Source organism: Streptomyces sp. cf386, assembly GCF_900103585.1.
In the GTDB taxonomy this organism is placed as follows: domain Bacteria; phylum Actinomycetota; class Actinomycetes; order Streptomycetales; family Streptomycetaceae; genus Streptomyces.
The window spans coordinates 1-56,784 of sequence record NZ_FNHV01000025.1 but is presented as its reverse complement, the minus strand read 5'-3'; the positions used below and the strand labels follow the sequence as shown (position 1 = coordinate 56,784).

The following is a 56,784-nucleotide window of genomic DNA, read 5'->3' as shown; positions in this document are numbered from 1 at the left end:
ACGACCGTGGCGGCTTCCGTCGCGACGACCGTCCGGCCGGCCGTCCCTTCGAGCGTCGTGACGAGCGCGGTGGGCACCGTGGCAGCGACCGTCCGTTCAACCGCGACCGTCGTGACGACCGTCCGGGCTTCCGCTCCGGCGGCCACGAGCGTCCGTACGGCCGCCGTGACGACCACCGCGGCAGCACCGGCGGCTCGTCCTTCGGGCGCCGCGACGACAAGCCGCGCTGGAAGCGCAACGGCTGAGACGCCGTAACGGCTGACGCCGATTGATTTCTGAAGGGCCCGTACGACTCCGGTCGTACGGGCCCTTCGCGTGTCATGAGGCGCGGTGGAACAGTCGTTCCCTTTTCGACTACCGCTACCTGTGCGGCGGTTGTTAGCATCCGCTGACTTTCTTGGAGGCGCGCGGCCGGGGGGCTTCGGCACGGACGCGCGGGCCTCGTTCTCGTTTCCCTGGGGAGGGACCCTTGTCTCGGCGTGTGCGCGCACGCTCCTTTCTGGTGGGTCTGGCAGCTCTGAGCGCCGGCTCGCTGACGATCGCGGTACCGGCTGCTGCGGACACCACACCCACGCCCGTCCAGTCGGTGGACGGCGTGTGGGGCATCGACTTCGCGGGCGGCGAACTGACGACGGTCGAGACCGCCCCGAGCGGTGGCCCGTTCGTCATCAACCGCCCGATCTCCGCTGACGGCGCCTCGGCGGGCGAGCTGAGCGGCCGGGGCTACGCCGGCACGTTCGTGGGCGGCGGCCACGTGAAGCGGGTGCCGTGCGATGCAGGCTCCTGCGTGGCGCTGCGGGCGGCCGGGAACGGCGGCGTCGGCTACTTCTTCGTCGACGACGGGGAGGAGTACGCGCAGATCTGGACGGGCGAGGACGGCTACCACGCGGCGGACGAACGTCCCATGACCGGCGGCCGGTTCGTGGACATCACGGGCCGCTACTTCGTCTACGAGGCCGCCTCCACCGGCAAGCAGTACGTCGACGCCCTGAACCGCTACCGGTACCAGGACGTCCGCCTCACCCGCTCCGTCACCGCCGCCTCCGTGTGGGGCCCGCGGCTGTACACGCCGGGCTCGGGCGCCGGGACCGTCACCGCGTACGACCTGGAGCAGAAGAAGACCGTCGAGACGCTCGCCACGGGCGCGCCCTGCACGGTCAAGGAGCTTCAGACGGTGGGCCGTTGGGTGTACTGGAACTGCGGGCCCACGGGCGCGGCGGGCGTGTACGACCGGGCGGCGAAGAAGAAGATCGCCGTGCCGTCCGGGCCCGCCCTCGTCGGCGACGGCTATCTCGTCCGGCACGACCGGACCGCCGGGAAACTGCTGCTCACCGACTTCCACACCGGTACGGCCGCCGCGGTCCGCGCGATCGCCGACCTGCCGGCCGGGAACACCGCCGACCAGCGGCGGCTGACCTGGGCCGTGGACAAGTTCGGCGGCGACATCGCGTACGTCGACCCGGACAAGGCGACCCGGATCGTGCAGAGCGGCGTGCCGTCGTCGGCGCTGGCGGTGATCGAGGCGGATCCGGACGACGACTACCTGAACGCCAAGGACAAGTACTGGAACAGCACCTGGCAGTTCAACAAGCCGGTGTCCTGGAAGTTCACGGCGAAGGACTCCGGCGGCCGTGCCGTGTACACGAGCAGCGGCAGCGGCGCGCAGGCCGAGGTCGGCTGGACCGGGAAGACGAACGCGGGGACGTATCCCTACAACGGGCGCTACACCTGGACCCTGACCGCCACCGCGACCGAGGGCACCGGCAGCTACACGACGAGCGGTGCCCTCGGGCTCGCCGGCGGCCGCCAGGGCCACCACGACCAGGGCGACTACAGCTACGGCGAACTGGTCACCCTCAACTCCTCGGGCGCCCTGACCCTGCACTACACCGGGGGCAAGGGGACGTTCGACTGGAAGCAGTCCGGCTCGGGCTGGCCCGCCGGGACCGTGGCCGTCCCGTTCGGCGACATGGGCAGCGACCGGTGCGCGGAGATGCTGCTGCGGACACCCGGCGGGGAGCTGCGCCGGTACGCCGGCAAGTGCGGGTCGTCGGCGTACAGCCCGTCGAGCAGCCACACCTCCCTCGGCACGGGCTGGAAGGCGTACGACGTCCTGACCGCGCCCGGCGACCTCACTGGCGACGGCCGTACGGATCTGCTGGCGCGTCAGGCGTCCACGGGTGACGTCTTCGTGTTCGCGAACGACGGCGCCGGGAAGCTGAAGCCCCGCGTGAAGATCGCCTCGGCTTGGAAGGGCTACACGAAGCTGGTCGGCGCCGGTGACCTGACCGGCGACGGGATCGGCGATGTGCTCGCGCACGACAAGTACGGGGCGCTGTACCGGCTCGACGGCGCGGGCGACGGGAAGCTGAAGGCGCGGGTGAAGATCGCCGCGCAGTGGGGGGCGTCGTACAACGCCGTGGTCGGCGTCGGCGACATCACCGGGGACGGGAAGAACGACCTGGTCGCGCGGGACACGGCGGGGAACCTGTACCGCAATCCCGGGAACGGGAACGGGACGTTCGGGCCGCGGGTGAAGATCGCGAGCGGCTGGCAGGGCTACAAGGGCCTTTTCTAGCCAAGTTGTGACGTGTGTCAGGCCCCCGGCGAGGGAATTGCTGGGGACATGACAGATGACGCCATAGCGAGTGGGCGGTCGGACGGAAAGATCTCGGATGCTCCGGATGAGAATCTCTCCGATGAAGAGCGGCTGGCCCAGCTCGGCTACACGCAGGTGCTCGCCCGCCGCATGTCGGCGTTCTCCAACTACGCGGTCTCCTTCACGATCATCTCGGTCCTGTCGGGCTGTCTGACCCTCTACCTGTTCGGCATGAACACGGGCGGCCCGGCGGTGATCACCTGGGGCTGGGTCGCGGTGGGTCTGATGACGTTGTTCGTCGGCCTGTCGATGGCCGAGATCTGCTCGGCGTACCCGACATCGGCCGGCCTGTACTTCTGGGCGCACCGGCTCGCGCCGCCCCGTACGGCCGCCGCCTGGGCGTGGTTCACGGGCTGGTTCAACGTGCTCGGCCAGGTGGCGGTGACGGCCGGCATCGACTTCGGGGCCGCGTCCTTCCTGGGCGCGTACCTGAACCTCCAGTTCGGCTTCGAGGTGACGCCGGGCCGCACGATCCTGCTGTTCGCCGGGATCCTGTTGCTGCACGGCTTGCTGAACACCTTCGGCGTACGCATCGTCGCGCTGCTGAACAGCATCAGCGTGTGGTGGCACGTGGTGGGCGTCGCGGTGATCGTCGGCGCGCTGACCTTCGTACCGGACGAGCACCGGTCCGCGTCCTTCGTCTTCGGCGAGTTCGTGAACAACACGGGCTGGGGAAGCGGCGTGTACGTGGTGTTGCTGGGCCTGCTGATGGCCCAGTACACCTTCACCGGGTACGACGCCTCGGCGCACATGACGGAGGAGACGCACGACGCGTCGACGGCGGGCCCGAAGGGCATCGTGCGGTCGATCTGGACGTCGTGGATCGCGGGATTCGTGCTGTTGCTGGGCTTCACCTTCGCGATCCGGTCGTACGACGGTGCCCTCGCGTCCCCGACGGGCGCGCCGCCCGCCCAGATCCTGCTGGACGCACTGGGCGCGACGGCCGGCAAGCTGCTGCTGCTCGTCGTCATCGGAGCGCAGCTGTTCTGCGGGATGGCGTCCGTGACGGCCAACAGCCGCATGATCTACGCCTTCTCACGCGACGGCGCCCTCCCCTTCTCCCGCGTGTGGCACACGGTCGGCCCGCGCACCCGGACGCCGGTCGCGGCGGTCTGGCTGGCGGCGGGCGGGGCGCTGGTGCTGGGCCTGCCCTACCTGATCAACGTCACGGCGTACGCCGCGGTGACCTCCATCGCGGTGATCGGCCTGTACATCGCCTACGTCATCCCGACGCTGCTGCGGCTGCGCAAGGGGGAGGCCTTCGAGCGGGGGCCGTGGCATCTGGGCCGCTGGTCGGGGCTCGTGGGCGTGGCGGCGGTGGTGTGGGTCGGCGTGATCACGGTGCTGTTCATGCTGCCGCAGGTGTCCCCGGTCACCTGGGAGACCTTCAACTACGCGCCGGTTGCTGTTCTGGCCGTCCTCGGGTTCGCCGCGATCTGGTGGGGGGTCTCGGCTCGGCACTGGTTCCTCAATCCCGAGCATGCGCGGACGGTGGCGCGGGAGGCGGATCGTGTGGGGGCGCCCAAACCGGTTGATCCATGACCAGTCGATCCGTAACCAGTCGATCCGTAACCGGTTGATCCGTAGCGCTTCGGCGCGCCGACGTGGCCGTGACCCCGATACCCGATCGGAGACTCGGCCACGTGCGGCTATGCTCGGGGTGGCAACATCGCCTGGGCCCTTAGCTCAATTGGCAGAGCAGTGGACTTTTAATCCATTGGTTGTGGGTTCGAGTCCCACAGGGCCTACGGTGCGGGTGACGGGGTACCCCCCCCTCTGACCTGCTGCGCAGCGCCTGAGTCGGCTTCGGTCGGGTCGGGCGCTGCTTCGTTTTCGGGTCCGTGCGTGCGCGATGCGCAACAGCATCGCTTCACTCCAACCTCGCCATGTACCAGCGGCACAAGGTGGGTTGCCGGGCTGACGCCGAGGCAATCCCCGAGGAGTTCGCGGACACCACCGTCAGTGCTCCCTGCATGGGATTACACCGGCCGCAGCCACGATCGCCGCGATGATCGCGGCTGCGCCTTGCCGGCCGGGCAGGTGCCAGGCATGGCCGGGCCCGCTGTCGACGGGTGCTGTCACCTTGGTGTTCAGCCGTGGGGGGCGTACTCCCGCCCGTGAACCATTAATCGAACATTGGACAATCTTGGCCTTGTTCGAGGCCTGCGACGTCACAAGATGCGGCTGCCGTAGTTCGAATTTAGGGTTGGCCAGCGGAGGGGGGATCCCGCCGAGGGCTGGCAGAACCGTGACACCCCATGCCGACATGCGTGGTGCTGGTGTCCGGTTCGTTCTCTGGAAGGAACCTCGAATGCCCACGGATAACCTCGTTCGCAACGGCACGTTCACCGAGCCCGTCGTCCCCGGAAGCCACAAGTCGTGGCGCGGTGTGCACCCGGCCGTCCCCTACCGGGCCACGGCCTGGGAGCCGGTGAACATCTGGGGCTACGACCACCTCAACGCCGCGTTCGCACACCACCCGAACGGCCTTCAAGCCGTCGACCTGGGACGGGAGTTCACCCAGGGCGGCATCAGGCAGACCATCGAGACCAAGGCGGGGGCCACCTACAGCCTCTCGTTCGAGTGCAGCCCGGACGAGTGGGGCAACTGCAACGGCAAGCAGAACAACTTCACGGTGAAGGTCACCGACGACACCGGCGGCACCGAGATCACCTCCCGGGACTTCGACCCCGGAGTCGGGTTCGGCCAGGCGAACTGGCAGCGGAAGGAGTTCTCCTTCCAGGCGCGGAGCGGCCGCACGACGATCACCTTCATGGGCATGGCGCCCGGCAGCTGTCAGTCGGCCGTCACCAACGTGTCGGTCATCGGCCTGACGGACGGCCAGGGCTCGGGTACCGGCACCACGACCCAGAACCAGAACCAGAACCAGGGCACCACCACCACCGGGCAGGACCAGCAGCTCACGGACCTCCGGAACAAGGTCAACGACCTCACCGGCCAGGTCAACGACCTCACCGCGCAGCTGGCGGAGTGTCAGAGGAACTCCGAGCAACTGCGCCAGAACCAGCGGGATGCCGCCGCGGAGTACGTCCGGGGCAAGCGGCAGGGGCGTGAGGCCGCCATGAAGCAGTGGCAGCAGACCGGCCAGGTCACGCTCTAGTCGCCCCAGGCGCACCGTCATCCCCGTCACAGTGAGGAGCTGGACATGACCACTGTCAGCATCGACACCACGAAACAGGACGCCTACGACCGCGGTGAGGACCAGGGCCGCATGGACGCGCTGGCCGGACGGCCGAGCACCTCGCCGCCTCGCGACGGCAGGAGCGGAGAGCAGGACTACTACGCCGACGGCTACGACTGGGGCTACCAGCAGGGCCTGAAGGCGCGCGGGCAGGGCAACGGCGGCGGGCAGCAGCCCATCGGCCAGACGAAGGAGCCCGTCGGCCAGACCACCACGCCGGGGGTGGACGCCCAACTGCGCGTGGACCAGGCCGTCACCCCCAGCATCGACCTCGACGACCCCAAGCCCGCCGGCCTGGCCGTCCTGATCACCTCCGGCGGAGTGCCGGTGCGCCCGGGACGCGTCGAACTGCGCATCTCTGCCCCGACGGGCATGGTCTTCGACGACTACATGACGCCCTCCTACCTCTACTCGCCCACACCGGTCTCCGAGGCGGAGCGTCCCACGCACCGTCTTGAGGAGGGCGGTCGGGTGATGGTGGTCATGGGTGACTTCCACGTCCGCACCAACGAGGCCGACCAGCACGGCTGGCTGATCTCCGCGTCGGTGCGCCACGTGAACGGCGCCAAGCCGGGCAAGAACAAGGACGGCCTGGTGACGATGAACGGTGTCACCAAGTGCGCGCTGGGCGGCAACCTCTTCTGACCCGGAGAGGGCCGTACGGAGAAATGGTGGGTGACCGGAGCCGGCTCCGGTCACCCTCCCCCACGAGCGGGGCAAGGCGTAGCGAGGCCAAGGGAGTTGAGCGCATGGACACGGAGATCCGGGGGCCGCGGCGGGGCAGGGCTCCGGTGCCGCTGTCCGTGCTGGACCCCGTGGTCGTCGGCAGTGGGTCCACCGCCGCACGGGCACTGCGGGGCTGTGTGACGCTGGCCCGGACGGCGGAGCGGCGGGGGTATCACCGGTTCTGGGTGACCGAGCATCATTCGGTGCCGGGCGTCGCCACGTCCTGCCCCACCCTGATCCTGGCCCATCTGGCCGCGCACACCTGGCGCATCCGGCTCGGCTCGGGCGGCGTGATGCTGCCCAACCACGTCCCGCTGGTCGTCGCCGAGCAGTTCGGCACCCTCGAGGCGCTGGCGCCGGGGCGGATCGACCTGGGCGTGGGGCGTGCCCCGGGCGCGGATCTGGCCACGGCCACCGCGCTGCGCCGCACCGACCCGCTGCTGGAGCGCCCCGAGGACTACTCCCGCCAGGTGGGCGAGTTGATCAGGTTCCTGGACGACGACTTCCCCGAAGGCCATCCGCTGGCCGGCGTGCACGCGGTGCCCGGCCCGGTGCAGAGCCGCGTACCCGGTGGTGCGCCGGCATCGGGGCGGCCACCGGTGTGGCTGCTGGGCTCCGGCGGCACCGGCGCCCAGTTGGCGGCGGCGCTGGGGCTGCCGTTCGCGTTCGCCCATCACATCGCGCCCGCCGCCACCGCCCCGGTGCTCGACCTCTACCGGCGCGCGTTCCGTCCGTCGGCGGTCCTGGACCGGCCGTACGCCATGGTGTCCGTCCTCGCCTTCGCCGCGGCGGAGGCGACTGAGGCCCGTCGGCACGCGCTCACCGGCGCGCACACGATGCTGAGGATCCGTAGCAGCCGCCCGCCGGGCCTGGTGCCGGATCCCGACGAGTGCGAGCGCAGCGAACTCAACCCGAAGCAGCGGGAGTTCGTCGACGGCTGTCTGGCCGACACCGTGTGCGGCACCCCGCAGGACGTACGGACCGGGCTGGACGAGCTGGTGGACCGTACCGGCGCGCAGGAGCTGATGATCGTCTCGCCCGCCCCCAGCGTGGCGGCCCGGATCCGTTCGTACGAGCTGATCGCCGACGCCTACGGCCTAGCGGACTCCGCCGTCGAGCAGCGGCCCGGCGACCGAGACCGTGCCGAGGACGACGTCCTGGTACAGATGGAATCCGCCCGCGAGTTGGGGAAGCTCCCGCTCTGACCCGCCCGGCCCCTCCTCGGCCGGCGCGTCGGCCGGCGCGTCGGCCGGGGGCGCGGCCATGGTGCCGAGGTCGCCCGCGATGCCGTCCAGCGCCGCCTTGGCCGTGACGGTGAGGAAGCGCAGCGGAAGGTCGAAGGCCGCGGCCGTGCGGTGCAGCGGCCCGGTCTGGAGCATGGTCGGCGCGGTGTCGACGGCTTCGGACAGCAGGCGCAGCGGCAGGCGTAGTGCGGCCGCGAGGTCCTGGGGCCGGATCGGCGGGGGAGGGTCGCCGTCGAGCATGAAGTCCTCCCACTCCAGCAGGTCGAACAGGAACTGTCCGCCCTTGTACACCGGCCATACGCCGAGGGCTTCGAGCAGCCGCGCGGCTCGCTCGGGCTCCTCGTGGCGCATGGCGACCCCGTGCCGGGCGAGGGTGCACAGCACCGCGCGCGTCCGGGCGTTGCTGCGGCGGACGAGGTCGAGCACCGCCGCATCCTGGGATTCGGCGGTGCCGGCCGTGCCCGGCTCCGGTGTCTGAGGTGTCTCGGTCTCGGGTGTCTCGGTCCCGTGCGTCATAGCAGCCTCGTGGTGACGTAGTGGGCGATCTGGCGGAGGACGGCCTTGCCCTCGTTCTCGGGGATCACGGCGAGGTCCTCCTCGAACCGGGTGATGCCCTCGTCCGCAAGGCGGGCGGCGAGGTCGACGGCGTAGTCGATGGAGCCGTGGCGCCGCATCGCGGCGAGGATCTCCTCCGCGTCCTGCTGGGCCTTGGCGGACCGGGGGCGCTGCAGGATCTCCTGCATCCGGGGCCGCTCCGCTTCGGCCATGGTGCGGAAGAGGTGGATCAGCATGACGGTGCGTTTGCCTTCCAGCAGGTCGCCCAGGGGTTCCTTGCCGTACAGCTCCTCCTGGCCGACGAGGTTGAGGATGTCGTCCTGGATCTGGAAGGCGATGCCGATGAGCCGGAACGCCTCGTCGAACCGGCCGAGGAGCGCGGGGTCCGTCACCCCCGCGCACACCGCGCCGATGCGGCACGGGCTGATGCAGGTGTACCAGCCGGTCTTCTTGGTGCTCATGGTGAAGTACGCCTCGTCCTCGGCCGGCACCACGTGCTGGTGGATCCAGCCGAGTTCCATGGCCTGGCCCTCCACGGACTCCCGGCACATGTGGATCGCCTCGTGGATGAGGGCCAGGGTGCGGGCGAGACCGAGCGTGTCCAGGTTGGACAGGATCGCGTCCACCGCGAGGAGGTTGAGCCCGTCACCGCAGTTGACCGCCAGGCCGATGCCGTGCTCCTCGTGCAGGGTCGGCAGACCGCGCCGGTGGGTGGACTCGTCGGCGATGTCGTCGTGCACGAGGAAGCCGTTGTGGAAGAGCTCCAGCGCGGCGGCGGCCCGTACGGCGTCCTCAGGGCGTCCGCCGAAGGCGGCACAGGCGGCGATGGTGAGGGTCGGCCGGAGCCCCTTGCCCTGCCGGGCCGGGTACAGCCGCATCAGGTCGTAGAGCTCGGCCCTGGGCTCCCGGTACGGGACGAAAGCCTCCATCGCCTCGCCGGTACGGGCCCGGCAGGCCGCCATCGTCGCCAGCAGATCGGCGTCGTGGACCGGCGATTCGTGCCACCACGGCGAGCTGCCACGGCCGTCCCACAGCAGGCGTGGGCGGGTCACCACCGTGCCGCCGACCAACTCGGGCTCGCCGCCGCCCGTGGCGTCCTGCGGCCGGCGGTGCAGGAGGTAGTCCATGCCCTCCCAGCCGGAGGTGCTCTCGGCGGGCCCGGGCGGCTCGTCCTCGTCGGCCCTCTCACCCCATGGGGCGGGCGCGTCGTCCCGGTAGGACCGCCACAGCTCCTGCACCGAGCGCAGCCCCGCGGCACGCTGGGCGAGCAGGCTGAAGGCGCGCCAGACGGCCAGCACCTGCTCGCGGGGGCCGCGGGTGTCCAGACTGTCCGGCAGCGCCTGGTCGGCCGGACGGTGTTGCAGGTCGAACAGGAGGTTCAGCGCCCGGTTGTCGAAGACGACCTCGACATCCGGGTCGGCCGCCTCGACGCCGTCGGCGGGGTGTTCGACGACCAGGCGGCTGTGCCGGACGGAGAGCAGGGCTCGGCTGCCGTCGTGGAAGCCGAGCCCCAGCCGGATGCCGCGCATCTGTCCGGCCGCCGCGGCGACGATCGCCGGCGCCCGCTGCGAGAGTTCGTCGACGGTCGCCGTCAGCAGGGCCGCCCCCGTACGGAGCGGGATCGGGTCAGTCACCGCTCGCACCGCCGGCGAACTCCACGATGCCCAGGGCCGAGAAGGACGTACGTCGTCCCGAGACGCGAGCGTCCACCTCGCACTCACCGAGCGTCTCGTGCACGCTGAACGGGTTGAGACTCGTCTCCGAGGGGTTGGCGATCCGGCCCGCCGTGCGGGCGTGGAAGTCCATGACGAGCCGGTCCTCGCCCATCCGTGCCGTGATGAGCAGCCGCCGGGGAACGGCGGCGGCAGGGGCGGTGCCCAGCATCCCGGCGAGCGGCGGGACGAGGACGACCCGGTCCCTGGCCAGGGTGTCCTGCACCGTGATGCGCAGGCTGCGCCGCGGGAAGTGCCGTACCGGCCGGCCGTCCCGCCACAGCATGACCGAGCCGTTCGCCGCGTCGACGGGGCGGCCGGTCCGGGCCGGCTGGATCAGGGTGAAGACCACGGCGGACGGTGGCGGACCGGTGGGGTCGCCCCCGGGGTCGTTGACGAAGCCGAACACCCAGCCGCCCAGGGCGGGCCAGCTCCAGCGCCCGCGGACCCGTTCGTGATAGCCGATCAGGTCGGTGTGCCGTTCGGTGTCATCGCCTCCCGCCTCCGCCCGGGACCACCGCAGGGTGCCGGTCGCCAGGATGCCCGGCTCGGACTGCCAGCGCAGGTGCTCGCCGTCGCCGAACGGCGCGCACTGGGAGGTGCAGGGCCTGCTCGTGCGGCGCAGGTGCAGGTCGACGACCGGTCCGTCACCACGCCCCGCGACCCGGAAGCCGTCCTGAGCGCCCGGGCTGCCGTGCGGGCGCGGGCGCGGGAGCCGGAAGGCCGACCAAGGGGCGGACGGCTGTTCCGCGTTGAACTGGCTCGACGACCAGCCCAGGCCTTCCTCGTGGACGAGCAGGATCGCCATGCGCTGCGGTTCCGGGCCGGTGCGGGGGGCCACTTCGTCTTCGTGGGCCGCCCCCGGCTCACCGGAGACAGCGCCGGTGGAGGCCCCCAGGACGGAGAGGTTCGCGATGACCGCCTGTCCGCCCTGCCGGGACAGGAAGGCGTAGTGCAGCCACCTGCGGTCCAACGGATGAGTCAGCGGAGCTCGCGGGAACGGGCCGGACACACCGAAATCGGTTTCCGGCCAGAGCGTAGGGATCGTCGACACCCACCGGATGGTAACGGAGTGGAGTCATTGAATACGGTGAGTAACCGTTTCTGTGGAGCGACAGTTATGCGGCAGGCGGTGATGCGGCAGTCATACGGCCCGGGTGCCGTGGCGGTCTGAGCCGGAACGGGCGTCCGGCTCCGTTCGCGTGAATTGCGGTCCTGTCCGGGTGCCACAGCCGGTGACTGCCCCGATGCCCCCTCATCGTGGATCCGGCCCGCCGACCAGGGCCGTTTCTCCCTGGTACCCGGGTCTGCCGCCCGGAGTCCGGGCTCACCGCGAAGGGGTCCACCCGTGCAGACCGACCGACGAAATGTACTGAGGACCGCAGCGGCCCTCGCGGCCGCCGGGAGCCTGATCGGTCCGGGCGGCGGTGCGGCCGCTGCTCGCACCCGCTCCGGTGCGGACGCCGGCCATCCGCCTGTCGAGGGTGAGGGTGTCGAGCCGGCCGCGTGGAGCGAACTGAGGCAGCGCCTCAGTCCGGCGGCAGCCCTGCACCGCCCCGGGGTTCCGGCGTACACGGCACAGGCAGCGCCCGACAACCAGCGTTACGCCTCCGTCCAGCCGTCCGGCGTCCTCGCCTGCGCGACCGAGGGCGACGTGGCGGCAGCGATCCGGTGGTGCGCCAAGCACGGAGTGCCCTTCGCACCTCGTTCCGGCGGACACAACTACGCCGGCTACTCCACCACCCCCGGTCTCGTGATCAGCCTGCGCGCGCTGAACGAGGTGGTGCCACAAGGCCGGCGGCTGCGGCTGGGCGGCGGCGCCACCAACTCGGACGTGTACGCGGCCCGTGCGGCGAACCTCTACTTTCCCGGTGGGCGCTGCCCGGGAGTGGGCGTGGCCGGGCTGACGCTCGGCGGCGGGCTCGGTTTCAACGACCGTAAATGGGGCCTGACCTGCGACCGGCTCACCGAGACCCGGGTGGTACTCGCGGACGGGACGCTGGTGCGCGCGGCCGACGACGAGAACGCCGACCTGTTCTGGGCCTGTCGGGGCGGGGCGGGCGGCAACTTCGGCATCAACACAGGCTTCGTTTTCGAGACCGTGCCGGTCGGCCGTCTGCGCGCCACCGTCTTCGATCTTGCCTTCGGCCTGCACGCGGGCGTCCGGGTGATGGAAGAACTCCGGCAGATCCTCGACGCGGACGGCGACAACGACTTCGATGTACGGATCGGCTTCAAGCACGCCGGCGACGGCAGCACCTCGCTGGTGCTCCTCGGGCAGCGGCTCGGCGGCGAGGAATCCCTGCGCCGCCTGTTCGCACCCCTCCTCCGACTACGACCGGCCCGGACCTTCATCGAGGAACGCGGATTCTGGTCCGCGCAGGACTACCTCATGGAAACCCCCGGAGCAAAGGACGCCTACGCCTCCAAGTCCCTCGTCCCCGCCCGATGGCCCACTCCCGACACGGTGGCCGCTGTGGCCGACTGGACACGGGGCTGGCAGCCGGGGCGGGGCCGGGCCACGGGCTACGTGACCCTGTTCGCCATGGGCGGCGAAAGCGCCACGCCGCGCCCGGACGAGACGGCCTACCCGCATCGCCGCGCAACCTTCGTGATCGACATCGGTACCCACTGGAAGCCCGGCGCCCCGCCGTCCGAGGTCCGCGCCCTCCTGGAACAGACTCGCTCCGCCCACCACATGCTCTGCCGCCGCCTCTCCACCCGCGCGGCCTATGTCAACTTCCCCGACCCGGACCTGCACCACTGGCAGCGTGCCTACTACGGAATCAACTACGACCGCCTGGTCACCGTAAAACGGCGCTACGACCCCACCGGCCTGTTTCGCTACCAGCAGGCCGTCGGTGGTCCCCGCGGCTGAGACGGTCGGACGCACGCCTCGACGCCGTATCAGAGCGCGACGATCTCCATCTCCATCTCCATGTCCGGCGCACCATTGCCCGATGCGCTGATGGAAGCGGATCACAGGGCGGGTCGAGGCGGCCGGCGGCGTACGGTGGAGATACCGAGGCCATCACGCACTCCGGCGGTCCTGCCGGGTCGGCCTCGGCGAGAGACGAACCCCGGGTCGTCCAAGCGGCGGTGCGGAGACGGGTCGGCATCATGCCCACCGCGATCACGACAACTCCGCACCCTTCCCAGGCCAGTGGGCCTCCCTGCCGAAGGGCGGGGTGATGGCCGTGCAGCGTCTGGACATCCACCGGCGTGACCGGGGGGAGCGGGCCCTCGTCGCGCTCGTCGGCGACATCTGGCCGGCCACCGCGCCCCTGCTGCGGGCCGCGCTTGAGCAGTGCCTGCGCGACGGCATGACCGCCATCGACGTCGATCTCACCACGGTCGGTTCTTGTGACGCCAAGGGTCTGGACGTCTTCCTGACGGCGTCACGGCATGCCGGCCGCGTGCACGCCTGCCTGCAGCTGCACCATCCGTGCGCGCAGGTCACCCAGCTCCTCGCCGTCACCGGCTCCGCGCCCCTGCTCCTCGCGCCCCCGGCACATTTTGTGCCGCCCGCCCTGCTCCGCGACCTGCCGGACACGTCCACGGCGGGCCCGTCGGCCGGCGGGACGCAGACGTCCGGCGACCGCGCCGGTGCCCCGGTCGTCAAGGAGGGGATCCGCCTGCGCAGACTGACTCGTCGGCAGGTGGAGGGGATCAGCGAGGACATCGCCGACCTGGCCGAGGCGGGCCCCTCCATGCGGGACGGCTTCCTTCGGCGGCTTGCCGTCAGCGCCCGACGGCCCGGCTTCGCGCTGCTGGTCGCGGAGACGACGGTGCTGGTGGGGTGTGCCTTCGCATTTCCGGTGAGCCCCGGTGCCCGGTTCGAGCGAGGGTTGCAGGAGAGCATCCAACGGCTCACCGGCAGTGCCCGGTTCCTGCTCCTCACCCAGGTCGTGACGCACCCGCACGCTCAGCACCGCGACATCGGCCGCTGTCTGCAACAGCGTCTGCTGGCCGATGGGCATGCCGAACTCGGAGTCGCCTTGCTCCATCCGGCCGACCGGGCCGGACAATCTGCCTACGACTCCTGGGGCTGGCGGAACCACGGGGAGATGGTCGGACTGCCCGGTCGGGTCGCTCCTTGCGTGTTGACCCTGTCTCGGGGAAGCGCACCTTCGCTTCCAGCGCCTCGGGCCGCCGGTGCCCCTGTCGACCCCGGAGCACACTGGGGCCTGGCGTCCGGAACCACCCATGCATGAGCGGATGTGCCACCACCCCGCATGCGCCTTGACCTGGTAGTTCCGGCCTCGCCTGGATCGCGGAGAACTCGCTGACGGTGATGGCCATGAGCCTGTCCTTTCCAGGGTCAGTGGGAGACGGGGGAGTTGGGAGAGACGGGAGAGGCGAGGGAGACGGGTGAGACGGAGGAGGCGGGGGCGTCCATTCCCTCGGCCGCGGCGTCCGGCTCCGTGTGCGGTGTGCCTCCCCGCTGGGACCGTAGGCCGAAGGCGCCGATGGCTGCGGCGAGGACGGCTGCCGCGAACGGGACGAGCAGGCCGGCTCGATAACCGTCCAGCAGGGCGGCGGGAGTCTGTGTATGGGGGGTGGCCACGGTGACGGCGGTGGCGGCGGAGAGGCCGAGGGCCGCACCGAACTGGAACGCGGTGTAGAGGAGACCGCCGGCGAGTCCTTGCTCCTCCTCCGCGATTCCCTCCGTGGCGACGATGGTGAGCGGGCCGTATGCCAGGGAGAAGGCGAGGCCGAGGATCAGCAGGCTCGGAAACATCACCGCGTAGCTCCAGTCCGCTCCCACCGGGAGGAACAGCCCGTAGGAGAGCATCGCGAGCAGGAGGCCGCCGAAGATCACCTTGGCGTTTCCGAAGCGGGTGACCAGCCGTGGGGTGAGGGTCGGCGAAAGGATCGCGTCGATGCCGATGATCAGCATCGCGAAGCTCGTCTGCAGGGTTGACCAGCCGCGCAGTTCCTGGAGGTAGAGGACCACGAGGAACTGGAAGCCGAAGAAGCCGGCGGCGAACAGCATCGCCGAGAGGTTCGCTCGCACCAGGGCGCCGTTGCGGAAGATACCCAGGCGTACCAGGGGCTCCGCGGAACGCCGTTCGATGAGGAGGAAGGCTGCCAGGAACGCCAGCCCGGCCAGCAGCGTGCCGACGCTGACGGCGATCCCGGCGTGGGCCGCACGCTCGACCCCCAGCACGATCAGGACCAGGGCGGCGGTGACGGTGAGCGCGCCGGCCGCGTCGACCCGCTGACCGGATCTGTCGGGGCGCGCCGACTTGGGGACGAACACGAGGGCCGCGACCAGGATGAGGAAGGAGAGGACGACCGGGGCGAAGAAGACCCACCGCCAGTCGACGGCGGTGAGCAGCCCGCCGGTGACCAGGCCGACCGTGAAGCCTCCTGCGGCGGTGCCCGAGTAGACGAGCAGTGCCTTGTTCCGCTCCGGCCCTTCGGCGAAGCTCGTGGTGATGATGGACAGGCCCGCCGGAGTCATGAAGGCCGCGGCGACGCCCGTGATGAACCGGGCGAGGATGAGCATCCAGCCTTCGGTGGCGAGGCCGCCGAGTCCGGAGAACAGCAGGAAGACGGCGAGCCAGAAGACGAACATCTGACGGCGTCCGAACAGATCTGCCGCCCGTCCGCCGAGGAGCATGAAGCCGCCGTAGCCGAGGACGTAGGCGCTCATCACCCACTGGAGCTCACCGGTGGGCAGTCCGAGGTCGGCGCGGATCGACGGCAGGGCCACATTGAGCATGGCCACATCGATGCCTTCGAGGAAGATCGCGCCGCACAGCACGAGCAGGATGCCCCACTTGCGGGTGCTCAGCCCGCCCGCAGCGATCGAGGCACGCACGACGATCAACTCCTTCCGGAGTAGGGGGTGTTGTCGGTGCCTCAAGCCTTCGGCAGCGTCCGGCCGGGAACAACAGCGATGATCGCAACGTTCGGTCAGCCAGGCTTACCGATCCGATGCCCTACCGATCCGAATGCCAACCGATCGAATGCCAACCGATCCATGTCCGCACGTGTCCCGGAGGCGTACGTGGACCAGAACGAACTCGGCTGCTTTCTCGTCCTGGCCGAGGAACTGCACTTCGGCCGTACCGCCGCCCGGCTGCATCTCTCCCGTGCCCGGGTGAGTCAGCTCATCCAGCGGCTGGAACGCCGTGTCGGAGCGCCCTTGTTCACGCGCACCAGTCGGCGGGTGGCCCTCACCGGCCTGGGCAGCCGTCTCCGTGACGACCTCGAACCGCACTACCGCGGCATCGAGGACGCCCTGGCCCGGGCCGTCGCGTCGGCCCGCGGCACCGAGGGAGTCCTGCACGTCGGCTTCTCCACGCCCTTGGCGGGGGAGATGGTGATGAAGGCGACCGAGAAGCTGCGTACCGCCCATCCCGAACTCGCCGTCGAGGTGTGCGAGGTGCCGCTCTCCGATCCGTACGGAATGCTGCGCAAGGGCGATTTCGACCTTCAGCTGACGGACTTTCCCGTGCGCGAGGACGACCTGACCCGTGGACCGACCCTCCTCACCGAGGACAGGGTGCTGGCCGTCGCGGCCGGGCATCCCCTGGCCGGACGGAACACCGTGACGCTCGAGGATCTGGCCGACGTGCCCTTGCTGACGATCGCGGGCGACATCCCGGAGTACTGGCTGGAGCACCAGCTGCCGGCGCACACCCCCAGCGGCAGGCCGATCGAGCAGGGGCCGTCCATCACCAGCCTCCAGGAGGCACTGACACTCGTCGCGGGCGGCAAGGGAGCCATCCTGACGGGCGCTCACATCGCTCTCTACCTCAGCCGTCCCGGCATCTCCTACGTCCCGGTGGAGGGGGACAAGCCGCTGCGGTACGGCCTGATGTGGCGGTCCGACGGCAGCAATCGCAGGACGATAGAACTCTTCGGGTCCATGGCTCGCGAGATCGCACGGGACATGGCTCCGGCCGATCCGAGGAGAGCGGTACCGGGCTGATCTCCCGGTGCGCGGCGGCGGTGCGGTCAGTGCGTCGGCGGCCAGATGACGCCGAGGACCAGCTGTACTTGGCCGACCAGGCGTGAAGCGTCGAACCTGCCGGGATCCGTGAGGGCCAGGCGGCCGAAGTGTTCCGCGCAGGCGACGAGTGCGTGGGCGAGGACCTGCGGGTCGAGTTGTGGGGCGAGGTGTGGGTCACGTTGGGGATCCGGTCGCGAATCGTCTTTCGGGATGCTCCGGTCGGTCAGGGCGAGGGAGATCCATTGCTCGACCCGGAGCCGGAACCGTTCCCTGTCCGCCTCGATGCGGTCGCGGACGGCCGTGGGCATGTTGCCCGGGGGCAGCAGGATGAGTCGCCAGGTGTCCGGGTCCTCGTGGAGCATCGCGGACATCCGGCGCAGTGCCTCGGAGGCGAAACCGGCGGGGTCACGTAGGGCCTCCGCGCTGGGGATCGTTGCCAGCAGCCGTTCGAAGGCGCGTGCCTCTTGGCGGTCGAGCAGGGCGGTCAGCAGGGCGTCGAGATTCTCATAGGCGCCGTAGACCACCGACCGGGCGACATCGGCCCTCTTCGCGATGGCGTCGATGGAGACCCGGTCGTAGCCGTCGCTCACGATCACGGCGAGGGCCGCGTCGAGCAGTTGCTCGCGGCGTTGCTCGATCGGGACGCGCGGGGCGTAGGGGCGCCGCTTGCGTGGCCTGTCCGGCGAGGAGGGAGAAGAGGGGGAAGAGGGGGGCGCTGGCACCTTGGCAGTTTACGACATCTGTGTCTTAAATTAAGACAGCAGTGTCGTAATTGAGGACGATGACGACGGCCGCGGCGACGACGCACGCCGCAGGCGCACGAGGAGCGGCTCCATGGCGAAGCTGAAGCGTGGCGAGGTCGAACCGCACGAGGACTACGGCTTCTTCGGTCCGGGATCTGTGGTGTGGAAGGTGTGGAGCTATCCGACGGCGCCGACCGTGGGTTTCCAGCGAGCCGTGGTCGTCGAGGAACTCGACCCGCCGCTGGTGGCCGCCGTCCACGCGACCCAGGGCATCTACCAGCGCTCCCGCACCCGCTACGACCGGACCCTGCGGTACTTCGCGATGGTGGCCTTCGCCGGTTCGCGGGAGGTGTGCAAGGCCGCGGACATCCTGGTCAAGGTCCATTCCAAGGCGATCGGGCAGCTGCCGTACGGCGGTGGGACCTACGACGCCAACGACCCCGCCTCGCAGCTGTGGATCCAGCTCACCGGCTGGCACTCGATCCTCTACGCGTACGAGAAGTACGGGCCCGGGAAGCTCACCGCGCAGGAGGAGAAGGAGTACTGGGCGGCATGCGCCCTCGCCGCGGAGTTGCAGACGTGTTCCCCCGACGACATCCCCCGTGACCGTGACGGCGTCCGGGCGTACTTCGAGCGGATGCGCCCGCAGCTGTCCGCCAGTCCGATCGCCCGCCAGGCCATGAACCACCTGCTCAGGAGCGAGCTCGTCCTTCCACCGGCGCCGTGGTGGGCGAAGCCGGCGACCCTGGCTGTCGCGAGGGCCCAGCGGATCGCCACGCTCGCCACCATGCCGCGCTGGATGCGCGAGCTCGCGGGGATCCGGCAGTCACGCCTCCTCGACGCGCTCATCGTGCCCGTCATGAAGGCCGCCTTCGCGCTCGTCCATCTCGCGCCCCGGCTCGAACTGCGCCTGATAGCAATGCTTTCGCCGTCGACGGTCCCGGTGATCGCGCCCATGAAGCTCGGCATTCCTCCCCGTACCGAGGAAGTACTGACACCCGCGGAAGCCCGCGCCCGCCACGGTTACGCCAAGCCCGCCGAAGCCCACCTCGAATTCCGGGCCCGGCAGGCCGCCCGCGTCTTCGGTGCCGGCGAGGCTCCCAGCGAGCAGGGGCTCATCGAGTCCCAGGAGATCCTGGGACCGCTCGCCTAGTCGGCTCAGCGCAGTACGGCCGCCAACAGGTCCGTACCCAGCGCCGTCAGAGCGGGCAGATCGAGGGTGTGACGGACGTAGCGACCGTTGCGGCGGGCCGTGAGCAGGCCCGCGCGGCGCAGGACGGCGAGGTGGCGGGAGACCTCCGGGGGTGAGAGTTCCCAGGTGTGGGCGAGTTCGCCGGTGGTGTGCGGGCCGCGGGCCAGGGTGCGCAGCAGTCGTAGCCGGATCGGATGGGAGAGTGCCGCCAGCCGTAGCGTGACCGTCTCCAGCGACACCGGTTCCGCCGGACTCGGCTCGGCCACGGGGTACTGCACCACCGGCTGCCATCCGGGCGCGTGGACCACCACCAGGTGCGGGTTGCCGAAGACGCTGGGGATGAAGGTGACCCCGGTGCCGTGGGCGGCGGTCGCCTTGTCCTGGAGTTTGTCCACGACGATGCAGTCGCCGTCCGGTGCCAGGGCGACCGCGCCGGAGACCGAGGCGAGGGCCGCCGCCATGCCCTGGCGCTTCAACAGGTCGTTCTTCAGGCGCAGATCGGTGGCGAGCCGCACGGCGACGCCCGCCCATGCGGTGTCGAAGAAGGCCTCGGCGCATTGTTCGAGGGTGTGGCGCACCCGTGCCCGCACCGCGGCCGGGTCCGCCAACAGCCGCTCCGAGAAGGCCTCTTGCCGGGCGCCGCGGGCCTGGGCCAGGTCCAGGGCCCGTTCGCGTGCGGTCGCGTCGGTCAGCGGTGACGGTACGGCGAGGCGGACCCGGTTGCCGCCGCACGTGGTGACGAGCGCGGCGGTCACATACGTCTCGTCGTCGATGCGGTCCACGTCGTCCAACTCCTCGGCGAGGGTCGGCCGGGGCCGGGCGGGGAACAGGAAGTCGGCCTGTGAGGAACGCCAGAGGAACTCCGCCTCCCTGAGCCGCTCGGCCAGCTCCGGCGGCAGCGCGGCCCAGACGTCCCCGGCCCAGTCGGCGTGCTGCGGATGATGCCCGGGTTCGGCCAGCACATGCAGCATCGCGGTCAGCTCGGCCAGCGGGGAGGCGGCGAACCGCAGTCGCTCGGACGGCAGGCCGCTGATGTCGATGCGCAGCGTCATCCGTTCATCATCGCTGGCCGGAGGGCGGGCGACGGCGTCGGTTGACGGTGTCCGTCAACCGACGTGGCCGGCCCGGCGGTCGACCGCACTGTTGCCGCCATGGCAACCACCACCGACACCGACGACGCCCACGATGCCCACGACACCACCGACACCGCCAAGATCCGGCCCCGTGCCCTCGTCCGTGCCTCGGGCGGCCCCCGCTACGCCGTCGCCCTCGCCGTGGACGCGCTCGGCACGGGCCTGCTACGGCCCTTTCTGCTGCTCTACGGGGTGACGGTGCTGCGGCTGTCCGCGCCGGCCACCGGTATCGCCATGACGGTCGGCATCGTCGCAGGGCTGCTGTGCATGCCCGCGGTGGGCCGCTGGCTGGACCGGGGCGCCCGCAGCACGGTCGTGGCGGCGTCGATGCTGGTGCGGGTGCTGGGCGTGGCGCTGCTGTTGGCCACCCCGGCGGGGCACGTCTGGTTGTTCGGGACTGCTGCGCTCTTCCTCGGCATCGGCAACCAGGCCTGGCCGGCCGCCCACGCGGCTCTCGTGGCCACGGTCGCCCACGGCCGGGAACGCGACGCCGCTCTCGCGGGAGGCCGCGCCCTGCGCAACGCCGGGCTGGGCGTCGGCGCGCTCATCGCCACCGTGTGCCTGGCGGGCGGCACCACCGCGTTGCAGGCGCTGGCGGCCGTCACCGGGCTCGCCTATCTCGCCGCGGCGGCCCTGGCGTGGTCGGTCCGTCTGCACGCGCGTCCGGCCGCCACCCCGGCCGAGGACCGGGCCGACGAGCCCGCACCTCGGATGCGCGCGCTGCTGGCCGCCAACGTGGTCTACGTCTTCTGTCTCAATGTCCCCGAGATCGCGCTCCCGCTGATCCTGGTGACCCAGTTGCACGCGTCCCCGGTGTGGTCGGCGGCCATCTTCGTGGCCAACACGGTGCTGGTGGTCACCCTGCAGGTTCCGGTCACCGTCCTGATGTCCCGCTACTCCCGACGGAACGTGATGGCTCTCGCCGGTGTCGTACTCGCCGTGTCCTACCTCGGTTTCCTCGCGGCCACCTCGCTGGGACACGGCTGGGGTGCCCCGGCCGTCGCCGCGGTGTCCGTGGTCTGCACGCTCGGCGAGATCATCTACGCCGGCAGCGCCACCGCGCTCGTCACCGCCCTGGCTCCGGCCCAGGTGCTGGGACGTACCCTCGCCCGCTTCGAGTTCTCCACGGGGTTCGGCCTCGCCGTCTCCCCGACGGTCATCACCGCCCTCGCCCCGCACGGCCCGACCGCCCTCTGGGGCAGCCTCACCGCCGCGACGCTCCTCTCCGCCTCCGCCGTTGCCGTCAGTGAGTCGTAGTGGTGGGCACGCCGAGGTCGGCCAGTAGGCCCCGCACCCGGCGCTCGATCTCGTCCCGGATCGGCCGTACGGCGTCCACGCCCTGACCTGCGGGGTCGTCCAGCGTCCAGTCCAGGTAGGTCTTGCCGGGGAAGACGGGGCAGGTGTCGCCGCAGCCCATGGTGATCACCACGGGGGACGCCCGGACCGCCTCGATCGTCAGCATCTTCGGGATCTCCGCGGAGATGTCGACACCGCCTTCCCGCATCGCCTCCACGACCGCGGGGTTCACCGTCTGCGCTGGCGCCGACCCGGCCGACCGGACCTCGACCGCGTCTCCGGCGAGGTGGGTGAGGAAGGCGGCGGCCATCTGGGACCGGCCGGCGTTGTGGACGCAGACGAAGAGGACGGAGGGGCGCTCGGCGGGTGTGTGGGTGCTCATGACGGTGGCCTTCTGTTTCGTTCCGGGCGGTCGTGGTCGTCGGTCGCGGTTGGCGGTCGGCCGTGGCTCAGGGCAGCGTGGGTGCGGTGGTGCCGGAAGCCTCCCGGCTAGCGGGGACCTTCGCCCGTACGGCCGTCCCCCGCCGCCCGAACACCCCCGCCACCAGCGCCAGTCCGAGCACGCCCCCGACCAACTGCGCCGCCACCAACCCGCCGACCGAGGCCGGCGCGATCCCCGCGAACGTGTCGGTGAAGGCGCGGCCGACCGTCACGGCGGGGTTGGCGAAGGACGTGGACGACGTGAACCAGTAGGCGGCGCCGATGTACGAGGCCACCGCCACGGGAGCGAGTCGGTCGCGGCCGACGCGGGTCAGGCCGAGGACGAGGAGGACGAGACCGGCGGTGGCGACGACCTCGCCGAGCCACAGATGACCGGCCGAGCGGTCGTGCGTGGACCACTGGACCAGCGGTCTCGCGAACATGGCGTCGGCCAGCAGCGCGCCCCCGACAGCTCCCACGACCTGGGCCGGAACATACGCGGCCACGTCCCGCCCCGTCGGCCCGTCCCCGCCCCGGCGGCCGCTGAACCAGACCGCGAGCGTGACCACCGGATTGAAGTGGGCGCCGGAGACCGGGCCGAGGAGCGTGATGAGCACGCCCAGGCCGAAGACGGTGGCCAGCGAGTTGGCGAGCAGCTGCACTCCGACGTCACGGGACAGCTCGGTGGCCTGGATGCCGGAGCCGACCACCACCGCGACCAGGGCGGCCGAGCCGACGGCCTCGGCCGCCGCCCGTCGGACCAGCGGCGCGCTCACGCGGGCGCCCCGGCGGCCTGCGGCGTTCGCAGGAAGAGCGCGAGCCGGTCGAGGGTGTCGGGCAGCACCCAGTAATAGACCCACGTACCCCGCCGCTCGCAGTCGATGAGCCCGGCCTGGCGGAGGAGCTTGAGGTGATGGGAGATCGTCGGCTGGGACAGTTCGAAGTCCGGGGTCAGCTCGCAGACGCAGACCTCGCCGCCGTCCCGTGAGGCGATCATCGACAGCAGGCGCAGCCGCACCGGGTCGCCCAGGGCCTTGAACAGCTTCGCCAGCTCGGCGGCCCGGTCCTCGTCCAGGGGGGCGGAGGCCAGTCCGGCGCAGCAGGCGTCGGCCGCGTCCTGGCCGAGCACCTCCAGCTCTTGTTTCGACATACTTCTATGTTGACATCCTTCGATTCAAGGCGCAACGTTGGAGGCATCTGCATCGAAGAACTTCAATGCAGCCCGTTCGTAGCCACCCAGGAGTGAGCCATGACCGACCAGCCCACCGACCTGCGCGAGACCGTCCGTCAGCGGTACGCCACCGCAGCCCTGAAGGTCACCGAGGGCGGCACCGCCTGCTGCGGCTCCGACTGCTGTGGAACCGACGATCGCGGACCCGAGCCCGTCGAGATCGACGAGAACTTCGGCTCGACCCTCTACGCCGCCGCCGACCGCGACACCCTCCCCGCCGAAGCCCTCGCCGCCTCCCTCGGCTGCGGCAACCCCACCGCCGTGGCCGAACTGCTCCCGGGCGAGCGCGTCCTCGACCTCGGCTCCGGCGGCGGCATCGACGTCCTGCTCTCCGCCCGCCGGGTCGGCCCGACCGGCAAGGCGTACGGGCTGGACATGACCGAGGAGATGCTCGCCCTGGCCCTCGCCAACGCGAGGAAGGCGGGAGCCGACAACGTCGAGTTCCTCAAGGGCACCATCGAGGCCGTCCCGCTGCCCGCCGCCACGATCGACGTCGTGATCTCGAACTGCGTCATCAACCTGTCCGTCGACAAGCCGGCCGTCTTCGCCGAGGCCTTCCGTGTGCTCAGGCCAGGCGGCCGGATCGGCGTCACCGATGTCGTCGCCGACGACACCCTCACGCCCGCCCAACGGGGCGAGCGCGGCGACTACGTCGGCTGTATCGCCGGCGCGCTGTCCTTCGCGGAGTACCGGGCGAGGCTGGAGGCCGCGGGGTTCACGGACGTCGAGGTCACGCCCACGCACAGCGTCGCCGACGGCATGCACTCCGCCGTCGTCCGGGCCGTGAAGCCGACGGTCTGACGCAGCAGGAACCCCCACCAAGAACCTCACCGGAAATCCCATCAGAAGCCCCACCAGCCCCTGTCGCCCCACAGGAATGTCACAGCGTGATCCGTTAAGTCCGTGGTGGCGTATGGCGAGTATGTGCCAGTCCGCGATCTCGCCTCCGTGAACTATCAACAGAAATCGGTCCCTTGAGGAAAGCTGGGCGATCATCCGGGATCACTGTCCGGACCGCGGCGGTCGAAGGTGCTCGATCCGGCCGCCGACGCCTACGTTCCTTCAGCACCAGGGACCACCATGCCCACCACCCCCCACTCGGCCCCGATATCGGGCGCGAAACGCGCCGCCCGTATCGCCGTGGCCGCAGGGCTCGTCGCCGCGCTCTCCGCGGCCGGGCCCATACCCCTCGCCCTCGCCGCGGACGGCTCCACCGCCACCGCGGCCGACCCCGGCGTCAAGTCCGCCCACGACAAGCTGGGTTCGGACGACGCCGACCTCCTCGCGGAGGCCAAGGCACAGCGCGACAAGACCGTCACGATGATGATCGCCACCGCGCCCGGCCAGACCGAGAAGGTCGCCGCGGAGCTGGACGCCGTCAAGGGCGGCTCCGTGGGCCGTACGTACGACAAGCTCGGCTACGTACGGGCCACCGTGCCGACCGGCAAGGCGGACTCGGCCATCGCCGCCGCCGCGAAGCTCTCCTCCGTGCAGGCCATCGACCTGCGGGACGAGATACCCCTTGAGCAGCCGAACCTCGACGGGGGCGGCAAGTCGACCGCTTCCGCGGCCACTTACCCGGGCCCGGACCAGAACACCCCCGCGAAGAACCCGTACAACCCGTCCTTCGAGACGGGCGCCGTCGACTTCGTGAAGAAGAACCCGAAGGCGGACGGGCGCGGAGTGACCATCGGTGTCCTCGACACCGGCGTCGACCTCGCCAGCCCGGCGCTGCAGAAGACGACGACCGGCGAGCGCAAGATCGTCGACTGGGTGACCGCCACCGACCCGATCCTCGACGGCGACGGCACCTGGCGGGCGATGACCACCTCCGTCTCCGGGCCGTCCTTCACCTACGGCGGCAAGAGCTGGACGGCGCCCGAGGGCTCGTACCAGATCAGCACCTTCCGCGAGGCCGTCACCGCACAGGGCAAGGCCGCGGAAGGCGACGCCGACGGTGACGCCAACCGCGACGGCGACACGACCGACGACTGGGGCGTCCTCTACAACGCCGCCGCCGGCACGGTCACCGTCGACGTCAACGACAACGGCGACTTCACCGACGACACGCCGATGAAGCCGTACAAGGACGGCCACCAGGTCGGCCACTTCGGCACGGACAACCCGGCCACGGACATCCCCGAGAGCCAGGACTTCGTCGTGGAGGTCCGGGGGGACGTCCCGATGGACCCGCTGGGCGGCGACTGGGTCGGCAAGAAGGCCGACTTCGTCAACATCGGCCTCACCGCCGGCTCGCACGGCAGCCACGTCGCCGGCATCACCGCCGCCAACGGCATGTTCGGCGGCAAGATGAACGGCGCCGCCCCCGGCGCGAAGATCGTCTCCTCGCGCGCCTGCGTCTTCGGACCCGGCTGCAGCAACGTCGCGCTCACCGAGGGCATGATCGACCTCGTCGCGGGCCGCGGCGTCGACGTCGTCAACATGTCCATCGGCGGCCTGCCCCCGCTGAACGACGGCAACAACGCCCGCGCCGAGCTCTACACGCGGCTCATCGACACGTATGGCGTCCAGCTCGTCATCTCCGCGGGCAACTCCGGCCCCGGCGCCAACACCATCGGTGACCCCGGCCTCGCCGACAAGGTCATCTCGGTCGGCGCGGGCGTCTCCAAGGAGACCTTCGCCGCCAACTACGGCACCGGCGTGGAGAACGAGTACCAGCTGTTCAACTTCTCCTCGCGCGGCCCGCGTGAGGACGGCGGCTTCACGCCGACCATCGTGGCCCCCGGCTCCGCGGTCAGCACGATCCCGGCCTGGATGCCCGGCGCCCCGATCGCCGAGGCGGGCTGGAAGCTGCCGGCCGGCTACGCGATGTACAACGGCACCTCGATGGCGTCGCCGCAGGCCGCGGGCTCGTCCGCGCTGCTCCTGTCGGCCGCCAAGCAGCGGGGCATCAAGCTGACGCCGGAGAAGCTGCGCACGGCCCTCACCTCGACCGCCAAGCACATCGAGGGACTGCAGGCATACGAGGAAGGCGCCGGTCTCATCGACGTCGCCGACGCCTGGAAGGCCATCAAGGCGGGCGCCACCGCGCACGACTACGCCGTGAAGGCCCCGGTCGACACCGCGCTCGACCAGGCGCTGAAGACACCGGGCTTCGGCACGGGCGTCTACGACCGCGAGGGCGGCCTCAAGGCCGGGCAGAAGAAGACGTACGACGTCACCATCACCCGTACGTCCGGCCCCGCCGGCTCGCTCCCGCACACCCTGCGCCTCGCGAACAACAAGGCGCGCACCTTCTCGATCGTCGGCCCGAGGGTGGTCGACCTGCCGCTGAACAAGGCGGTCACCGTCAAGGTGCAGGCCGCCCCCAAGCACGCGGGCATCAAGAGCGCGATCCTTCAGGCCGACGACCCGAGGACCGTGGGCGTCGACCAGCAGATCCTGAACACCGTCGTGGTCTCCACGCCGGTCCAGCACACCTTCACCGCCTCGGGCTCGGTGCAGCGCAACAACTTCAAGTCCTACTTCGTGACCGTCCCCGAGGGCGCGAAGTCGCTCCAGGTCACGCTGGACGGACTGGCGGAGGGCAGCCTGACGAAGTTCAGCGCCATCAGCCCGTACGGCGTCACGGCCGCCGACGACGACCCGAACACGACGGACATCGCCTCCTACGAGGACCCGCTGCCCGGCGTCTGGGAGATCGAGGTCGATTCCCGCCGTACGTCGCCCCTGCTGGACAACCCGTACAAGCTGAATGCCACCGTCTACGGCGCGTCCTTCGCCCCGGAGGCCGTGACCGTGCCGGAGGCCAAGGTGGGCACTCCGATCGCCGCCTCCTGGACGGTGACCAACAAGCTGGAGGCCGTCGACGGCAAGCTGAAGGGCGGTGCGCTCGGCTCGTCGAAGACCGCGCGGCCGACCATCGCCGACGGCGCGTCGCAGACCAGCACCGTCGAGGTGCCCGAGGGCACCACGTCCCTGGACGTCGCCATCGGCAAGGTCTCCGACCTGGGCTCCGACCTCGACCTGAACGTGTACGACGCCGAGGGCAAGCTCGTCGGCCAGTCCGCGGACGGCGACTCCGAGGAGGCCGTCTCCATCGCGAACCCGGCCGCCGGTACCTACACGGTCGAGGTCGTCGGCTTCGAGGTGCCGTCCGGCTCGACCGCCTTCGACTACCGGGACGCGTTCTTCTCCTCCGCGCTCGGCCAGGTCAGCGTCGACGAGTCGACGCCGGTGAAGCTCGGCACGGGCGACGCGGCGAAGGTGTCGGCGGACGTCACCGTCGCGCGGGCCGTGCCCGAGGGCCGGCAGCTCTTCGGTGAGGTACGGCTCGTGAACGCGCGCGGGACGACCGCGGGCGTGGGCGGCGTGACGATCGAGAAGGTCACGCCGTAGCCGTCGTACGGCTGTTGTAGTCGTCTCACACGAGTGAGGGGCGGGTGTCCGATACCGGACACCCGCCCCTTCCCTTTACCGCTCAGCCCACGTTGAGTCCCGCCAGGTCGCCCAGCGGCAGCGTGTGCTGGGTCTGCAGGACCTTCGCGCGCAGGTAGCGGACGTTGTCCGGGGTGGCGAAGACGCCGGTGGGGACGCGGTCGCGGACCTCGATACCGAGGTCGCGCAACTGGTCGGCCTTGTCGGGGTTGTTGGAGAGCAGGTCCAGTTCGCCGATGCCGAGGGCGGTGAGCATCTGGGCGGCCGCCGTGTAGTCGCGGGCGTCCTCGGGCAGGCCCAGGGCGGCGTTGGCGGCGTAGGTGTCGAGGCCCTGGTCCTGGAGGGCGTACGCGTCGAGCTTGTTGTAGAGCCCGATGCCCCGGCCCTCCTGGCGCAGGTACAGCAGCACGCCGCCGCGCTCGGCGATGCGCTCGACGGCCTCGCGCAGCTGGGGACCGCAGTCGCAGCGGGCCGAGCCGAAGACGTCGCCGGTCAGGCACTCGGAGTGGAGGCGGACCAGCGGGGTGGTGCCGGGGGCCGGGTCGCCGATGACGACGGCGAGGTGCTCCAGGCCGTCGGCGAGGCCGTGGAAGGTGACCAGCTCGGTGTCGACGCGGTAGCCGTCGTGGAAGCGCAGCGGGACCCGGACACGGGCGCGCTGGGTGGCGGCGGCGGTGAAGTCGGGCATGCGGGTTCTCCGGGTTCCGTACAGGGCCTGCTGCTTCAGATTTGAAGCAGCTCCTCGGATCAGGACCCTACCCCATGCTTTAAATTTGAAGCAACAAGTTTGTCGCGCAGGTCACGAACAGGCTCGGCCGATCACGAACAGGGCTTGGAGGACCGCCGCCGCCACGGCACGTCGTCCGCGGTGCCGTGCGCGCCCTCCCCCTTGAACCCCTCGCCGACCGCGGTGAAGATCTCCTCCAGCTGCCCGACCTGCTCCGGGGTCAGCCGGTCGAAGAGCAGCGACCGTACGGTCTCGACATGACCCGGGGCCGCACCCTCCAGCACCCGCATCCCCTCGTCGGTGAGCGCCGCCACGCTGCCCCGCTTGTCCCAGCGGCAGTCCTCGCGCCGCACCAGGCCGTCCTTCTCCAGACGGGAGACGGCATACGTCAGCCGGCTGCGGGTGATCTTCAGCCGTTCCGCGAGATCGGTCATCCGAAGTCGGCGTTCCGGGGACTCGGACAGAGTGGAGAGGATGGAGTAGTACATGTGCGGCATGCCGGCCTCCTGCTGGAGCTGCCGGTCGAGCGCGTCCTCGACGAGGAGGGCGGCGCCGATGTACGCGCGCCAGGCGCGTTGCTCCTCGGGGGTGAGCCAGCGGGTCGTCATGCCGCCAGTGTAAGTTTGTTTCAAACTTTAACCAAGCCCGAGACCGCCGAGCCGGAGAGCGCGCCGATGCCGCCGTACCCCTACGTCCTGCTGTCCGCCGCCGTCTCCCTGGACGGCTACCTCGACGACACCACCCCCGAGCGCCTGCTCCTGTCCAGCCCGGCCGACTTCGACCGGGTCGACGAGGTGCGGGCCGGCGTGGACGCGATCCTGATCGGCGCCGGCACGATCCGGGCGGACAACCCCCGGCTGCTGGTGAACTCGGCCGAGCGGCGGGCCGCGCGGGTGGCGGCGGGGAAGCCGGAGTATCCGCTGAAGGTCACGGTCAGCGCGTCCGGCGAGCTGGACCCGACGGCGAACTTCTGGCACACGGGCGGCGAGAAGGTCGTCTACACGACGGAGAAGGGCGCCGAGCGGCTGCGGCGGACCCCGGTCGCGGCGGATGTCGTCGCGCTGGGCGCGGAGCTGGACTGGCGGGGCCTGCTGACGCATCTGCGCGAGGTGCGCGGCGTCGAGCGGCTGATGGTGGAGGGCGGCGGCACGATCCACACGCAGCTGCTCCAGCAGGGGCTGGCGGACGAACTGCAGCTGGTGCTGGCGCCGCTGTTCGTGGGCGACCCGGACGCGCCCCGGCTGTTCGGGCCGGGCGGATATCAGGGCGGGCGGCTGCGCCTGCTGGAGACGCGGCGCATCGAGGACGTCGTGCTGATGCGCTACGAGCCGACCGCGCCCGGCACCGGCGGCCTGCCCGCCGCGGCCGACCGGCACTGGCTGGCGCTGGCGTGCGACCTCGCGGCGCAGTGCCCGCCGTCACGGACGGCCTTCAGCGTCGGGGCGGTGGTCGTGGCGGCCGACGGGACCGAGCTGGCGCGCGGGTACTCCAGGGAGGGCGGCGATCCCGTGGTGCACGCGGAGGAGGCGGCGCTCGCGAAGATCGCGCCGGGGGATCCGCGGCTGGCCTCCGCGACGGTGTACAGCAGCCTGGAGCCCTGCACCCACCGCGCCTCCCGGCCCGCGCCGTGTGCGCGGCTGATCCTGGAGGCCGGGGTGCGCCGGGTGGTGACGGCCTGGCGGGAGCCGGACACGTTCGTGACGGGGGCCGACGGGAGCGGCGTACTGGCGGGGGAGGGCGTGGATGTCCTGGTCCTGCCGGAGTACGAGGACCGGGCGAAGACGCCGAACGGGCACCTGCCGGCCTGAGTGATACAGCTCTCTTCTGCGGCGTCGAGGGAAAGCCGTGTGCTTCCGGTCCTGCGGATGGGGTACTGTTAAGTCATCGCCGCGGGGTGGAGCAGCTCGGTAGCTCGCTGGGCTCATAACCCAGAGGTCGCAGGTTCAAATCCTGTCCCCGCTACTGAAAACTCAGGGCCGGAACTGATCAGTCAGTTTCGGCCCTGAGTGTTTTCCACCCTCGCCCTCTCCCCTCCGCTCGGCCCTCCCCGCTCGCTCCCCACCCCCACTTGGGCAACCCTGGTCACGTGGAGGAACGGCGGATCTCGTACGCACGCCGGTTCGTCCGGCTGCTCCCGGCCCTGTTGATCGGGGTGGGGAGCGTGTACGACTACGTCACGCCCACCGGCTTCACCGGCGCCCCCTTCTTCACCGCCGCGCCCCTGGTCGCCGCCCCGCTCTACTCGCAGCGCGGCACGATCCTCACGGGCGTCACCGCCGTCCTCGTCCTGCTCACGCTCCGCATCCTGCGCGGCGGCCTCCCCCGGGCGGAGCTGATCACCGAGCTGGTCACCGTGGTGGTCGTCTCCGTCCTCGCCGTCCTCATCAACCTCCTCGTCCGCCGCAGCGACGAGCGCCTCGCCTCCGCCCGTGAGATCGCCGAGGCGGCCCAGCGCGCGGTACTGCCGGAACCCGCCGAGCGGATCGGCGGCTTCCAGATCGCGGCGCGGTACGAGGCGGCGCAGGAGGGCGCCTCCATCGGCGGTGATCTGTACGCCGTCCAGGACAGCCCGCACGGCGTACGGGTCGTCGTGGGGGATGTGCGCGGCAAGGGAATGGGGGCGGTGGGGGCCGTCGCCGTCGTCATCGGGGCCTTTCGGGAGGCCGCCGAGCAGGAGGCCACGCTGGAGGCGGTCGCCCAGCGACTGGAGCGGGCGCTGGCCCGTGAGCGCGCCCGGAGCGAGGGGGTCGAGTCCGCCGAGGGGTTCACCACCGTCGTGCTCGCGGAGCTGCCGTACGGCGACAGCGTCGTCCGCCTCGTCAACCGGGGGCATCCGCCGCCCCTGCTGCTGTACGCCGACGGCACCGTGCGCGCGCTGCACGCCGTGGAGCCCGCGCTGCCGCTCGGCATGGGTGAGCTCGGCGCGTGGCCCGACCGGGCCCAGGACGCCGACTTCCCGAGCGAGGCCACGCTGCTGCTGTACACCGACGGGATGAGCGAGGCGCGGGACGAGGAGGGGGTGTTCTACGACCCCGAGGTGGGGCTCGCGGGGCGGGCCAACGCGCGCCATGAGCCGGCCGAGCTGATCGGCGTGCTCGCGGCGGACGTGCGCCGGCACTCCAGGGGAGGGATGGCGGACGACATGGCGCTCATCGCCGTACGGCGGCCGTGACCCCGCCCCTTGATCCTTCTCACCAAGGGTGACCGGGCGAACGCCCTCCGCATAACAACTGACATACCGTCAATACCTGTGTGACTCCTGAGCTTTGGTCAACTCGCCCGATTTAGCCCGCTCGTGACCCGTAAGTCCGGGCGAAAATCGTTAATGATCAAGCGGAACGGCTTGGAATCCGTACCCCGGGTCTATTAACGTTCGATAACGCAGCGCGGTTGTCCCAGCCGTCACAAGAGACGGCTCCGTGCGCACGCGCCGAGTCCCGCAAGGGAGCCGGGGAACCACCACCCTGGGGTGAATCGCACGGATTCCGCCGTGGAAGCACGGTTGGTATACGCGCGTAGGAGACCTTCCTGCTCCGAACCCGTCAGCTAACCCGGTAGGCGAGAAGGAAGGAAAGGAGCACGCCCACGTGGCGTCCAACAGGCCTGCTACGCAAGCCCCGTTCGTGCCGAGTCAGCGCAGTAACGACACCTTCGGCTACGACGGCTACCGCACCGACGAGGGCCCGTTCGAGGAGTGGAACCCCACCGCGGAGTCCATTCGTCCGGTACGTGGCAGGCATCGCGTGGCCAAGCAGCGCGGCGGGGGACTCGCGCGCAGCTCCACGGTTCTCGGCGTCGGCGTCATAGCCGCGGTCGGCGCGGGCGGCATGGCCACCGCGCAGAGCGGCAAGCCGCCGGTCGCGATCACCATGCCCGACCTGCCCCTCATATCCGAAGACGACTCCGCCGCGGCCGCCGAGGACACCGGGACGGCCCTGAGCACCATGGGCGCCGCGACCGAGGAGACCACGCAGGACACCGGCGACGCCGGTGAGGCGCTGCGGGCCCGGATCATCGCCCAGGTCGAGCAGCAGCAGGACCAGGTCGACAGCAAGGCCGCCGCCGAGGCGATCGCCGCCGCCGAGAAGGAGGCCGCCGCAGCAGCCGCCAAGGCGGAGCAGGAGGCCAAGGAGAAGGCCGCCGCCGCGAAGGCCGCCGCCGAGGAGGAGGCCCGCAAGAAGGCCGAGGCCGAGCGCCTCGCCGAGCTGGCCAAGCAGTTCACGCTGCCGACCTCCTCGTACACCATCACCTCGACCTTCGGTCAGGCCGGCGCCTACTGGTCCTCCGGCTACCACACGGGCCTCGACTTCGCCGCTCCGTCCGGCACGCTGATCAAGGCCGTGCACTCCGGCACCATCACGTTCGCCGGCTGGGACGGGTCGTACGGCTACAAGACCGTGCTCACCCTCGACGACGGCACCGAGCTGTGGTTCGCGCACCAGTCCTCGATCAGCGTGAGCGTCGGCCAGAAGGTCAACACCGGTGACGTCATCGGCCGCGTGGGCGCCACCGGCAACGTGACCGGCGCCCACCTGCACCTCGAAGTGCACCCCGACGGCAGCACGAGCGGCATCGACCCGATGGCGTGGCTGCGCGGCAAGGGGCTCACGCCCTGAGGGCAATCTCCTGATCGCACAAGGACGTTGACGGCCCGGCCTTCCTCACAGGAGGCCGGGCTCACGCGTTCTCAGGGATCGCAGGTGCCGGACCGGCTCGCGCACTGCCAGCCCGAGAATCCGCCCTCGGGGTTGTCGAGGTCGTCGTCGAGCCGGAGGAAGCCCCAGACGACGGTGAGGGTGAACGCGACGGCGGCCAGGGCCAACAGCCACAGGACGACCGTCCTCGCGGTCCGCCTCACGTGCGATACGGGTTGTAGGCGGGATACGGCGCCGCCGGGCCGTAGGGGGCGCCCTGCGTCGGTCCGTGCGCAGCGCCCTGCGTCGGCCCGTATCTGGCGGCGTGCCCCGGTCCGTACGGCGGCCACTGACCCGGCGCCCCGTAGCCGTACCCATGGCCGTACCCGTACGCGGCCCTGGGCTGCGCGGCGACCGCGTGCTCCAGTGCCGGTCGCGCGAACCCCCGGCGCCCCCACAGCTCGTGCAACAGCTCCTGTTCCCGTACGACGAAGTCGGCGCCGGCCCGCCCCCGCCGCCCCCGGTGCCGTAGGAACGCCAGCGACGTGGCGTACGCCTCGTACTGCGCCACCGCCCGGGCCGCCGTCCGCCCGCCACGTTGCCGCGCGTACTGCCGGGCCACCCGCCGTGCCCGCATCGAGCCGAGCGCGAACGGCTCGACCGGCGTCAGCCAGCCGGCGACGACATACGCGGGCAGCTCCTCGCGCACGGTCCTCAGTTCGCGCTGCCGGGTCCAGATCACCAGCCAGGTCAGCAGTCCGAACGCGGGCACCATGAAGGCGGCGTACACGGCGAAGAACCCGAACTCGCCGAAGGCCGACGAGCCGTTCCACAGGGCGTGCATACCCATGGCGAGCAGGAGCCCGAAGAGCGGGAGGAGGACGCGGCGCACCGGCTGTCGCGGGCCCGACAGGGCGGCGATGCCGAAACCGATGCCGGTGAGGACGGTGAAGAGCGGGTGCGCGAAGGGCGACATGATGACGCGGACGAAGAAGGTCGCCGCGGTGACCGAGGCGATGCCGCTGTCGCCGGAGAGCTGGTCGGTGCCGAAGGCGGTGCCGAGGTAGAGGATGTTCTCGGTGAAGGCGAAACCGGTGGCGGTGACGCCGGCTATCACCACGCCGTCGACGATCCCGGTGAAGTCACGTCGACGGAAGAGGAAGACGAGGAGGATGGCGGCCGCTTTGGCCGTCTCCTCCACGACGGGCGCTATGACGGTGGCGCCCAGGGTGTCCGCGTGGGACGGATCGGCGGTCGCCGTCGCTATCCATCTGGTCGCGAAGCTGTTGGCGATGATCGCTATCAGGGCCGCCGCGCAGGCGCCCCAGGCGAACGAGAACAGCAGATTGCGCCAGGGGCCCGGCTCGACCCGGTCCAGCCAGCGGAACGAGGCGACGAGCAGCGGCACGGGCAGGACGGCGAGCCCGAGCCCGACCAGGAACCCTTCGGTGCCGGTCTGCTCACGCACCAGGGCGAGGATGACCAGCCCGGAGAGCGCGAGCAGCGTACTGAGCGCGCCGTAACGCACCCACCGCTTCTGCCACCAGTGCGCGTGCCGCAGTGCCCCTCCGGTGGGACCGGTGGGGTGCGTCGGGTACGGGGGACTGGTGGCCACGGCATTGACCCTAACGAGACGCGCTTGTTCGTGCTGTTCTGCCCGCTGCTTCTACCGCTGTACGCGGCGGAAGAGCACGTCGTTCACCACATGACCTTTGTCCAGTCCCTGCCCCTCGAAACGGGTCAGCGGCCGGAACTCCGGACGGGGCGCGAAACCGCCGTTGGCGCAGGTGTTCTCGAAGTCGGGATGACCGGTCAGAACTTCGAGCATCTGTTCGGCGTACGGCTCCCAGTCGGTGGCGCAGTGCAGGAGGGCACCGGGCTTCAGCCGGGTCGCGGCGAGGCTGAGGAACTCGGGCTGGATGAGGCGCCGCTTGTGGTGCCGCTTCTTGGGCCAGGGGTCGGGGAAGTAGACGCGCAGCCCGTCGAGGGAGTCGGGGGCGAGCATCTCGCGCAGCAGGATGATGGCGTCGCCGTTGCCGACACGGACGTTGTTCAGCCCGTTCTGGTCGGCGAGATTGAGCAGGTTTCCCTGTCCCGGGGTGTGTACGTCGACGGCGAGGATGTTGGTCTCCTGGTCGGCGGCGGCCATCTGTGCGGTGGCCTCACCCATCCCGAACCCGATCTCCAGAACGACCGGATTCCCGTTCCCGAACAGCTCACCGAGATCGACGACCCGCTGCCCGTCGATGTCCAGCCCCCACTTGGGCCACAGCCGCTGCAACGCGTCCGCCTGCCCCGCGGTCACCCGACTCCGCCGCGGCTGAAAACTCCGAATCCGCCGCTCGAAGTGCGACCCCGCAGGATCAGCCTTGGGCCCGTCCGGGAACCGGGGCTCACCTTTGGCCCGGGTATGCCGAACGGACACACCGGGGAGATGGTGGAGGTGCTCGCCGTCGGTGCCGGGTTGCTCGTCGGTTCCGGGACGGTCGGTTTCGGGGGTGTGGAGGGAGTCAGACACAGTGGGGTCGATTTTACGGGGGCGGTGAGGGGGCGGAGGACGCGTGCCGGTGGGGCGACGGCGACTTCTCGGTGCCGGTCCGGTATTCCGGCCCGTCCGGCGTTTGAGGACGAGTTCCCGCCGTCCCTAGCCCCCACCCACCTGCTGGGGGCGTCTGTGTCGAGCGACGACACCTTCTCAGCGCCGGCCCGTGTCTTTCAGCCCGTCCGGCGTTTGAGGACGAGGCTCCTTAAGGGCCGAAGCGGGGGTCTGGGGGCGGAGCCCCCAGAAGGACCCGGGGTCGAAGGGGCAGAGCCCCTGGAGGATGGGACGGGTAGGGGCGGCGGGGGCGAAAACCCCCCGGCGATGTCACACCCTCACGCCCCCTCCAACACCCCCAACGCCCGCCGAGCCACCTCCCGCCCGATCGGCAGAGACGCAGTCGCCGCAGGACTGGGCGCGTTCAGCACATGCACGGCCCGCGCCCCCTCCCGGATCAGAAAGTCATCCACCAGCCCCCCGTCCCGCAACACCGCCTGAGCCCGCACCCCCGCCCCCGCCCGCACCAGATCCTCGGACGTCACCGCGGGCAACAACCTCCGCACCGCCTCCGTGAAGGCCCCCTTGGACACCGACCGCCGCAGCTCCCCCGCCCCGTACCGCCAGTGCCGCCGAGCCATCCGCCACACCCCGGGCCACGCCACCGTCCCCCCGACCTCCCGAGGCCGTACGACCCCCCACCCGTACCCCTCCCGGGCCAGCGCCGGCACCGCGTTGGGCCCGACGTGCACATCCCCGTCGATCCCGCGCGTGAGATGCACCCCGAGGAACGGAAACGCCGGATCCGGCACCGGATACACCAGCCCCCGCACCAGCTCGGGCCGCGCCAGCGAGTAGTACTCCCCCCGGAACGGCACGATCCGCACCTCCGGCTCGTCCCCCGTCATCCGCGCGACCTCGTCGCAGTACAGCCCGGCACAGTTCACCAGCACCCGCCCCCGCACGACGTCCCCCCGCGTCGTCCGTACGGCGACCCCCAGCTCCGCCCGCCGGTCGACCCGCTCGACCTGCGCGCCGTACCGGATCTCCGCCCCCGACGCCTCGGCGAGCTGCCGGGCGACCCCGACGAAGTCGCACACGCCGGTCGTCCCGACGTGTATCGCGGCGAGCCCCCGCACCTCCGGCTCGTACTCCGCGATCTGCGCGACGCCCAGCTCCCGCACCGGAATACCGTTCTCCCGCCCGCGCTGCACCAGCGCGTGCAGCCGCGGCAGCTCCTCCCGCTCGGTCGCGACGATCAGCTTGCCGGTGACGGCGTGCGCGATGCCGTACTCCGCGCAGAACTTGACCATCTCGGCGGCGCCCCGCACCGCGTACCGCGCCTTCAGCGAGCCCGGCCGGTAGTAGATCCCGCTGTGGATGACCCCGCTGTTGCGCCCCGTCTGATGCCGAGCGGGCCCCGGCTCCTTCTCCAGCACGGTCACCCGCGTACCCGGCGCGGCACGCGTGATCGCATACGCCGTGGCCAGCCCGACGATCCCACCGCCGACCACGAGCACATCACAGTCGTAAGCGATCGTCCGCACCTGCCCCACCTCCCGGTTTCGATAATGCACTGCGCCACTGACAACGCCCCCAAACCCGGGGACCGCCACATCCGGCCGCGAGTGCGGGCTCGCGCACCCCGACGTGGTGATTCCAAGGGGGAACTTTGAGCAAGGGCGGGAATTCCGGCCACCCGTCCGCCGTGATTCAGCCACGGCGCGTTCACCCACCGCTCGGACGATGCGGCTGATCATCCGGTCTGCCGCGTCGGGCGTTGCAGCGGCACTGAACGAAACGGCACACCCATGGGACGCACATCCATGAGACGGACATCCGCGAGACGCCCTTCCATGGGACGCCTCACCCCGGCCGTGGCCCTCGGCCTCGCCGCCCTCCTGGCCGCCGCCCCCGCAGGCGCCGCCACGAAGACCGGCACCCGGAACAGCTACGGCACCAAGGCGACGTACACCCCCGGCCAGAGCCCCCGCACCTACCAGCGGCCCCCCGCCGGCTTCACCGCCGTCTTCACGGAGAACGTCTCCCGGCACGGCTCCCGTTCCACGACCGACGGTGAGGACGCGGACCTGGTCCTCGTGCTGTGGAAGAAGGCCGAGGCCGCTGGCGCCCTCACCGCGAAGGGCAAGGAGTTCGGGCCCAAGGTTCAGGCGCTGCAGGAGGCCATGAGCACCGTCGGCTACGGCGATCTCAGCGGGCGCGGCAAGCGGGAGATCCACGACACGGCCGTGCGGATGGAGCAGCGGTTGCCGGGGCTGTTCCAGCGGATCGCCGGTGCCAAGGAGAAGATCGACGTCGTCAGCTCGGGGCAGGGACGCGCCGTCGACAGCGCGAACCTGTACGCCGCCGCGCTCGCCGACACCGAGCCCGCCCTGAAGCCGCAGATCGGCGCGACCCGCACGGACGTCGACCTCCTGTACTTCCACAAGGCGGCCGGAGGCGCGGCCTACCGGGACTACATCGCGAACGACCAGCGGCTCGCGAGCACCCTGAAGTCGATCACCGACCAGCCCACCACCCACCGCGCCGCCCGCGACGTACTGAAGAAGCTCTTCAAGGGCGCCTTCGTCGACCAGCTCTCCGACGACGACCGTGTGGCCGCAGCCACCGCCGTCTACCACCTGTACGCCATCGCGCCCGCCATGAGCGACGAGAGCCCGGGCGGCAAGGGCTGGGGCATGGAGCGGTACATCTCCAAGCGGGACGCGGCCTGGTTCGGCTACCTGAGTGACACGGAGGACTTCTACGAGAAGGGCCCGGGCTTCGCGGGCAGCGACATCACGTACAAGATGGCGGACGTCCTCCTCGACGACTTCTTCACCAAGGTCGAGGCGAAGCGCGCCGGCACCGGTGACCTGGGCGCCGAGCTCCGCTTCACCCACGCCGAGGAGATCATCCCGCTGGCCGCGCTGATGGGCCTGCCGGGCAGCACGAAGGGCGCGACGGCCGAGCGGCCGTACACCTACGCCGACAACACGTGGCGGGGCGCGTCCGTGGCGCCGCTCGGCTCGAACATCCAGTGGGACGTCTTCCGCAAGGGAGACACCTACCTGGTGCGGATGCTCTACAACGAGAAGGAGACCGCCTTCAAGGCCGGCTGCCGCCCGACGGCCAAGGGCAGCACCTTCTACAAGTTCGATGAGCTGGAGCGCTGCTTCGGGCGCACGAACAGCGCGTCCTAGCGGCCTGGCCCGGCCCGGACGGGGGCGACGGCGGCTCGGGTCTTCCGAGCCGCCGCACGCTCCGCACGCGTGCGCGTGCCGAAGATCTCCGCCTAGGCCGGCGCCATGAGCAGTGGCCGTGCCCGCTCCCGGAGTTCGACGACCCGCGGCTCGTCGCCGTACGGCTCCAGCCGGTGGAGCAGGTCCTTCACATACTCCGTGGTGCGCGCGGACGATATGCGCCCCGCGACCTCCACCGCCCGCACGCCCTGCTCGCACGCGGCATCGAGATTGCCCGACTCCAGCTCGGCGACCGCCGAGACGACGAGCCGCAGCCCGTGCGAGCGCACGAACTCCTCCGTCGGCTTGGACAGCGCCTGCTCCGTGAACCGCCGTACCTGGCGTGGTGCCTTGAGGTCCCGGTAGCACTCGGCGGCGTCCGCCGCGAAGCGGTCGTAGGAGTAGAAGCCGAGCCATGACGGATCGTTGTCGCCCTCCCTGGACCGCTCAAGCCAGCCCTCCGACGCCTTCAGGGCCGCGCCGGCGGCCTGCGCGTCACTCGCGCGCGCGTGTGCGCGTGCCTCGACGAGGCGGAAGAAGCTCATGGTGCGGGCCGTGGCGAGGCCACGGTTGCGTTCCAGGGCGGCCTGGGCGAGGTCGACGCCCTCGTCGCCGAAGCCCCGGTAGGTCGCCTGGAGCGACATCGACGCCAGTACGTACCCGCCGAGGGGTACGTCGGCTGCCGCGCGCGCGAGCCGCAGCGCCTGGATGTAGTACCGCTGCGCGGCCTCCTGTTGCCCGGTGTCGAAGGCCATCCACCCGGCGAGACGCGTGAGTTCGGCGGAGGCGCCGAACAGTGCCCGGCCCACTTCGTCGGAGTACGAGCCGAGCAGCAGCGGTGCCGCCTCCACTCGTAAGCACTCGGGCACCATGGACGAACGCCAGTCGCCGCCCCCGTACTTGGAGTCCCAGCGCCTGGCGTCGTCGGCGGCCTCCCGCAGTTTCTGCACATCGCTGTGGCCGACTTTGAGCGGTGCGCCGGAGCCCTCGGAGGAGCTCGCCTCGCGCGCCACCGAACTGTCGGCCGGGGTTATCAGCCACCGTGAGGCAGGCGTTGCGTATGCGCTTACTGCGAACGAACCGGCCAGCGACTGCCAAATGCCACCGGTGCCGGTGCGCCGACCGGCGAGGTCGAGACGGTAGAGCTCCGTCGCCGACTTCACCGCCTGTCCGACGTCCCGGGGGAAGGCGAGGCCCACTTCGGGTGCGGGGTCCGCGTCCGCCAGGCCGATCTCGTGGAGCGGCACCGGGCGGCCCAGCTTCTGGCCGATCGCGGCGGCGATGAGGTGCGGCGCGGCGCCCTGCGGCACCATGCCTTTCGACACCCAGCGCGCGACCGAGGTCTTGTCGTAGCGAAGAGTCAGGCCACGCTGAGCGCCAAGGTCGTTGACGCGTCGAGCGAGTCCTGCGTTGCTGATTCCCGCGAGGGCGAGAACGGTGCCGAGCTTTTCGTTCGGCCCGCGTTGCTCCCTGGACATGCGCCACCCCTCGACACAGACGGCTGCCGCGCTGGCATAACCACGCGGCATTCGTAAACCCAGCGTAGTTCGCCGCATCCCAAGCGTTAAGGGGCATTGTTCCGGTTGGCGGGATTGTGGTCCGTACTGAAGTGCGCACTCTGCACGGACAGTTGTGGCGTGCTCCCGCTGTGTGGCTGTGCGCCCGTCCGTGCGCTCTTCTCCAGCCACCGGGGGAGCGGTTCCATGGCTCTTGCGTGGGTCGGCCCGCTGTACTGGATCCAGTGGGCTGGGGGATTCCGCCGCCTACATCCCCGCGGGCGGCGGAACGGTCCGGGGGGCGCACTCCGTTCCCCGGACTGCGCGCACCGCGAGCACGGCGAGTAATGCGGAGGGCTTGTACGGAGGGTGCGCGAGCCTGTCCCTACGACGTCGATTTGGCTGAAAATCGACCCCGCTTCTCTCGGGTGATTACCCCTCCGACCACGGTACTTGAGGGCGCAGAGGGCGTTTTGGGGGAGCGTATCGGGGGCGCATTCACGTCGCAGACGCGATGCGATCTCCTCGTCCCTCCCTCCATGGATTCCTTCCCTCCGCCCGGGTGGATCCTCTTGCCCCGTCCGGGGGTTCGGGCATCACCGAGCCGACCTGGGGGCACTCGCGCGGGCGCGATTCCCGGAGTTCGAGCGGCTCAGCCGCCCTCCCGCACGCGTCCTTCATGGCAGCATGGGGAACCGGTTCGTACCGTGCACTGGTTGTCCACAGCCTGTGGAGGCGTCGATGCGGTGGTTGGTGGGATGGAGCAGCACCGCCGCGGTGACCGCCGGAATCGGCACCGCGGGGGCCACCGGGAGCGACGGCGAGACCGTGCACCCGGTGGGGTCCCAACTCCTGTGGGGTGACCCCGATCCGCTCTGGGCGGTCGGCGACTGGCGCCCGGACGAGGTGCGCGTGGTGAAGGCCGACGCGCAGACCCGGATCGCGGTGCTCGGCACCTGCGGGGCGAGCGACGAGCAGCTGCGGGTCGGTCTGTTCGCCGCGCGCGGAGGGGCACTTCGGCATCTGACGGCGTGGTCCGGCAGCTACACGGCAGTCGTCCAGGTCGGCCGCCGCATCATGGTGTGCGGCGATCTCGCGGGCGCGCGGCCCGTGTTCTACACCCCCTGGGCGAACGGCACGGCCTATGCGACGGCCGCCCTCCCCCTCGCCGACCTCATCGAGGCCAACCTCGACTTCGGCCACCTCGCCGCCCTGCTCGCCGCCCCCGACGTACCGGCGGCGCTGCACGACTCCACCCCGTACGACGGCGTACGGCGCATTCCGCCGGGGCATGCGCTGATCCTGCGCACCGGCGCACGCGAGATCGCCGGGTACGAGCCGGTCGCCTCGCTGGCCGTGGCGGCCCCGACGGCGGACCCGGACAGCGCGGTGGACGCCGTACGCGACGCCCTGGTGGAGGCGGTACGCGCGCGTCTGTCCGCACCTCGCCATGTCCCCGGCGCCGACATAGACCCAGGACCGGTCCCCGGGATGGGCCCGGCCGAGCGGCGCGCCGCGCGCGGGATGCCGGTTCCGGGCATCGGGGCGGACCTGTCCGGCGGCCCCGCGTCCGGCACGCTGGCGTTGCTGGCCGCCGGCCTCCCGGGGATGCCGGGCACGGTCCTGGGACACGGCACGGGCGCGGGGGAACGCCTCCTGGCAGTCACTTTCAACGACCTGGCGGTGGGCGGCCGCGAGGCCGAGCTGGAACGAGCGGGCACTCTGGCGGCCAACCCCCGCCTGCACCACGTGGTGGTGACCGGCGGCGAGGACACACTCCCGTACGCCGACCTGGACGGCCCGTTGACGGACGAGCCGGGCCCGAGCCTGGTCACGGCGGCGAGACACCGCGCACGCCTTGCGTCGGGCAGCGCGGACCACTTCACCGGATACGGCGCCCGCCAGGTCCTGGACGCGCATCCGGCCCGCCTCGCCGACCTCCTGATGGACCGCAAGCGGCGCCATCTGGTCCGCCCGGTCGCGGCGCTGGCGAAGGCGGACGGCTCGGTACTGGTCCCCGCGCGCGTGTACGGCGCGGCACGGAAGCTGTCCCGCACCCCGTACCGAACGGGCCTGGAATCCCTCGCTGACCGCCTCCTCCACCGCCGCTTCGACGAACCCGGAGGTGCCGTAGGGGCGTCGCTCGCCGCGCTCACCTGGGCCAGACCAGGCCCCGCGGCCCGCTGGCTGACCGGGGAGGCGCTGGCTGAAGTATCGGTTCGCCTGCAAGCGGCGTCGCACCGCAACGGCGTCGGCCCGGGCCAGCGTCCCGGCGACCATCGCGCGCGTGCCGCACTGGCCCGCCACGCCTCGGACATCCGCGTCCTGGAACAGGCCGCCGAGATCCGCTTCCAGCGCCTGCACACCCCGTTCCTCGACAACCAGGTCGTCCGCGCCTGCCGAGCCCTCCCCGAGGCCCTGCGCGTCCAGCCCGGCGCCCGCGCCGCGATCCTCCGTACGGTCCTGGAGGGCGCCGGAGTCGCCGACCTCCCACCCGGCTGGGGCGCCCCCTCCCACGCGTCGGCGGCGGTGGCGGCACGAACGGGCCTGAGGGTGTCCACAGACTCCCTGATGGCCCTCTTCGGCACCCCCCTCCTGGCCCAGGCGGGCCTGGTCGAGGCCCGAGTGGTCCGCAAGGCCCTCCGCGCCGCAGCCGAGGGCGAACCCCTCCCCCTGGACGGCCTGGCCGACCTGGTCTCCCTGGAACTCTGGCTACGCCGCCTCTTGGCCCGCAGAGGCACCTGCTGGACAGGAACCCCCGCCCGCCAGCGCGCGGTACCGGCGGGGATCACGCCGCAGAGGGGGGCGTTGGGGGCGGGGGCCGGGGTGCGGCGGGGGTAGGAACGTCAGCCCATCGGGCGGCGTTGGGGACGAGGGCGTACGGTCCCTGGCTTCTGCGGGCCTGCGCGTTTCAGCACGTCCGGTGTGTGGGGCCGTGGTCGTGCCGTCCCGTTCTCTCACCTACCTGTGGGGGACTCCGTCCCCGACCCTCACTCGCCCGCGATCGGCGGTTCCCTTTCGGTGGGGGTGCGCGCATTTCAGCCCTGTGGGGGACTCCCCCCGACCCTCACTCGCCCGCGATCGACGGCCCCCTCTCGACGCGGGCGCGCGCATTTCGGCCTGTGCGGTGTTGGAGGCTGAGTTGTGCCGTCCCGATCTCCCACCGACCCGTGGGGATTCTGTCCCTACCTCCACTCACCCGCAGGGGCGTCTGAGTGGACCGCCGGCACCTTCTCGACGCGGGCGCGCGCATTTCGGCCTGTGCGGTGTTGGAGGCTGAGGTTGTGCCGTCCCGATCCCCCACCCACCCGTGGGGGACTCCGCCCCTACCCCCACCACCCGCAGGTGCAGTCTGAGCGGACGGCTGGCACGCTCTCGACGCCGGTCCGGGTATCCCAGCCCGTCCGGCGTTTGAGGACGAGGCCCTTTCGGGGCCGATGCGGGGGTCTGAGGGCCGCAGGCCCCCAGGGGGCCCGGGGTCGAAGGGGCAGAGCCCCTGGAGGATGGGACGGGTAGGGGCGGCGGGGGCGAGAAAACTCCCGGCCCGCACCCGGCCAACCACCCCAACCGTGGACCCTCGACCACCTGGGCCCCGCCCCACGACCCCCCGACCCGACAAAACCCGTGCCCTTGACAGCCACCCCCGCGACAATGACCCGGTGCGGTACAGAATCCTGGGCGTCACCCAGGCGGAGGACGACCAGGGCACCGTCATACCCGTCGGCGGCCCCCGCCTCCGCGCGCTGCTCACGGCCCTGGCCCTACGCCCGGGCCGCCTGGCCACCCCCGACGCCCTGATCGACGAGGTCTGGGCCGACGCCCCGCCCATGGACGCCCCGGCCGCCCTCCAGGCCCTGGTAGGCCGTCTGCGCCGCACACTCGGCAAGGAGGCCGTCACCTCCGCCCCCGGCGGCTACCGACTCGCAGCCACCGAGGCCGACGTGGACCTCTTCGTCTTCGAACGCCTGATACGGCAGGGCACCGCAGCCCTCGACCGCGGCGACCCGCACACCGCCGCCCACGACCTCGCCACCGCCCTCACCCTGTGGCGCGGCCCCGCCCTGACGGACCTCCCCGACCGCGCCGCCCCCGCGACCCGCCCGGAGGCCCTGCGCCTGGAGGCGACCCGAGCCCGCATCGACGCGGACCTGCGACTGGGCCGCGCCCAGGACGCCGTACCCGAACTGAGGGAACTGACCACGGCGCACCCGTACGACGAACCGCTGCACGCCCTCCTCATCCGCGCCCTGCGCGACACGGGCCGCCCAGCCGACGCCCTCGCCGCATACGAATCCACCCGCCACGCCCTCGCCGACGGCCTCGGCACGGACCCCGGCCCCGAACTCCGAGCCCTGCACGCCGAACTACTGGCGCCCGCGGCCTCCACGACCCCGGCGGCCCCCGCGATCCCCACGGCCCCCGAGCCACCCAAGGCCTCCGACGCGGCCCCCCATTCACACCCCGCCCCGCCAGGCCGGCATCACCCCCACAACTCCCACCACCCCCACCACCTCCAACCCCCACCCCACCCCCAACCCCCCGAACGCAACGGCAACCTCCGTCCCCGCCTTACCTCTTTCGTGGGCAGGGAACTCGAACTCGACGCCATCCGTTCCGAATTGCACAGGGCCAGACTGGTCACGCTCACCGGACCGGGCGGCTCTGGAAAGACCCGCCTCGCCGAGGAAGCCGCCGCCGGGCTCCCACAGGCATGGCTCGTCGAGCTCGCCCCCCTCGACAGGCCGGAGGCGGTGCCAGGCGCGGTGGTCAACGCGCTCGGTCTGCGCGAGACCGTGCTCCTGACCAACGAGCTGTCGGCCCCGCAGGACGACCCGGTCGCCCTCCTGATCGAGTACTGCGCCTCGCGCAGCCGACTCCTGATCCTTGACAACTGCGAACATGTCATCGGCGCGGCCGCCACCCTCGCCGAGACCCTCCTCACCCGCTGCCCAGGCCTCACGATCCTCGCCACCAGCCGTGAACCCCTGGGTGTCCCCGGCGAGTTGGTGCGCCCGGTCGAGCCCCTGCTCCCCGACCAGGCTCACCGCCTCTTCGCGGAGCGCGCGGCAGCAGTCCGCCCCGACGCAGCCGCCGCACTGCGCGACGAGCGCGACGAGCGCGACAAGGGCGCCGTCGCCGAGATCTGCCGCCGCCTCGACGGCCTGCCGCTCGCCATCGAGCTGGCGGCGGCCCGGCTACGGCTGCTCACACCCCGTCAGATCGCCGACCGCCTCGACGACCGCTTCCGCCTCCTCACCTCCGGAAGCCGTACGGTCCTGCCCCGCCAGCAGACCCTGCGGGCCGTCGTCGACTGGTCCTGGGACCTGCTCGACGAGGGGGAGCGAACGGTGCTGCGCGAAATGTCCGTCTTCGCGGGCGGCTGGGACCTCGCGGCGGCGGAAGCCGTGTGCACCGGGCCGACCGCCGACCTCATCGGCGCGCTCGTCGACAAGTCCCTGATCGTGGCCACCCCGTGCGAGCGGGACGGCTCCGACGGCATGCGGTACCGCATGCTGGAGACCATCCACGAGTACGCCGTGGAGCGCGCCGCCGAGTTCCCCGAGCTGCGTCTGGCGGCGGAGCGCAGGCACCGCGCGTGGGTGCGCGCACTGGTCGACGAGGCCGATCCGCTGCTGCGCTCCGCCGACCAACTCCCGTGGATCTCCCGCCTGGAGACCGAGCTGGACAACATCCGCGCGGCTCTCGACCGAGCCCTCCTCGCGGGTGACGAACCGGGCGCCACGTCCATCGCCCTCGCCATGGGCTGGTTCTGGTGGCTGCGCAACTACCGTGTCGAGGGCGCGGCTTGGGCCGTCCGGATTCTCAGCCTGTGCGCCGCCCTGGACGCCGCGGCACCGGCCACCATCCGGCAGGCTCGTACGGGCTCCGGCGACCTTCCCGCCGTCGACCCGGTGGACGCCTTCCTCGCCGCCCCCGAGGGGCAGACGCACCACCCGCGGCACGGGCCCCGGATGGATCTCCGCGTGCTGCATCTGTTCCTCGCCATCGAGTTCGAAACGGTGGGGCACTGGCAGGACGATCGACAGCGCCGGTACGTCGATCGAGTGCGGGCCCACTTCGCGCGGGGCGGCCCCGAGTCGGCCCGTCTTCCGGGCCTGGTCTGGCCGTTGACCCACTTCATTCTGGGCGACACGGCGAACACCGGGCAGGTCATGGACGCTGTGCTGGCCAACTGCCGTGTGCACGGCGGCGACTGGGAGATCGGCTGCATCCTGATGTTCCGCACGCACATGCTCGTCGACTCACCCGGCGGCATGGCGAGCGTCGACGAGGACCTCGTGGAGCTGCGGAGCATCAGCCGCCGGGCCGGGGACCGCTGGATGCGGGCCCAGGTGTGCAGCGCGGCCGGTGAGACGGCCATGTCACGCAGCCGCTTCGAGGAGGCCAGGGGCGAGTTCGAGGAGGGGCTGCGCCTCGCCCACGAGGTGGGCGCGTACGCCGAGACGCCCTTCCTCATCGCCAGGCTCGCCGAGATCGCCTATCGCTCGGGCGACCATCAGGCCGCCCTGACCGCGCTGGACGAGGCGAGCGGCGCGGCCGACCGGTACGGCGTGGGGGACTCACGGGCGTTCGTCCTGCTGATGCGGGCCCATATCGCGCTGGACGATCAGGACACCGCACGCGCGCGTGAGCTGTGTGAGGCGGCCCGCGCGCAGATCGAGCGCACCACGCCACCGCCGCAGTTCCTCGTGATGCTGAACGCGGTCGACGCCCTGACGGCGACGGCGGAGTCGGGCGCGAAGCACGGACTGCCCCGCCTGGTCGACACACTGCACCTGGCCGTGGAGAAACGCTGCGCCGACGTGATCACGGCGACCCTCACGGACGCGGCGGCGGACCTGCTGACCCGCCTCGGCGACCATCTCCGCGCGGTCCGCCTGCTCGCCGCCTCGGAGCGCTGGCGCGGCGGTCATCCGCGCCCCCTGCCGGAGCGCGCCCATGCCGACCGTGCCGAGGCCGCCGCCCGCACCGCCCTCAGGGCCGAGGAGTTCACCGCCGAGCACACCCGGGGCGCCGCCCTCACCTACGACGACGTCCTGCGCGAGCTCGACGAGGCCGTGCGCGACCTCCATGTCCCCACCCGGCGGGTGCGGTGAGGCCAGCAGCAGGTCGGCTGAACGCCCTTACCCGCAGCTGAACTTCGACTCCGCCCAGTCCGCCAGCATCAGGTTGTCGAGGGTGCCGTGCGGCTCGACCACCAGCCGTACGGTCGCGCGCCCGGTGAGGTTCACATGGACCGGCACCGCCGAGTCCCCGCCCTTGAGCACTGCGGACTTCCACAGCCGGACGCCGTCGGCGTAGACCGAGAAGGAGAACTTGCCCAGGCCCAGGGTGCTGTCGTCGACGCCGACCAGCGCGTCGTAGGCGGAGCACTCCCGGTTGAGGTCGATGACGACGGAGGACCGGCCGTGCACGGTGACGCCGTGCGCGTACCGCTGGTCGGCGATCGAGGCGCCGTACCTCTGCCACACCCAGCTGCTCTCCCCGATCCGCATCTCGGGCTCGGTGCCGTCGCCTGCGATGTCGTACGACAGCTCGCTCCACTGGTAGACGACCGGGGCGGGCGGGGGCGTCGGAGTCGGGGTGGGCGTCGGGGTCGGAGTGGGGGTGGGCGTCGGCGTCGCGGAGGGCGTGGGCGTGGCCGTCGGACTGGGCGTGCGGCTGGGCGTCGGGGCGGGTGTCGGGGTCGGCTTCGGGTTCGCGGCCGGGACGATCGCCGGCGGCTGCGGGGCGGGCTCCGAGGGCTCCTTCTCCGACGGCTCGGGCGTCGGCGTCTCCTCGACGATGGGGGAGGGCACGGGTGGCTGCTTGGCGTCCTCCTTGTGGGTCGGCTGGTCGTTGCCGGCCAGCGCGAGCACGATCGCCGCCGCCACGCCCACGGCGACCACACCGGCCGCGATACCCGCCTTCAGCGGCGCGCCCAGTCCTTCGGCGGCCGCCGCGCCGCCCGAGCTCGCCCCGCCGGACGAACTGCCGCCCGCCGCGGCGGCTCCCCCCGACGCACCGCTCGACGAACCGCCGCTCGCCGCCGCGGCCGCTCCCGCGGCACCGGCCGCACCCGCCCCGGCACCACCGGCGATGAGCCCGGCCGCCTTGGCATACCCGGCGACGCCGAACCAGCCGATGACCGCGACCGGCACGACGGCGGGGATACCGCCGGCGACTTCCTTGATCTGGCCCGCGGCCAGCCGGCACTTGGCGCACTCCTCCAGGTGCTTGCGCAGACCCCGCTCGGCACGGGTGCGCAGGCTGCCGCGGGCGTAGGCGCCGAGCCGGTCGGCATAGCGGGCGCACCCCTCGTCGCTGGCGAGGCTGGCGCTGACGTGGGCCTGGAGGTAGGCCTGCTTGAGTCCCTCGCGAGCGCGGCTGGCGAGCACGCGCGTGCCGTTGGCGTCGAGCCCGAAGAGCGTGGCCACCTCGCTCGGCGACTCGTCCTCGACCTCGGTGTGCCACAGCACCGCCTGCCAGCGCTCCGGCAGCGACCGGAAGGCCTGCATGGCCATGGACTGCTCGGCCTCGTGCATCGCCCGCACATCGGCACCCAGGTCCAATGTGTCGTCGTCCGAGACCTCGGAGACGCGCGCGGACTGCGCGGCGAACACCGCGAAGTCGTCGACCAGTTGCTCGCGCCGCGCCGACTTCGTCCAGTCCGCGGCGGCCCGCCGGATCGACGTGAGCAGATACGCCCGTACGGCGTGCTCGGGACCGGAGCCGCCGCGTACCGCCTGGAGCATGCGGGCGAAGACCTCGGCCGTGAGGTCGTCCGCGGTGTGGGCGTCACGGCAGCAGGTACGCGCGTACCGGCGCACCGCTTCCGCGTGGCGCCGGTACAGCTCCTCGTACGCGGTGTCGTCGCCGGCACGCATCCGCCCGATCAGGTCGGCGTCCGACGGCGGCATTTCGCGTGGCGTGGGCAGCGCGCCGTCCTCGCGTCGGTCGCGCTGTGCCGGGACGCTGCCCTCCGCGCGCGCGTGCGTGCGGCCCTCCGCCGGCCAACCGCCCGGCGGCAGGTCCGCCCGTCCGCCCTGACTCGGCACCTGCGGAGTCGCCGAGTCACCGTCACCGCGTGACTCGTCCCACCCGTCAACGCTCATCGCGGAAAGCCCCCGCCGCCAGCTCTACCAGTCCCGGACACCGGGTCAGGGTGCCATATTGGCTTTTGGTCAGGACCCACTCGTACGGACATCCACTCGTCCGTGGGGCCTTCCAGCACCGTAGTACTACCCCTCGCCCGTACGGGGAAGGCTCAACAAACCTTCACCGGGCGGGAGTTGGGCGCGATGCCTGAAATGCCTGGTGTGTTCCACGATGGTGTTCGAGGCGAGGGCGGCGCAGCACCCCGCCTCCCGATCACCGACCCGCGGCGGTCACCCCGCCCGGCTCACGACTGAGGCCGCGACCGCAGCCCCTCCAGCAGGATGTCCAGCAGCCGTGCCGAGGCCGCCGCCTGCTGTGCCGCATCCGGCAGCGAGGGCGCCGCCGTGGCGATCACCAACAGGACGTCCGACACCGACACGTCGGCCCGCAGCTCACCCGCCGCGCGAGCCCGCTCCACGAGCTGGCCCACCACGTCGAGCAGCGCCGCCGCCCCCGCGTCGTCCGCCGGCACCACCGTCGGCTGCTCGGGCACCAGCCGCAGCTCGCCCGCGCCCGGCTGGGTCCGCTGCTGTGGCACCCGGGCCTCGTCGACCATGGAACCGTCATCGGCGACCCCGACCCGCAGTACCTGCGGCGGCAGCAGCCGGCCCGCGCCCGACGCCACCGAAGTGCGCAGGAAGCGTGAGAGCGCCGACCACGGCTCGTCCTCCTGGCCGAGCGCGGCACGTGCCTGGTCGGTCAGCCGGGAGGTCTCCTCCTCGGCTATCCGCCGCACCAGGACGTCCTTGCTCGGGAAGCGCCGGTATACCGTCCCGACGCCGACCCGCGCGCGCCGCGCCACGTCCTCCATCGGCGCGCCGTATCCCAGCTCGCCGAAGACCTCGCGCGCCGCACGCAGCACGTGCTCCAGATTGCGCTGTGCGTCCACGCGCAGCGGCGTGGAACGCGCATCCCCGCGTCCGTTGCCCGCAGCCGCGCTCATCGTGCCGCCCACCGCTCCGCCGCCCGATGCGATGGCGGACGCGGAAGACCATCGAGAATCCTGAACATGCATAAGCGATCCCCCGGTAATGACGTCTCCCCCCGGAGACTCTCCCCGTCATTGCAAAAGCCGGAGCGTCGCGGAACAAGCCCGGACAACGAGCCCGTCGTGTGTGACTCACGGACCCGAAGAGCGCATCCCCCTACACCCCGTCGACATACGAACATAGTTGAGCGAGGGTCAATTCAGAAGGGGCACGTTCCGCACGGAGCGCCCCTCGATCGGAGCACGAGTCGTTTACATCCCGATTGAGCCACCCATGACCCCCCGGCGCACACCCGCTGACCTGCGGATTCTTCCCGCACTCCGGCAAATCGGCCAAACCGTGGCGCCGACGATCTCCGGTCACACAAATTGTCGAGCCTGTGGACAAACGCAAGCGCCGGGTGCGTCATGGGATGGTGAAGGAACGTGCGCGCATTCTCGTTGTCGGCGGCGGCTACGTCGGGATGTACACGGCCCTGCGCCTTCAACGGAGGCTGAAACAGGAACTGGGCCGGGGCGAAGCCGAGATCACCGTCGTCACTCCCGACCCGTACATGACGTATCAGCCGTTCCTCCCGGAAGCGGCCGCCGGCTCCATCTCCCCGCGCCACGTGGTCGTACCGCTGCGCCGCGTCCTGCCGCAGTGCCGGGTCGTCATCGGCGAGGCCACCGCCATCGACCACACGGCGCGCACCGCGACCCTCACCACCCTCGCCACCGAGGAGGAGGGCACCGGCACCGAGCAGCTGTCGTACGACGAACTCGTCCTAGCCCCCGGCTCCATCTCGCGCACGCTCCCGATCCCCGGCCTCGCCGAGCACGCCATCGGCTTCAAGACCGTCGAAGAGGCCATCGGCCTGCGCAACCACGTCATCGAGCAGATGGACATCGCCTCCTCCACCCGCGACCCCGCGATCCGCGACGCGGCCCTCACCTTCGTGGTCGTGGGCGGCGGCTACGCAGGCGTGGAGGCACTTGGCGAACTGGAGGACATGGCCCGCTACGCCACGCGCTACTACCACAACGTCCCGCCCGAGGACATGAAGTGGATCCTGGTCGAGGCCTCGGACCGGATCCTGCCCGAGGTCGGCGAGGACCTGGGCCGCTACACCGTCACCGAACTGCGCCGCCGCAATATCGACGTACGCCTGCACACCCGCCTGGAATCCTGCGTGGACCGCGTCGCCGTCCTCAGCGACGGCGCCCGTTTCCCGACCCGTACGGTCGTCTGGACGGCCGGCGTCAAACCCCACCCGATCCTCGCCGCGTCCGACCTGCCACTTGATGCGCGCGGCAGGCTGAAGTGCACCCCCGAGCTGACGATCGAGGGCACCACGCACGCGTGGGCCGCGGGAGACGCCGCCGCCGTCCCCGACGTCACCGCGGGAGAACCCGGCAAGGAGTGCGCCCCCAACGCGCAGCACGCCCTGCGCCAGGCCAAGGTCCTCGGCGACAACATCGCCCACGCCCTGCGCGGCGAACCCCTGGAGACGTACGCCCACAAGTACGCGGGTTCGGTCGCCTCCCTCGGCTTCCACCAAGGCGTTGCGCAGATCTACGGACGCAAGCTGAAGGGCTACCCTGCCTGGTTCATGCACCGCGTCTACCACCTCAGCAGGGTGCCGACCTTCAACCGAAAGGCCCGGGTCCTGGCCGAATGGACACTGTCGGGGCTCTTCAAGAGGGAGATCGTCTCCCTCGGTTCGCTCGAACATCCCCGGGCGGAGTTCGAACTCGCGGCCGGTGGAAAGCATCACCTCAAACCGGGAGACGACACGAAGGGGTCGTCCTGACCGGACCCAGGAACTCCACCGACGGGGCAGGCGTCTGACGGGTGTCGGCCAGGTGGGCCGCACTGCCAGACTGATCCCCGAACCGATCCCGACCCCGGACGACCCTGGACGGGCACCAGCCCGCCCTTCGACCCATGAGGCTCTCCCACAGTGCTGCAATCCCGGGGTGCTGGTGCCACCCCTCAGACCCCAGGCCGGGTCCGGAGCTGGCCGAAGACGACGACACGAGGCAAGGATTCGTGAACTTCACGCGCTGGAGCGCCCGGCTCCCCGGAACGCAGCGCCGCGCCGCAGCGCGGACCGAAACCGCGACGGCGGTCACCCAGGACCGCCGGGGGGAGAGCCCGGGCGCCGTCCCCGCGGCCCGCGCCGAACACCTCACCGACGAGGCCAAGCCGATCCCCGCCCTGGACGAACTGCCGGTCCGCGAGGTCCTCGACCGCGTCCCGTCCCTGGTCGCCCTGGTCCACGGCCCCGACCACCGCCTGGCCTACGTCAACGACGCGTACGTGGCGGCCTTCGGCGTACGCCCCCCGGGCGAACCGGCCCGCGAGGCCCTCCCCGAACTGGCCGAACTGGGCCTGCTCCCGCTCCTCGACCAGGTCCTGCGCAGCGGCAAGCCCCGCACCCTCAAGTCCCGCAAGGCCCCCGACGGCCGCTCCTACACCTTCACCTGCACCCCCGTGACCGAGGGCGACGACGGCGGCACCGATGTCCTCGTCTTCGCCACCGACGTCACCGACCACGCGGAGGCCGCCGAACGCCTCCGCGCCAGCGAACGCCGTCAACGCGAAACAGCCGTCACCCTCCAGCGCTCCCTCCTCCCCCAGGAGCTCGAACAGCCGGACGACCTGCGCATCGCCGCCACGTACCACCCCGGCGGCACGGAGGCCGCGGTCGGCGGCGACTGGTACGACGTGATCACCCTGGGCGGCGGCCGCACGGCCCTGGTGATCGGCGACGTGATGGGCAGAGGAGTGCGGGCAGCCGCGGTCATGGGCCAACTCCGTACGGCGGTCAGGGCCTATGCCCGCCTGGACCTCCCCCCGCACGAGGTCCTCCAACTGCTCGACGGCCTGGCGATGGAGATCGACGCCAACCAGATCGCCACCTGCGTCTACGCCATCCACGACCCGAACGAGGGCCGCCTGGTGTACGCCTCCGCCGGCCACCTCCCGATCCTGGTCCGCGACGAGAACGGCGCGGTCCAGCGCGCCGACGAACCCACCGGCCCGCCCCTCGGCACGGGCGGCTGGATGCACGCGTCCGGCTCGATCGCCCTGGGCCCCGGCTCCACGGCGGTCCTCTACACCGACGGCCTGGTCGAACGCCGCGACGAGGACCTGGACGAAGGCATCGCCTCCCTGGAACGCGCACTGGCCGGTGCGACCGGCACCCCCCAGGTGATCTGCGACCGCCTGGTCCGCTCGGCCGGAGTCACAGCGGACCACGACGACGACGTAGCAGTCCTCGTCCTCCAGCACCCGGCCCGCACGGGCCCCGACGGCGACCTCTTCCGCAACGCCGCCCTGGAACTCCTCGGCGGCGTGGAAGCCGCCCCTCGCGCGCGTGCCTTCGCCTCCGGCGTCCTGACGAGCTGGCGCTTCCCGACCGACCTCCACGACCTGGGCGTCCTGGCCACGAGCGAGCTGGTCGCCAATTCCCTCCAGCACGGCATCCCACCCATGCGCCTACGCCTGCGCCGTACCGACCGCCGCCTGATCATCGAGGTCACCGACGGCGATGACCACCTCCCACGCCGCCGCAGAGCAGAACCGGGCGACGAGTCCGGCCGAGGCATCGCCATCGTCGCAACGATCGCCTCGGGCTGGGGTTCCCGCCGCACACCGGGCGGCGGAAAGGCGGTCTGGTGCGAGTTCGTCCTACCGAAGGCCACAACCGACACACCAAGACCCTGAACGGCAGACGCCTCCTGGCGTCTGAGGGGACCGACGGGCACGTTCTCGACGCCGGTCCGGGCATTCCAGCGAGTCCGGTGCGAGCAGCCGTCACCTCTCGACGCCGGCCCGTGTCTTTCAGCCCGTCCGGCGTTTGAGGACGAGGCCCTTTCGGGGCCGATAGCGGGGGTCTGGGGGGCGGCAGCCCCCCAGAAGGGCCCCGGGGTCGAAGGGGCGGAGCCCCTGGGGGATGGGACGGGTAGGGGCGGCGGGGGCGAGAAAAACTCAGGCGTGAGCCCGAGCCTCCCCCGTCGAGGACGCAACCCCCTGCGCCACCACCCGACTCTTCCCCAACCACGGCCGATCCTGCACCGCACTCAACTGACGCCCCAACCGCAACGCGAGATACGTGATCCCCAACGAGAACACAAAGAACGTCACGACATACGGCCCATGCAGCGACGCCCCCATAGGCCCACCCACCGCCGGCCCAACCGCCAACGCAAGCTGCTTCACCAGCGCAAACGCAGAGTTGTACTGCCCAGCCATCCCCTCCGGCGCCAAGTCCGCCACCAGCGGAGCAACCGTCGGCGACAACATCGCCTCACCCAGCCCGAACAACGCATACGTCGAGACGAAGGCAGCCGTAGCCATCTCCTGACTACCGTGCCCCAGCCCCGCATACGCCGCCGCAACCCACGCCACGGCCCAGATCAACCCCACAGCCGCGATCACCCGCGACCGCCTCCGCCGCTCGACGAACTTCAGCACGGCGAACTGGGCCACCACGATCATCGCGGTGTTGGCAGCCAACGCCGTCCCCAGCGCAGACGTGGAAACCCCGGCCGCCTCGACCCCGTACGCACTGAGCCCCGACTCGAACTGCCCGTAGCAAGCGAAGAACAGCACGAAGCCCAGCACACACAGCTGCACCATCGCCCGGTTCCCGAGCAACTGCTTCCAGCTCCCCTTCGCCGACCCGGCCCCCGGCACACCGTCGATCCGCGGCGCCCGCGGCATCCGCACGGTCACCATCACCACGACGAGCAGCAGGAACATCGCCGCCTCGATGGCGAACAGCAGCGTGAAGGACGAGACGCTCGAAGCGTCCACGAGGTGACCACCGATGAGCCCGCCAACGCCCAGCCCCAGGTTCTGCAGAAAGAACTGCATCGCGAACGCCCGCGACCGAGTCTCCGCGGTGGAGCAGTCGACGATCATCGTCGCGAGCGCCGGCTGCATCACGGCCTGCCCCGCCCCGAGCGCGGCCGACGACAGCAGTACGGCCACAGCAGTTCCCGCAAGCCCCAGGCTCAGCGCCCCCAGCGCGGCGGTGACCAGAGCGGCGAGCAACACCGGAAGCGGGCCCCGCCGGACGATGGCCCGCCCGGCGAACGGCAGCACGACCAACGCGGCCACGGCGAAGACGGCAAGGACGAGCCCCGCCGTCATGGAACCGAGCCCTCGCACCTGCGCCACGTAGACGTACAGGTAGGGCACGGTGAAACCGAGCCCGAACGCGCTGAGTGCATTGCCCACGTGGATCCGGCGCATCGCTGCGCCCATCGCCCTGGTCACGTTCACCTCTCCTCGTATGCAGACCTGAAGACTTCAAAGCTAAAGTTCGAAGCTAAAGAGTACACAGAGAAGGACTTCAACGCCAAGCGAGCCCGTGCCATACTCGGCCCATGGGCGACACCCCCGGCATCGGCGAGCCGACACTCGAAGAACAGATCGCCGCCTACCAGCGCGAGTTCCAGGGCCTCGACCCCCAGGTAGAGAAGATCGTCTCGGCACTGTCCCGGCTGAACCGCCGTATGAACGTCGCCTACGGCCGCCAGACCGCCGCGCTCGGCATCAGCAACGCCGAGTGGGAGGTCCTCAAGGCCCTGGTCCTTTCCGGCGCCCCGTACCGCATGGGCCCCAGCGACCTCGCCAAGCGCCTCGGCCTCACCCCGGCCGCCATGACCCACCGCATCGACCGCATGCTCGCCGAGGGTCTGGTCACCCGGGAGCGCGACGAGTCCAACCGCGTCCGCGTCATCGTGGAGCTGACCGCGGAGGGCCGCGAGAAGTGGCTGGAGGCGATGCGCCTCGCGTCCGTCTTCGAGGAGGACCTCCTCCAGGACCTCTCGGCAACGGAGCGCACCACCCTCGGCGAGGTCCTCACCCGCCTGCTCCGTAGGGTGGAGGACGCCCAGCCGGACGCCGGCGGACGCCTCAGCGACCTGGACTGACACGAGCCCGGGAGCCGAGAGAAAAGATCTTGACAGGGGATGCTTGACAGCCCTCTGCCCGATCCGTAGAGTTCTCCGGGTTGCCGCCGAGCCGTAACGGTTCTGCGACAGCACCTCCCGCCGCGCGAGCGGCAAACCAAACCACCAGCACGATCTCCCTCCGGGGTTGATTTCGGCATGCCCGAATTCAATTCGAATTGGGACTCGGCGGCCCGATTGGGAATCGCCGAGAGGATCCGCTAAGGTTTGAGACGTCGGAACGGCCCAACAGCCGCGAAGACAAGCCCCGCTGACTGGGGGTCAGGCCCGAAAGGATCTGATAAAGTCGGAACCGCCGGAAAGGGAAACGCGAGAGCGGGAACCTGGAAAGCGCCGAGGAAATCGGATCGGAAAAGGATCTGATAGAGTCGGAAACGCAAGAACGAAGGGAAGCGCCCGGAGGAAAGCCCGAGAGGGTGAGTACAAAGGAAGCGTCCGTTCCTTGAGAACTCAACAGCGTGCCAAAAATCAACGCCAGATTAGTTGATACCCCGTCTCCGGCCGGATCACCGGTTGGGACGAGGTTCCTTTGAAGAAAACACAGCGAGGACGCTGTGAAC

Annotated in this window: 40 protein-coding genes, 2 tRNA genes, 1 pseudogene and 1 riboswitch; of the genes and pseudogenes, 24 read left to right on the top strand and 19 right to left on the bottom strand. The window is 71.1% G+C overall.

The window, feature by feature from the left end; genetic code table 11:
- From BLU79_RS40955 to BLU79_RS40925, 7 genes and pseudogenes are all read left to right on the top strand, one after another.
- A pseudogene (locus BLU79_RS40955) lies at positions 1–245 on the top strand (RNA helicase); the annotation flags it as partial.
- Between the two features lie 257 nt (positions 246–502).
- Positions 503–2,578, top strand: a complete 2,076-nt coding sequence (locus BLU79_RS40950) for an FG-GAP repeat domain-containing protein (RefSeq protein WP_256333647.1) — start codon at positions 503–505, stop codon at positions 2,576–2,578.
- Positions 2,579–2,626: 48 nt separating this feature from the next.
- The gene (locus BLU79_RS40945; RefSeq protein WP_256333646.1) at positions 2,627–4,201 is read left to right on the top strand and encodes an amino acid permease; all 1,575 of its coding nucleotides are present in this window, start codon (positions 2,627–2,629) and stop codon (positions 4,199–4,201) included.
- 133 nt (positions 4,202–4,334) lie between these two features.
- Positions 4,335–4,407, top strand: a tRNA-Lys gene (locus BLU79_RS40940).
- Positions 4,408–4,970: 563 nt separating this feature from the next.
- Positions 4,971–5,780: a DUF642 domain-containing protein gene (locus tag BLU79_RS40935; RefSeq protein ID WP_177001371.1), complete on the top strand. Its 810-nt coding sequence runs from the start codon at positions 4,971–4,973 to the stop codon at positions 5,778–5,780.
- A gap of 45 nt (positions 5,781–5,825) precedes the next feature.
- Complete coding sequence (locus tag BLU79_RS40930) at positions 5,826–6,506, top strand: hypothetical protein (protein ID WP_093911125.1); 681 nt, start codon at positions 5,826–5,828, stop codon at positions 6,504–6,506.
- Between the two features lie 104 nt (positions 6,507–6,610).
- On the top strand, positions 6,611–7,792 hold the full coding sequence (locus BLU79_RS40925; protein WP_093911124.1) for an LLM class flavin-dependent oxidoreductase: 1,182 nt from the start codon (positions 6,611–6,613) through the stop codon (positions 7,790–7,792).
- On the opposite strand, the gene BLU79_RS40920 is transcribed toward BLU79_RS40925, so the two are convergent.
- Genes BLU79_RS40920 through BLU79_RS40910 form a run of 3 tightly spaced genes read right to left on the bottom strand, consistent with a single transcriptional unit; the run spans position 7,685 to position 11,152 of the window.
- On the bottom strand, positions 7,685–8,347 hold the full coding sequence (locus BLU79_RS40920; RefSeq protein WP_093911123.1) for a hypothetical protein: 663 nt from the start codon (positions 8,345–8,347) through the stop codon (positions 7,685–7,687). The two genes, BLU79_RS40925 and BLU79_RS40920, sit on opposite strands and share 108 nt — an antisense overlap.
- Positions 8,344–10,020: a polyprenyl synthetase family protein gene (locus BLU79_RS40915; protein ID WP_093911122.1), complete on the bottom strand. Its 1,677-nt coding sequence runs from the start codon at positions 10,018–10,020 to the stop codon at positions 8,344–8,346. The genes BLU79_RS40920 and BLU79_RS40915 overlap by 4 nt, the downstream gene beginning before the upstream one ends.
- The gene (locus tag BLU79_RS40910; RefSeq protein WP_256333645.1) at positions 10,013–11,152 is read right to left on the bottom strand and encodes a hypothetical protein; all 1,140 of its coding nucleotides are present in this window, start codon (positions 11,150–11,152) and stop codon (positions 10,013–10,015) included. The genes BLU79_RS40915 and BLU79_RS40910 overlap by 8 nt, the downstream gene beginning before the upstream one ends.
- A 294-nt stretch (positions 11,153–11,446) precedes the next feature.
- On the opposite strand from BLU79_RS40910, the gene BLU79_RS40905 reads away from it, so the two are divergent.
- A complete protein-coding gene (locus BLU79_RS40905; RefSeq protein ID WP_177001370.1) occupies positions 11,447–12,976 on the top strand; it encodes an FAD-binding oxidoreductase in 1,530 nt (509 codons plus the stop codon).
- Positions 12,977–13,289: 313 nt separating this feature from the next.
- On the top strand, positions 13,290–14,312 hold the full coding sequence (locus BLU79_RS40900) for an STAS domain-containing protein (protein WP_093911120.1): 1,023 nt from the start codon (positions 13,290–13,292) through the stop codon (positions 14,310–14,312).
- A gap of 107 nt (positions 14,313–14,419) precedes the next feature.
- Here the strand turns inward: BLU79_RS40900 and BLU79_RS40895 are convergent, their stop codons facing one another.
- Positions 14,420–15,898, bottom strand: a complete 1,479-nt coding sequence (locus tag BLU79_RS40895) for an MFS transporter (protein WP_177001375.1) — start codon at positions 15,896–15,898, stop codon at positions 14,420–14,422.
- Positions 15,899–16,087: 189 nt separating this feature from the next.
- On the opposite strand from BLU79_RS40895, the gene BLU79_RS40890 reads away from it, so the two are divergent.
- Positions 16,088–17,041, top strand: coding sequence for a LysR family transcriptional regulator (locus BLU79_RS40890; RefSeq protein ID WP_256333644.1), 954 nt, complete (start codon positions 16,088–16,090; stop codon positions 17,039–17,041).
- A 26-nt stretch (positions 17,042–17,067) separates the two neighbouring features.
- On the opposite strand, the gene BLU79_RS40885 is transcribed toward BLU79_RS40890, so the two are convergent.
- Complete coding sequence (locus BLU79_RS40885; RefSeq protein WP_093911119.1) at positions 17,068–17,784, bottom strand: TetR/AcrR family transcriptional regulator; 717 nt, start codon at positions 17,782–17,784, stop codon at positions 17,068–17,070.
- Between the two features lie 112 nt (positions 17,785–17,896).
- Here BLU79_RS40885 and BLU79_RS40880 point away from each other — a divergent pair, with 112 nt between their 5' ends.
- Positions 17,897–18,958 carry an oxygenase MpaB family protein gene (locus tag BLU79_RS40880; protein WP_093911118.1) on the top strand — a complete coding sequence of 354 codons (1,062 nt, stop codon included), beginning with the start codon at positions 17,897–17,899 and terminating at the stop codon, positions 18,956–18,958.
- Between the two features lie 5 nt (positions 18,959–18,963).
- Here BLU79_RS40880 and BLU79_RS40875 read toward each other — a convergent pair whose 3' ends face one another.
- Positions 18,964–20,049, bottom strand: a complete 1,086-nt coding sequence (locus tag BLU79_RS40875) for a DUF5937 family protein (RefSeq protein WP_093911117.1) — start codon at positions 20,047–20,049, stop codon at positions 18,964–18,966.
- Positions 20,050–20,148: 99 nt separating this feature from the next.
- Between BLU79_RS40875 and BLU79_RS40870 the strand changes: the two genes are divergently transcribed.
- Complete coding sequence (locus BLU79_RS40870; RefSeq protein ID WP_093911173.1) at positions 20,149–21,387, top strand: MFS transporter; 1,239 nt, start codon at positions 20,149–20,151, stop codon at positions 21,385–21,387.
- Here BLU79_RS40870 and BLU79_RS40865 read toward each other — a convergent pair.
- From BLU79_RS40865 to BLU79_RS40855, 3 genes are all read right to left on the bottom strand, one after another.
- A complete protein-coding gene (locus BLU79_RS40865) occupies positions 21,374–21,808 on the bottom strand; it encodes an arsenate reductase ArsC (RefSeq protein WP_093911116.1) in 435 nt (144 codons plus the stop codon). The two genes, BLU79_RS40870 and BLU79_RS40865, sit on opposite strands and share 14 nt — an antisense overlap.
- A 67-nt stretch (positions 21,809–21,875) precedes the next feature.
- A complete protein-coding gene (locus tag BLU79_RS40860; RefSeq protein ID WP_177001369.1) occupies positions 21,876–22,622 on the bottom strand; it encodes an aquaporin in 747 nt (248 codons plus the stop codon).
- Positions 22,619–22,996, bottom strand: a complete 378-nt coding sequence (locus BLU79_RS40855) for an ArsR/SmtB family transcription factor (protein ID WP_093911114.1) — start codon at positions 22,994–22,996, stop codon at positions 22,619–22,621. The genes BLU79_RS40860 and BLU79_RS40855 overlap by 4 nt, the downstream gene beginning before the upstream one ends.
- A gap of 99 nt (positions 22,997–23,095) precedes the next feature.
- On the opposite strand from BLU79_RS40855, the gene arsM reads away from it, so the two are divergent.
- On the top strand, positions 23,096–23,878 hold the full coding sequence (gene arsM / locus BLU79_RS40850) for an arsenite methyltransferase (protein ID WP_093911113.1): 783 nt from the start codon (positions 23,096–23,098) through the stop codon (positions 23,876–23,878).
- A gap of 279 nt (positions 23,879–24,157) precedes the next feature.
- The gene (locus BLU79_RS40845) at positions 24,158–27,436 is read left to right on the top strand and encodes a S8 family serine peptidase (RefSeq protein ID WP_093911112.1); all 3,279 of its coding nucleotides are present in this window, start codon (positions 24,158–24,160) and stop codon (positions 27,434–27,436) included.
- Between the two features lie 82 nt (positions 27,437–27,518).
- Here BLU79_RS40845 and ribA read toward each other — a convergent pair whose 3' ends face one another.
- Together ribA and BLU79_RS40835 are read right to left on the bottom strand one after the other, a co-directional pair.
- On the bottom strand, positions 27,519–28,163 hold the full coding sequence (ribA, locus tag BLU79_RS40840; RefSeq protein ID WP_093911111.1) for a GTP cyclohydrolase II: 645 nt from the start codon (positions 28,161–28,163) through the stop codon (positions 27,519–27,521).
- Positions 28,164–28,294: 131 nt separating this feature from the next.
- On the bottom strand, positions 28,295–28,810 hold the full coding sequence (locus BLU79_RS40835; RefSeq protein WP_093911110.1) for a MarR family winged helix-turn-helix transcriptional regulator: 516 nt from the start codon (positions 28,808–28,810) through the stop codon (positions 28,295–28,297).
- A gap of 66 nt (positions 28,811–28,876) precedes the next feature.
- Between BLU79_RS40835 and BLU79_RS40830 the strand changes: the two genes are divergently transcribed.
- The 4 genes from BLU79_RS40830 (at position 28,877) to BLU79_RS40815 (ending at position 32,818) form a co-directional block, all read left to right on the top strand.
- Complete coding sequence (locus BLU79_RS40830) at positions 28,877–30,010, top strand: dihydrofolate reductase family protein (protein ID WP_093911109.1); 1,134 nt, start codon at positions 28,877–28,879, stop codon at positions 30,008–30,010.
- Positions 30,011–30,090: 80 nt separating this feature from the next.
- Positions 30,091–30,164 (top strand) — tRNA-Met (locus tag BLU79_RS40825).
- Between the two features lie 124 nt (positions 30,165–30,288).
- On the top strand, positions 30,289–31,374 hold the full coding sequence (locus BLU79_RS40820) for a PP2C family protein-serine/threonine phosphatase (RefSeq protein WP_093911108.1): 1,086 nt from the start codon (positions 30,289–30,291) through the stop codon (positions 31,372–31,374).
- Positions 31,375–31,620: 246 nt separating this feature from the next.
- A riboswitch (cyclic di-AMP (ydaO/yuaA leader) is annotated at positions 31,621–31,778 on the top strand.
- Positions 31,779–31,789: 11 nt separating this feature from the next.
- Positions 31,790–32,818, top strand: coding sequence for a M23 family metallopeptidase (locus BLU79_RS40815; RefSeq protein WP_093911107.1), 1,029 nt, complete (start codon positions 31,790–31,792; stop codon positions 32,816–32,818).
- A gap of 71 nt (positions 32,819–32,889) precedes the next feature.
- Here the strand turns inward: BLU79_RS40815 and BLU79_RS48455 are convergent, their stop codons facing one another.
- From BLU79_RS48455 to lhgO, 4 genes are all read right to left on the bottom strand, one after another.
- Entirely contained in the window at positions 32,890–33,060 is a 171-nt protein-coding gene (locus tag BLU79_RS48455) for a hypothetical protein (RefSeq protein WP_177001368.1), read from the bottom strand.
- On the bottom strand, positions 33,057–34,451 hold the full coding sequence (locus tag BLU79_RS40810; RefSeq protein ID WP_093911106.1) for a PrsW family intramembrane metalloprotease: 1,395 nt from the start codon (positions 34,449–34,451) through the stop codon (positions 33,057–33,059). Before BLU79_RS40810 ends, BLU79_RS48455 begins: the two co-directional genes overlap by 4 nt.
- A gap of 51 nt (positions 34,452–34,502) precedes the next feature.
- Complete coding sequence (trmB, locus tag BLU79_RS40805) at positions 34,503–35,354, bottom strand: tRNA (guanosine(46)-N7)-methyltransferase TrmB (RefSeq protein ID WP_177001367.1); 852 nt, start codon at positions 35,352–35,354, stop codon at positions 34,503–34,505.
- A 356-nt stretch (positions 35,355–35,710) separates the two neighbouring features.
- Positions 35,711–36,919: an L-2-hydroxyglutarate oxidase gene (gene lhgO / locus BLU79_RS40800; RefSeq protein WP_256333643.1), complete on the bottom strand. Its 1,209-nt coding sequence runs from the start codon at positions 36,917–36,919 to the stop codon at positions 35,711–35,713.
- 309 nt (positions 36,920–37,228) lie between these two features.
- Here lhgO and BLU79_RS40795 point away from each other — a divergent pair, with 309 nt between their 5' ends.
- Positions 37,229–38,575, top strand: coding sequence for a histidine-type phosphatase (locus BLU79_RS40795; RefSeq protein WP_093911105.1), 1,347 nt, complete (start codon positions 37,229–37,231; stop codon positions 38,573–38,575).
- Positions 38,576–38,667: 92 nt separating this feature from the next.
- Here the strand turns inward: BLU79_RS40795 and BLU79_RS40790 are convergent, their stop codons facing one another.
- A complete protein-coding gene (locus tag BLU79_RS40790) occupies positions 38,668–40,092 on the bottom strand; it encodes an NsdA family TPR-like regulatory protein (RefSeq protein ID WP_093911104.1) in 1,425 nt (474 codons plus the stop codon).
- Positions 40,093–40,851: 759 nt separating this feature from the next.
- On the opposite strand from BLU79_RS40790, the gene BLU79_RS40785 reads away from it, so the two are divergent.
- Together BLU79_RS40785 and BLU79_RS40780 are read left to right on the top strand one after the other, a co-directional pair.
- Positions 40,852–42,951, top strand: a complete 2,100-nt coding sequence (locus tag BLU79_RS40785) for an asparagine synthase-related protein (RefSeq protein WP_093911103.1) — start codon at positions 40,852–40,854, stop codon at positions 42,949–42,951.
- Between the two features lie 818 nt (positions 42,952–43,769).
- Positions 43,770–47,228 (top strand): AfsR/SARP family transcriptional regulator, encoded by a 3,459-nt coding sequence (locus tag BLU79_RS40780; protein WP_177001366.1) that lies wholly within the window; start codon positions 43,770–43,772, stop codon positions 47,226–47,228.
- 27 nt (positions 47,229–47,255) lie between these two features.
- Here the strand turns inward: BLU79_RS40780 and BLU79_RS40775 are convergent, their stop codons facing one another.
- Both BLU79_RS40775 and BLU79_RS40770 read right to left on the bottom strand, forming a co-directional pair.
- Entirely contained in the window at positions 47,256–49,226 is a 1,971-nt protein-coding gene (locus BLU79_RS40775) for a sigma-70 family RNA polymerase sigma factor (protein ID WP_093911101.1), read from the bottom strand.
- A gap of 287 nt (positions 49,227–49,513) precedes the next feature.
- On the bottom strand, positions 49,514–50,284 hold the full coding sequence (locus BLU79_RS40770; protein WP_093911100.1) for a TetR/AcrR family transcriptional regulator: 771 nt from the start codon (positions 50,282–50,284) through the stop codon (positions 49,514–49,516).
- A gap of 386 nt (positions 50,285–50,670) precedes the next feature.
- Here BLU79_RS40770 and BLU79_RS40765 point away from each other — a divergent pair, with 386 nt between their 5' ends.
- A complete protein-coding gene (locus BLU79_RS40765; protein ID WP_093911099.1) occupies positions 50,671–52,050 on the top strand; it encodes an NAD(P)/FAD-dependent oxidoreductase in 1,380 nt (459 codons plus the stop codon).
- Between the two features lie 239 nt (positions 52,051–52,289).
- Positions 52,290–53,969, top strand: a complete 1,680-nt coding sequence (locus tag BLU79_RS40760; RefSeq protein ID WP_093911098.1) for an ATP-binding SpoIIE family protein phosphatase — start codon at positions 52,290–52,292, stop codon at positions 53,967–53,969.
- A gap of 264 nt (positions 53,970–54,233) precedes the next feature.
- On the opposite strand, the gene BLU79_RS40755 is transcribed toward BLU79_RS40760, so the two are convergent.
- Complete coding sequence (locus tag BLU79_RS40755) at positions 54,234–55,502, bottom strand: MFS transporter (protein WP_177001374.1); 1,269 nt, start codon at positions 55,500–55,502, stop codon at positions 54,234–54,236.
- Positions 55,503–55,636: 134 nt separating this feature from the next.
- Here BLU79_RS40755 and BLU79_RS40750 point away from each other — a divergent pair, with 134 nt between their 5' ends.
- Positions 55,637–56,185 (top strand): MarR family winged helix-turn-helix transcriptional regulator, encoded by a 549-nt coding sequence (locus BLU79_RS40750; protein WP_093911096.1) that lies wholly within the window; start codon positions 55,637–55,639, stop codon positions 56,183–56,185.
- Positions 56,186–56,784 lie beyond the last annotated feature (599 nt).

Excerpts from the sequence above, each read along its gene's own strand:
- BLU79_RS40945 (WP_256333646.1), top strand. The coding sequence starts at position 2,627 with ATGACAGATGACGCCATAGCGAGTGGGCGGTCGGACGGAAAGATCTCG.
- BLU79_RS40935 (WP_177001371.1), top strand. The coding sequence starts at position 4,971 with ATGCCCACGGATAACCTCGTTCGCAACGGCACGTTCACCGAGCCCGTC.
- BLU79_RS40930 (WP_093911125.1), top strand. The coding sequence starts at position 5,826 with ATGACCACTGTCAGCATCGACACCACGAAACAGGACGCCTACGACCGC.
- BLU79_RS40925 (WP_093911124.1), top strand. The coding sequence starts at position 6,611 with ATGGACACGGAGATCCGGGGGCCGCGGCGGGGCAGGGCTCCGGTGCCG.
- BLU79_RS40920 (WP_093911123.1), bottom strand. The coding sequence starts at position 8,347 with ATGACGCACGGGACCGAGACACCCGAGACCGAGACACCTCAGACACCG.
- BLU79_RS40900 (WP_093911120.1), top strand. The coding sequence starts at position 13,290 with ATGGCCGTGCAGCGTCTGGACATCCACCGGCGTGACCGGGGGGAGCGG.
- BLU79_RS40890 (WP_256333644.1), top strand. The coding sequence starts at position 16,088 with ATGTCCGCACGTGTCCCGGAGGCGTACGTGGACCAGAACGAACTCGGC.
- BLU79_RS40880 (WP_093911118.1), top strand. The coding sequence starts at position 17,897 with ATGGCGAAGCTGAAGCGTGGCGAGGTCGAACCGCACGAGGACTACGGC.
- BLU79_RS40875 (WP_093911117.1), bottom strand. The coding sequence starts at position 20,049 with ATGACGCTGCGCATCGACATCAGCGGCCTGCCGTCCGAGCGACTGCGG.
- BLU79_RS40870 (WP_093911173.1), top strand. The coding sequence starts at position 20,149 with ATGGCAACCACCACCGACACCGACGACGCCCACGATGCCCACGACACC.
- BLU79_RS40865 (WP_093911116.1), bottom strand. The coding sequence starts at position 21,808 with ATGAGCACCCACACACCCGCCGAGCGCCCCTCCGTCCTCTTCGTCTGC.
- BLU79_RS40855 (WP_093911114.1), bottom strand. The coding sequence starts at position 22,996 with ATGTCGAAACAAGAGCTGGAGGTGCTCGGCCAGGACGCGGCCGACGCC.
- arsM (WP_093911113.1), top strand. The coding sequence starts at position 23,096 with ATGACCGACCAGCCCACCGACCTGCGCGAGACCGTCCGTCAGCGGTAC.
- BLU79_RS40845 (WP_093911112.1), top strand. The coding sequence starts at position 24,158 with ATGCCCACCACCCCCCACTCGGCCCCGATATCGGGCGCGAAACGCGCC.
- ribA (WP_093911111.1), bottom strand. The coding sequence starts at position 28,163 with ATGCCCGACTTCACCGCCGCCGCCACCCAGCGCGCCCGTGTCCGGGTC.
- BLU79_RS40835 (WP_093911110.1), bottom strand. The coding sequence starts at position 28,810 with ATGACGACCCGCTGGCTCACCCCCGAGGAGCAACGCGCCTGGCGCGCG.
- BLU79_RS40830 (WP_093911109.1), top strand. The coding sequence starts at position 28,877 with ATGCCGCCGTACCCCTACGTCCTGCTGTCCGCCGCCGTCTCCCTGGAC.
- BLU79_RS40795 (WP_093911105.1), top strand. The coding sequence starts at position 37,229 with ATGGGACGCCTCACCCCGGCCGTGGCCCTCGGCCTCGCCGCCCTCCTG.
- BLU79_RS40790 (WP_093911104.1), bottom strand. The coding sequence starts at position 40,092 with ATGTCCAGGGAGCAACGCGGGCCGAACGAAAAGCTCGGCACCGTTCTC.
- BLU79_RS40785 (WP_093911103.1), top strand. The coding sequence starts at position 40,852 with ATGCGGTGGTTGGTGGGATGGAGCAGCACCGCCGCGGTGACCGCCGGA.
- BLU79_RS40775 (WP_093911101.1), bottom strand. The coding sequence starts at position 49,226 with ATGAGCGTTGACGGGTGGGACGAGTCACGCGGTGACGGTGACTCGGCG.
- BLU79_RS40770 (WP_093911100.1), bottom strand. The coding sequence starts at position 50,284 with ATGCATGTTCAGGATTCTCGATGGTCTTCCGCGTCCGCCATCGCATCG.
- BLU79_RS40765 (WP_093911099.1), top strand. The coding sequence starts at position 50,671 with ATGGTGAAGGAACGTGCGCGCATTCTCGTTGTCGGCGGCGGCTACGTC.
- BLU79_RS40755 (WP_177001374.1), bottom strand. The coding sequence starts at position 55,502 with ATGCGCCGGATCCACGTGGGCAATGCACTCAGCGCGTTCGGGCTCGGT.
- BLU79_RS40750 (WP_093911096.1), top strand. The coding sequence starts at position 55,637 with ATGGGCGACACCCCCGGCATCGGCGAGCCGACACTCGAAGAACAGATC.